The 57348-nt window shown below is 66.9% G+C and carries 52 protein-coding genes and 3 tRNA genes (1 of these 55 running past the window's edge); 16 read left to right on the top strand and 39 right to left on the bottom strand.

Translation table 11 applies throughout. The annotated features are described in order from the left end of the window. Window positions 1–92: the 5' end (the start) of an acyl-CoA ligase (AMP-forming), exosortase A system-associated gene (locus GGR46_RS03555; RefSeq protein ID WP_183994612.1), read on the bottom strand. The gene continues 1405 nt to the left of window position 1, outside the view; the window shows 92 of its 1497 coding nt (coding positions 1–92); the start codon lies at window positions 90–92; the stop codon falls past the left edge of the window. Between the two features lie 73 nt (window positions 93–165). On the opposite strand from GGR46_RS03555, the gene GGR46_RS03550 reads away from it, so the two are divergent. The 3 genes from GGR46_RS03550 to GGR46_RS03540 are packed head-to-tail and all read left to right on the top strand — an operon-like array spanning window position 166 to window position 1903. After that, window positions 166–438, top strand: a complete 273-nt coding sequence (locus GGR46_RS03550; protein WP_183994611.1) for an acyl carrier protein — start codon at window positions 166–168, stop codon at window positions 436–438. Then, on the top strand, window positions 435–1130 hold the full coding sequence (locus tag GGR46_RS03545) for an alpha/beta hydrolase family protein (RefSeq protein ID WP_183994610.1): 696 nt from the start codon (window positions 435–437) through the stop codon (window positions 1128–1130). The genes GGR46_RS03550 and GGR46_RS03545 overlap by 4 nt, the downstream gene beginning before the upstream one ends. Beyond that, window positions 1118–1903: a hydrolase 1, exosortase A system-associated gene (locus GGR46_RS03540; RefSeq protein WP_183994608.1), complete on the top strand. Its 786-nt coding sequence runs from the start codon at window positions 1118–1120 to the stop codon at window positions 1901–1903. Before GGR46_RS03545 ends, GGR46_RS03540 begins: the two co-directional genes overlap by 13 nt. A 34-nt stretch (window positions 1904–1937) precedes the next feature. On the opposite strand, the gene trxB is transcribed toward GGR46_RS03540, so the two are convergent. The 6 genes from trxB to GGR46_RS03510 all read right to left on the bottom strand — a co-directional run bounded on the left by trxB (window position 1938) and on the right by GGR46_RS03510 (window position 9582). Then, window positions 1938–2912, bottom strand: coding sequence for a thioredoxin-disulfide reductase (gene trxB, locus GGR46_RS03535; protein WP_183994605.1), 975 nt, complete (start codon window positions 2910–2912; stop codon window positions 1938–1940). A 138-nt stretch (window positions 2913–3050) separates the two neighbouring features. Beyond that, window positions 3051–4385 (bottom strand): tyrosinase family protein, encoded by a 1335-nt coding sequence (locus GGR46_RS03530; protein WP_183994603.1) that lies wholly within the window; start codon window positions 4383–4385, stop codon window positions 3051–3053. Between the two features lie 107 nt (window positions 4386–4492). Next, window positions 4493–4569 (bottom strand) — tRNA-Met (locus tag GGR46_RS03525). A gap of 58 nt (window positions 4570–4627) precedes the next feature. Continuing rightward, complete coding sequence (locus GGR46_RS03520; protein WP_183996700.1) at window positions 4628–5137, bottom strand: 2'-5' RNA ligase family protein; 510 nt, start codon at window positions 5135–5137, stop codon at window positions 4628–4630. After that, on the bottom strand, window positions 5137–7068 hold the full coding sequence (locus GGR46_RS03515; RefSeq protein WP_425506515.1) for a potassium transporter Kup: 1932 nt from the start codon (window positions 7066–7068) through the stop codon (window positions 5137–5139). Before GGR46_RS03515 ends, GGR46_RS03520 begins: the two co-directional genes overlap by 1 nt. 174 nt (window positions 7069–7242) lie before the next feature. Further along, window positions 7243–9582: a glycoside hydrolase family 31 protein gene (locus tag GGR46_RS03510; protein ID WP_183994601.1), complete on the bottom strand. Its 2340-nt coding sequence runs from the start codon at window positions 9580–9582 to the stop codon at window positions 7243–7245. 136 nt (window positions 9583–9718) lie between these two features. Between GGR46_RS03510 and GGR46_RS03505 the strand changes: the two genes are divergently transcribed. Continuing rightward, entirely contained in the window at window positions 9719–10198 is a 480-nt protein-coding gene (locus tag GGR46_RS03505) for a cupin domain-containing protein (RefSeq protein WP_343057978.1), read from the top strand. Window positions 10199–10292: 94 nt separating this feature from the next. Then, the gene (locus GGR46_RS03500; RefSeq protein WP_183994597.1) at window positions 10293–11150 is read left to right on the top strand and encodes a hypothetical protein; all 858 of its coding nucleotides are present in this window, start codon (window positions 10293–10295) and stop codon (window positions 11148–11150) included. Here GGR46_RS03500 and GGR46_RS03495 read toward each other — a convergent pair whose 3' ends face one another. Beyond that, entirely contained in the window at window positions 11151–11552 is a 402-nt protein-coding gene (locus tag GGR46_RS03495; RefSeq protein WP_183994595.1) for a GFA family protein, read from the bottom strand. Between the two features lie 168 nt (window positions 11553–11720). Here GGR46_RS03495 and GGR46_RS03490 point away from each other — a divergent pair, with 168 nt between their 5' ends. After that, a complete protein-coding gene (locus GGR46_RS03490) occupies window positions 11721–12542 on the top strand; it encodes a hypothetical protein (RefSeq protein WP_183994593.1) in 822 nt (273 codons plus the stop codon). A 208-nt stretch (window positions 12543–12750) separates the two neighbouring features. Next, complete coding sequence (locus tag GGR46_RS03485) at window positions 12751–13842, top strand: LysR substrate-binding domain-containing protein (protein WP_343057976.1); 1092 nt, start codon at window positions 12751–12753, stop codon at window positions 13840–13842. A 43-nt stretch (window positions 13843–13885) separates the two neighbouring features. Here GGR46_RS03485 and GGR46_RS03480 read toward each other — a convergent pair whose 3' ends face one another. Next, window positions 13886–14353 carry an Lrp/AsnC family transcriptional regulator gene (locus tag GGR46_RS03480; protein ID WP_183994591.1) on the bottom strand — a complete coding sequence of 156 codons (468 nt, stop codon included), beginning with the start codon at window positions 14351–14353 and terminating at the stop codon, window positions 13886–13888. Between the two features lie 136 nt (window positions 14354–14489). Between GGR46_RS03480 and ald the strand changes: the two genes are divergently transcribed. Further along, window positions 14490–15596 carry an alanine dehydrogenase gene (gene ald, locus GGR46_RS03475; RefSeq protein WP_183994589.1) on the top strand — a complete coding sequence of 369 codons (1107 nt, stop codon included), beginning with the start codon at window positions 14490–14492 and terminating at the stop codon, window positions 15594–15596. A 170-nt stretch (window positions 15597–15766) separates the two neighbouring features. On the opposite strand, the gene GGR46_RS03470 is transcribed toward ald, so the two are convergent. The 15 genes from GGR46_RS03470 to GGR46_RS03405 form a co-directional block, all read right to left on the bottom strand. Next, window positions 15767–16420, bottom strand: coding sequence for a tetratricopeptide repeat protein (locus tag GGR46_RS03470; RefSeq protein ID WP_183996695.1), 654 nt, complete (start codon window positions 16418–16420; stop codon window positions 15767–15769). Beyond that, window positions 16420–16827: a cytochrome c-type biogenesis protein gene (locus GGR46_RS03465; protein ID WP_183994587.1), complete on the bottom strand. Its 408-nt coding sequence runs from the start codon at window positions 16825–16827 to the stop codon at window positions 16420–16422. The genes GGR46_RS03470 and GGR46_RS03465 overlap by 1 nt, the downstream gene beginning before the upstream one ends. Beyond that, window positions 16824–17348: a DsbE family thiol:disulfide interchange protein gene (locus GGR46_RS03460; protein ID WP_183994585.1), complete on the bottom strand. Its 525-nt coding sequence runs from the start codon at window positions 17346–17348 to the stop codon at window positions 16824–16826. The genes GGR46_RS03465 and GGR46_RS03460 overlap by 4 nt, the downstream gene beginning before the upstream one ends. Then, window positions 17345–19267 carry a heme lyase CcmF/NrfE family subunit gene (locus GGR46_RS03455; RefSeq protein WP_183994583.1) on the bottom strand — a complete coding sequence of 641 codons (1923 nt, stop codon included), beginning with the start codon at window positions 19265–19267 and terminating at the stop codon, window positions 17345–17347. Before GGR46_RS03455 ends, GGR46_RS03460 begins: the two co-directional genes overlap by 4 nt. Window positions 19268–19277: 10 nt before the next feature. After that, window positions 19278–19712 (bottom strand): cytochrome c maturation protein CcmE, encoded by a 435-nt coding sequence (gene ccmE / locus GGR46_RS03450; protein ID WP_183994581.1) that lies wholly within the window; start codon window positions 19710–19712, stop codon window positions 19278–19280. Continuing rightward, the gene (locus GGR46_RS25680; protein WP_281396517.1) at window positions 19709–19843 is read right to left on the bottom strand and encodes a hypothetical protein; all 135 of its coding nucleotides are present in this window, start codon (window positions 19841–19843) and stop codon (window positions 19709–19711) included. Before GGR46_RS25680 ends, ccmE begins: the two co-directional genes overlap by 4 nt. Continuing rightward, a complete protein-coding gene (gene ccmC, locus GGR46_RS03445; protein WP_183994579.1) occupies window positions 19840–20559 on the bottom strand; it encodes a heme ABC transporter permease CcmC in 720 nt (239 codons plus the stop codon). Before ccmC ends, GGR46_RS25680 begins: the two co-directional genes overlap by 4 nt. Before the next feature lie 75 nt (window positions 20560–20634). Next, window positions 20635–21063 (bottom strand): hypothetical protein, encoded by a 429-nt coding sequence (locus tag GGR46_RS03440; RefSeq protein WP_183994578.1) that lies wholly within the window; start codon window positions 21061–21063, stop codon window positions 20635–20637. A 107-nt stretch (window positions 21064–21170) separates the two neighbouring features. Then, complete coding sequence (locus GGR46_RS03435) at window positions 21171–22031, bottom strand: RNA polymerase sigma factor SigJ (protein WP_183994576.1); 861 nt, start codon at window positions 22029–22031, stop codon at window positions 21171–21173. Then, complete coding sequence (locus GGR46_RS03430) at window positions 22028–22486, bottom strand: carboxymuconolactone decarboxylase family protein (RefSeq protein WP_183994574.1); 459 nt, start codon at window positions 22484–22486, stop codon at window positions 22028–22030. Before GGR46_RS03430 ends, GGR46_RS03435 begins: the two co-directional genes overlap by 4 nt. A 91-nt stretch (window positions 22487–22577) precedes the next feature. After that, on the bottom strand, window positions 22578–23210 hold the full coding sequence (locus tag GGR46_RS03425; RefSeq protein WP_183994572.1) for a hypothetical protein: 633 nt from the start codon (window positions 23208–23210) through the stop codon (window positions 22578–22580). Between the two features lie 140 nt (window positions 23211–23350). After that, on the bottom strand, window positions 23351–24955 hold the full coding sequence (locus GGR46_RS03420) for a M20/M25/M40 family metallo-hydrolase (protein WP_183994570.1): 1605 nt from the start codon (window positions 24953–24955) through the stop codon (window positions 23351–23353). Between the two features lie 79 nt (window positions 24956–25034). Next, entirely contained in the window at window positions 25035–26087 is a 1053-nt protein-coding gene (locus GGR46_RS03415; protein WP_183994567.1) for a Glu/Leu/Phe/Val dehydrogenase, read from the bottom strand. Window positions 26088–26151: 64 nt separating this feature from the next. Beyond that, window positions 26152–26228, bottom strand: a tRNA-His gene (locus tag GGR46_RS03410). Between the two features lie 66 nt (window positions 26229–26294). Beyond that, a complete protein-coding gene (locus GGR46_RS03405; protein ID WP_183994565.1) occupies window positions 26295–27392 on the bottom strand; it encodes a GspE/PulE family protein in 1098 nt (365 codons plus the stop codon). A 117-nt stretch (window positions 27393–27509) separates the two neighbouring features. On the opposite strand from GGR46_RS03405, the gene GGR46_RS03400 reads away from it, so the two are divergent. After that, window positions 27510–28181, top strand: a complete 672-nt coding sequence (locus tag GGR46_RS03400) for a prolyl hydroxylase family protein (RefSeq protein ID WP_183994563.1) — start codon at window positions 27510–27512, stop codon at window positions 28179–28181. Window positions 28182–28263: 82 nt separating this feature from the next. On the opposite strand, the gene GGR46_RS03395 is transcribed toward GGR46_RS03400, so the two are convergent. From GGR46_RS03395 to GGR46_RS03385, 3 genes are all read right to left on the bottom strand, one after another. Further along, window positions 28264–31035: a TonB-dependent receptor domain-containing protein gene (locus tag GGR46_RS03395; RefSeq protein ID WP_183994561.1), complete on the bottom strand. Its 2772-nt coding sequence runs from the start codon at window positions 31033–31035 to the stop codon at window positions 28264–28266. An 86-nt stretch (window positions 31036–31121) separates the two neighbouring features. Beyond that, window positions 31122–32720, bottom strand: coding sequence for a hypothetical protein (locus GGR46_RS03390; protein ID WP_183994559.1), 1599 nt, complete (start codon window positions 32718–32720; stop codon window positions 31122–31124). Window positions 32721–33067: 347 nt separating this feature from the next. Continuing rightward, window positions 33068–33952, bottom strand: coding sequence for a DMT family transporter (locus GGR46_RS03385; RefSeq protein WP_183994557.1), 885 nt, complete (start codon window positions 33950–33952; stop codon window positions 33068–33070). Between the two features lie 108 nt (window positions 33953–34060). Between GGR46_RS03385 and bla the strand changes: the two genes are divergently transcribed. Then, complete coding sequence (gene bla, locus GGR46_RS03380) at window positions 34061–34996, top strand: subclass B3 metallo-beta-lactamase (protein ID WP_246425884.1); 936 nt, start codon at window positions 34061–34063, stop codon at window positions 34994–34996. A gap of 1 nt (window position 34997) precedes the next feature. On the opposite strand, the gene GGR46_RS03375 is transcribed toward bla, so the two are convergent. The 6 genes from GGR46_RS03375 to lon form a co-directional block, all read right to left on the bottom strand. Then, on the bottom strand, window positions 34998–35414 hold the full coding sequence (locus GGR46_RS03375) for a hypothetical protein (RefSeq protein WP_183994555.1): 417 nt from the start codon (window positions 35412–35414) through the stop codon (window positions 34998–35000). A gap of 218 nt (window positions 35415–35632) precedes the next feature. Continuing rightward, window positions 35633–36472: a protein NO VEIN domain-containing protein gene (locus GGR46_RS03370; RefSeq protein ID WP_183994553.1), complete on the bottom strand. Its 840-nt coding sequence runs from the start codon at window positions 36470–36472 to the stop codon at window positions 35633–35635. A gap of 91 nt (window positions 36473–36563) precedes the next feature. Beyond that, window positions 36564–38636: a M13 family metallopeptidase gene (locus GGR46_RS03365; protein ID WP_246425883.1), complete on the bottom strand. Its 2073-nt coding sequence runs from the start codon at window positions 38634–38636 to the stop codon at window positions 36564–36566. A gap of 602 nt (window positions 38637–39238) precedes the next feature. Next, window positions 39239–39313, bottom strand: a tRNA-Val gene (locus GGR46_RS03360). A 99-nt stretch (window positions 39314–39412) separates the two neighbouring features. After that, on the bottom strand, window positions 39413–39685 hold the full coding sequence (locus tag GGR46_RS03355) for an HU family DNA-binding protein (protein WP_086129015.1): 273 nt from the start codon (window positions 39683–39685) through the stop codon (window positions 39413–39415). Window positions 39686–39852: 167 nt separating this feature from the next. Further along, complete coding sequence (gene lon / locus GGR46_RS03350; protein ID WP_183994549.1) at window positions 39853–42249, bottom strand: endopeptidase La; 2397 nt, start codon at window positions 42247–42249, stop codon at window positions 39853–39855. Between the two features lie 273 nt (window positions 42250–42522). Here lon and GGR46_RS03345 point away from each other — a divergent pair, with 273 nt between their 5' ends. Beyond that, on the top strand, window positions 42523–44241 hold the full coding sequence (locus GGR46_RS03345; protein ID WP_183996693.1) for a M1 family metallopeptidase: 1719 nt from the start codon (window positions 42523–42525) through the stop codon (window positions 44239–44241). A gap of 2 nt (window positions 44242–44243) precedes the next feature. Then, window positions 44244–44849, top strand: coding sequence for a methyltransferase family protein (locus GGR46_RS03340; RefSeq protein WP_183994548.1), 606 nt, complete (start codon window positions 44244–44246; stop codon window positions 44847–44849). A 10-nt stretch (window positions 44850–44859) separates the two neighbouring features. Here GGR46_RS03340 and GGR46_RS03335 read toward each other — a convergent pair whose 3' ends face one another. Continuing rightward, the gene (locus tag GGR46_RS03335) at window positions 44860–45480 is read right to left on the bottom strand and encodes a hypothetical protein (RefSeq protein WP_183994546.1); all 621 of its coding nucleotides are present in this window, start codon (window positions 45478–45480) and stop codon (window positions 44860–44862) included. 134 nt (window positions 45481–45614) lie between these two features. Here GGR46_RS03335 and GGR46_RS03330 point away from each other — a divergent pair, with 134 nt between their 5' ends. Then, window positions 45615–47072, top strand: coding sequence for an NCS1 family nucleobase:cation symporter (locus tag GGR46_RS03330; RefSeq protein ID WP_183994544.1), 1458 nt, complete (start codon window positions 45615–45617; stop codon window positions 47070–47072). Here GGR46_RS03330 and GGR46_RS03325 read toward each other — a convergent pair. The 3 genes from GGR46_RS03325 to GGR46_RS03315 form a co-directional block, all read right to left on the bottom strand. Next, complete coding sequence (locus tag GGR46_RS03325) at window positions 47041–47718, bottom strand: hypothetical protein (RefSeq protein ID WP_183994542.1); 678 nt, start codon at window positions 47716–47718, stop codon at window positions 47041–47043. The genes GGR46_RS03330 and GGR46_RS03325 overlap by 32 nt on opposite strands. Before the next feature lie 207 nt (window positions 47719–47925). Then, on the bottom strand, window positions 47926–49182 hold the full coding sequence (clpX, locus tag GGR46_RS03320; protein ID WP_180139891.1) for an ATP-dependent Clp protease ATP-binding subunit ClpX: 1257 nt from the start codon (window positions 49180–49182) through the stop codon (window positions 47926–47928). A gap of 120 nt (window positions 49183–49302) precedes the next feature. After that, the gene (locus GGR46_RS03315; protein ID WP_183994540.1) at window positions 49303–49938 is read right to left on the bottom strand and encodes an ATP-dependent Clp protease proteolytic subunit; all 636 of its coding nucleotides are present in this window, start codon (window positions 49936–49938) and stop codon (window positions 49303–49305) included. Between the two features lie 174 nt (window positions 49939–50112). Here GGR46_RS03315 and GGR46_RS03310 point away from each other — a divergent pair, with 174 nt between their 5' ends. Genes GGR46_RS03310 through GGR46_RS03300 form a run of 3 tightly spaced genes read left to right on the top strand, consistent with a single transcriptional unit; the run spans window position 50113 to window position 53263 of the window. Next, entirely contained in the window at window positions 50113–51150 is a 1038-nt protein-coding gene (locus GGR46_RS03310; protein ID WP_183994538.1) for an SDR family oxidoreductase, read from the top strand. A gap of 58 nt (window positions 51151–51208) precedes the next feature. Further along, the gene (locus tag GGR46_RS03305) at window positions 51209–51922 is read left to right on the top strand and encodes a response regulator transcription factor (protein ID WP_183994536.1); all 714 of its coding nucleotides are present in this window, start codon (window positions 51209–51211) and stop codon (window positions 51920–51922) included. A 3-nt stretch (window positions 51923–51925) separates the two neighbouring features. Beyond that, the gene (locus GGR46_RS03300) at window positions 51926–53263 is read left to right on the top strand and encodes a HAMP domain-containing sensor histidine kinase (protein ID WP_183994534.1); all 1338 of its coding nucleotides are present in this window, start codon (window positions 51926–51928) and stop codon (window positions 53261–53263) included. Between the two features lie 207 nt (window positions 53264–53470). Here GGR46_RS03300 and GGR46_RS03295 read toward each other — a convergent pair whose 3' ends face one another. Beyond that, complete coding sequence (locus GGR46_RS03295; RefSeq protein ID WP_183994532.1) at window positions 53471–56077, bottom strand: TonB-dependent receptor; 2607 nt, start codon at window positions 56075–56077, stop codon at window positions 53471–53473. 316 nt (window positions 56078–56393) lie between these two features. Then, entirely contained in the window at window positions 56394–57320 is a 927-nt protein-coding gene (locus GGR46_RS03290; RefSeq protein WP_183994530.1) for a glycosyltransferase family 2 protein, read from the bottom strand. Window positions 57321–57348 lie beyond the last annotated feature (28 nt).

Below are 57348 nucleotides of genomic sequence, written 5' to 3'. Positions count from 1 at the left end.
GTCCCGGCCTTGTCTTCCAGCGCCACGGCGTCAGGGGCGCCGCGCTGGGTGAGGCTGTCGAGGGGCCTTGGAACGGGGTCGAGCGGTATCACGGCATTACCCTTATACTTGGCAGCGGCGGCGCCAACCCTTACGGGGGCGAAAAAACCTCTCAGGGGAAAAGCATTGCAGCCCGATGGGTCGCTCGAAGTCGAAAACACCGTCCGCGGCGTACTCCGCGATGTGCTGGGGCTAAGTGCCGAGCGTGTCGCCGAATTCCGCGAGGATACCCCGTTGTTCGGCGCCTTGCCCGAACTCGATTCGCTCGCCGTGGCCGGTGTGCTCACCGAGCTCGAGGACCGGCTCGGCATCCTGATCGAGGATGACGAGGTCGATGGCGAGATGCTCGAGAGCTTCGGCGCCCTCGCCCGCTTCGCCGCAGCCAAGGCGCTCGGGTGATCGACAGCTATGACTGGGCGGGCGGGCGCGAGGCGATGATGCGCTTCGGTCCCGATACCGGCCCGGTCGTGGTCGCGGCGCTGCCGCTGTTCGAGGAAGCCAACCGCACCCGCAGCTTCGTGGTGACGATCCTGCGCCTGCTCGCCGCGCGCGGGATCGCCGGAGCGCTCCCCGACCTGCCCGGCCAGGGCGAGAGCATGCTGCCGACCCACCGTACCTCGCTGCTCAAGATGCAGGACGCGTTCAACTTCGCCTGTGACACCTTCGATCGCGACGGCCGCGCCTGCTATGCGCTGGGCATCCGCAGCGGCGCGCTGCTCGACACGCTCGCCCCCGTCGCCGGGCGCTGGCACTTCGCCCCGATGCTCGGCGAGAAGCTCCTGCGCGAACTGAAGCGCACCGCGATCGCCGCCGATCCGCAGCGCACCGACCTCGATGCCCCGATCCTCGGCGGCGACACGCCGATCGAGATCGCCGGCAATCTCCTCTCCCCGGCGCTGCTCGCCGAGCTTCCCACGGCGCGCCCCGCACCGCACGCCCGGATCGTCCGGCTGGTCACCGACTCCGCCGATGCTGTGCTCAAGGTGGAGGGCAGCCCGCTCTGGCGCCGCGCCGAGCCGGACAATGACCCGGCACTCGCCACCCTGCTCGCCGACGACATCGCCGCCTGGATCCGCGCATGCGCAAGCTGATCGAGTTCACCTGTGGCGAGGAGACGCTGGTCGGCACGCTCGATGACGCGGCCGGGACCACGGGACTGCTGATCGTCTCGGGCGGCAACGAGATCCGCATCGGCGCGCATCGCGGCATGGCGCAGCTCGCCGAACGCATCGCCCGCGCAGATCATCCGGTGCTGCGCTACGATCGCCGCGGCATCGGCGATTCGACCGGCGAAAATGGCGGGTTCGAGTCGAGCGGCGAGGACATCACCGCCGCCGCCCAGGCCTTTCGCGAGACCGGCGTCGAGCGGATCATCGCCTATGGCAATTGCGACGCGGCCACCGCGCTCGCCTTCTTCCACGCCCAGGCCGGGATCGACGGGCTGATCCTCGCCAATCCCTGGACGGTCGAAGCGGTGGACGAAATGCCGCCCGCAGCAGCCATCCGCTCGCACTATGCCGCCAAGCTGCGCGATCCGAAGGAGTGGCTGCGCGCGGCACGTGGCGGCGTGAATATCGCCAAGCTCGCCAAGGGCCTGGCGAAGATCTCGAAGAGCGCCCCGCAGACCGAGACCTCGCTCGCCAGCCGCCTCGCCACCGCCCTGGCCGAGGCGCGCGTGCCGGTGACGGTCCTGCTGGCAAAGGGCGACAATACCGCGATCGCCTTTACCGACGCGTTCAAGGGCCCGGCGTTCGACGCGGCCCGCAACAGGGTGAAGATCGAGCAGCTCGTCAGCGACAGCCACAGCTTCGCCAGCCCAGCCGACAAGGACTGGCTGTCCGGAAAGGTGCTGGAGGCACTCTAATTCCCCTCCCTTACAGGGAGGGGAATTATCAGCCTTATTCCGCCGCGTGCTGGACCACCGTCTCGAAGTCCGCCTCGGCCAGGAAGCGCTCGGCGTCGAGCGCGGCCATGCAGCCGGTGCCGGCGGCGGTGACCGCCTGGCGGTAATGCTTGTCCATCACGTCGCCACACGCGAACACACCGGGCACGCTGGTCTTGGTCGTGCCGGTCTCGACCTTGATGTACCCGTCGTCGTCCAGCTCGATATGGCCGCGGAACAGTTCGGTCGCCGGGTGGTGGCCGATTGCGACGAAGCCGCCATCGACGTCGATCGTCGAGAGCTCACCAGTCTCCATGTCCTTCAGCTCGATCCCGACCAGACCCTCGGGCTGGCCGCCGCCGATGAAGCGCTCGACCTTCTTGTTCCACATCACGTTGATCCGCTCATTGGCGAACAGGCGCTGCTGCAGGATCTTCTCGGCGCGGAACGAATCGCGGCGATGGATCACGGTCACGTCATGGCTGTGGTTGGTTAGGTAGAGCGCCTCTTCCACCGCCGTGTTGCCGCCGCCGATCACCGCGACCTTCTTGCCGCGGAAGAAGAAGCCGTCGCAGGTGGCGCAGGCGCTAACGCCCTTGCCTTGGAGCAGCCGCTCGGAATCGAGGCCCAGCCACTTGGCCTGGGCGCCGGTGGCGATCACGAGGACGTCGCCGAGGTAGACGGTGCCGCTGTCGCCGACCATGCGGAACGGGCGTTGGGTGACGTCGACCTCGACGATCGTGTCCCACATCATCTGCGCGCCGACATGCTCGGCCTGGGCCTGCATCTCCTGCATCAGCCACGGGCCCTGGATCACGTCGCGGAAGCCGGGATAATTCTCGACATCGGTGGTGGTCATCAGCTGGCCGCCGGGCTGGATGCCCTGCACCACGATCGGCGCCATGCCGGCGCGCGCGCCGTAGATGGCGGCGGTCAGGCCGGCGGGGCCGGAGCCGAGGATCAGCATGCGAGTCGAATGGGTGGCGGTCATCATGGCTTCCAGAGTTAGCTGGCGAAATGGCTGAGCCCCGCATCTAGGGGCTGCGCAAGGGTCGAGGCAACATGGGTAGTGTAGGCGCGTGCGCAATGGCTGTGGACAACAGCTTTGGCTCGGGCCGTGAAAGCGCTTCTAGCTCCCCGCCACCTCGATCGATCCGATGCCGATCGTGTCGCCCTCCGCAGCTTTGCCGCCATCGACCCGCACGAAGACCACGCCGAGATCGGCGAGGTCCAGCCCCTGCGCCTCGCGCCGCACGATCGCGCCCACCGGCAGCTCGATCCGCGCCATGCCGTCCTCGCTGTGATGGCGCGCCGCGGCGATCTGGAAGGGGCCGATCGAGCCGAGCAGGCACGCGGGCGGCGTCCGCCCCTCCCCGTCCAGATCGAGATAGACGTCGTAATAATAGCCGCCCAGCTGGCCGCCGCCGCTCAGCGAGATCTGGTCGAGGACGATCGTCACCTCATCGGGCACGAAACCGGCGTCGCGGCTGCGGCGGAGCGGTTCGCGCTGGTAGCGGGCGCCGCCCAGCCAGATGCCACGATAGGGCACCGGCGCGGGCGCAGCAGCGACAGGCGGCGGCGCGGCCCCGGGCGGCGCGGCTTCGACCGGAACCGGCGCGGCCGGCCTCGGCGCAGCGCGCACCGGCGGCGGCGCCGCTGCCGCCTCACCGGAAAGCGCCGGCAGCCGGACATCGACATAACGATAGCCGAGCCCGACGCCGTCGAGCGCCACCTTGCGGTCCAGCCCCAATCCCTCGGCATAGTCGAAGCGCCCCGCCCAATAGGCGTCGTCCGCCCCCGGCATGCTCCGCCCTGCCCCCGCCGCCGCCCAGGCGCTCCACAACCGGTCGATATTGGCGTGATGCACCCAGAACAGCATGTCCGCGGGCGAGAGCATGCTCGCCATCCGCCCGCCGACCAGATTGTGGATGTTGTTGTGGAACGCCTCCACCTTCGCCTCGAAGCACTCGGCGCTGCCGGCGCGCTGGAAGCCGGTCACCGCCGGATCGAAGGCGGCATAGCCCAGCGCCTTGCCCACCTCGCTGCCGATGCGCGGCTCGAACAGCGGATTGGTGGCGGAATTGCCGGCGGTGAATTCGGCCGGGATCCGCGGATCGGCGAAATAGTCCCAATAGGGTATCCGGAGTGTCGCCGAGCCCGAGACCTCGCGCAGCTTCGCCTCGAACAAATGGAGATAGCCGCGGTGCCAGGCGAGGAAATAGGGCTTGCCGTGCGGACAGTGATTCATGTGGACCAGCGGCCAGAAGGCCCAGCTGCCCGGATCCTGCTCGTCGCGATTGGCCTTCATCCGCCGCACGGCCTCCACGAAGCGCGGATAGTCGGCGGTGCGGCGGAACGCCTCCCAGGGCAAACGCGGCTGGGCCGGCGCATCGGGGAACCTGGCCAGCGCCGGCGCGGCCCCCAGCGCTGCGAGCGCCGCCAATATTCCCCGTCGATCCAGCATGCCCCGCCTCCCCCGATTCGCGACGGCGCATCATGAGCATGGGGCATCATGGCGTCACGCACCGAGTACGCTGCCAAATGGATCAGCATCGATCTGGAGGGTTCGCTTGGTAGCGGAGGAGGGACTTGAACCCCCGACCCCAGGATTATGATTCCCGTGCTCTAACCAACTGAGCTACTCCGCCCCATCGAAGGGCTTTGCGGCCAAGCGAGGGGGCCCAATAGGTCCGGCCTCGCAATAGGTCAAGCGAACATGTGACGGGAATGTGGATCCCAGGGCCCGCCGCGATAGTGCCAGCTCGCAAGTCCCGCGATCTCCACCTCGCGCGGCACGAAATCGCGCGAGAGCGCGGCCAGCACCGCCTTGGCGAGAACCGGGCGCACCTTGTTCTGGATGGTGACGTGCGGACGCCAGCGGCCGGCATCCTGGGGCGTGAGCAGCCCGGCAAAGGCATCGACCAGCCCCTCGCGAATCGCCACCAGCTCGGGCGCCTCGATTCGGTAGGCGACGCCGCCGCCCAGCGACATCAGCCCGGTCACCTTCGCGCGTGGCGCACGTACCCCCCGGGTCTCCACCGAAAGCCGGTGCTTGAGCTCGTCCGCCACCGAGGGCGGCAGCTGGTGGAACAGAGTCAGATGCGCGTCGAGCACGTTCCGCTCGGGCGGATAGTGCTCGCGGCGCAGCGCGTTGAACCAGGCCTGGTCCTGCCGTCCCAGCAGCGCCGTGACGATCAGCGGCGCCGCGCGCTCGATCAGATTTCCACCTGGCTGCCCAGCTCGACCACGCGGTTGGTCGGCAGGCGGAAGAACTCCATCGCGCTTTCGGCGTTGCGCAGCATCCAGGCGAACAGCTTCTCGCGCCAGATCATCATCCCGGGCCGCGACGAAGGCAGCAGCGTCTGGCGGGCCAGGAAGAAGCTGGTCTCCATCATCTTGAACTCGGCGCCGCAGGCGTTGACCGACTTGAGCGCCGCCGGCACGTCCGCCTCCTGCATGAAGCCATAGGCCAGGATCATGCGGTGGAAGCCCTTGCCCAGGTCCTCGATCATCATCCGGTTCTCGTCAGGGACATAGGGCACGTCCTTGATCTTCACCGTCAGCAGGATCACCCGCTCGTGCAGCACCTTGTTGTGCTTGAGGTTGTGGAGCAGCGCGTGCGGCACGCCCTCGGGCGTCGAGGTCATGAACACTGCGGTGCCCGGCACCCGCGTCGCGGCGGTGGCGGCGGAGGTGATGAAGATCTTGATCGGCATCGCGCTCTCGCGCAGCCGGTTGATCATCAGCTGGCGCCCCTTCGACCAGGTGGTCAGCAGGGTGAACACCACGAAGCCGACGAACAGCGGGAACCAGCCGCCATCGGGCACCTTGGTCAGGTTCGCAGCGAAATAGGCCAGGTCGACGGTGAAGAACAGCGCGAGCAGCGGGATCGCATAGCGCTTCTTCCACTTCCACAGGCCGAACAGCACCACCGCCAGCAGGCAGTTGTCGATCAGCATCGCGCCGGTGACGGCGATGCCGTACGCCGCGGTGAGGTTCGACGAGGTCTGGAAGGTCAGGACGAGCAGGATCACCATGATCATCAGCGCCCAGTTGATGAGCGGGATGTAGATCTGCCCGGCGGTCGATGCGCTGGTATGCTCGATGCGCAGCCGCGGCACGAAGCCGAGCTGGATCGCCTGCTGGGTGACCGAGAAGGCACCCGAGATCACCGCCTGCGACGCGATCACCGCGGCCATCGTCGCCAGGATGACGAGCGGGAACTGCAGCACTTCGGGCGCCAGCTCGTAGAACGGGCTGTGCAGCGCCGCGGGATCACGCATCAGCAGCGCGCCCTGCCCCATATAGTTGAGGATCAGCGCCGGCAGCACGAACCACAGCCACGAGATGCGGATCGGCTTGCGGCCGAAATGGCCCATGTCGGCATAGAGCGCCTCGGCGCCCGTCACCGCCAGCACGACCGAGCCGAGCGCCAGGAACGCCTTGATCGGGTCGGCGGCGAAGAACATCAGTGCGTGGTGCGGCAGCAGCGCGTTGAGGATCGTCGGCGTCTGGACCAGGCTCAGCGTGCCCAAAGTCGCGATCGTCAGGAAGTAGAACAGCATGATCGGGCCGAAGAACGCGCCGACCCGCGACGTTCCCGTCCGCTGGATCGAGAAGAGCAGCACCAGGATGACCACCGCGATCGGCAGCACCAGCTTGGCGAAGGCCGGCGCCGCGACCGACAGGCCCTCGACCGCCGACAGCACCGACACCGCGGGGGTGATCATCGAGTCGCCGTAGAAGAGCGCGGTGGCGAACACGCCGAGCAACACGATCCCCTGCGTCCAGCGCTTGGGATTGCCACTGGTGCGCGAGATCAGCGCGAGCAGCGCCAGGCTGCCGCCCTCGCCCTTGTTGTCCGCCCGCATGATGATCGTGACGTATTTCAGCGTCACGACGATCATCATCGACCAGAACATCAGGCTGATGACGCCCATGATGTGCAGCGTGTCGAGGTCGAGCTTGTGGTGCCCGGCAAAGGTTTCGCGGAACGCGTAGAGCGGGCTGGTGCCGATATCGCCGAAGACGATGCCGATCGCGCCGATCGCCAGTTTCCACGTCGCGTCATGGCTATGGCCATGCGCGGCATGCGCGTCGAGCGGAGCTGGAGCCGACTCGTCGGCTCCTTCTTTGGGGATGTTCACGGGCGCGGGTGTCGCGTCGGAAAGGAAACGGACCTGGTCATGCGACCTGCGTTCTCGATCTTCTAATTGCGGGCGGGCCGTTAGCACGCGCAGCAAAGGCAATCAACGAATGTCGTTACGCAGGGCTCGACGCGCAAGGGGTCCGGCTGGTTCCGCTACGAAAATGCGCGTCCGTCATTTCAGCGCGGACGGCGCCCCGGCGAGGCGGACCAGCGCCTGGAGATCCTGCCCGCCGGGCAACTTGCCCGATGCGGAGAGCCGTCCTTCCCGGTCGCTCCAGCGCAGCTCGGTCCGCGTCCCCGCCCCCTTGCGATAGGCATTGGTCACGCCGTCATCGTCATAGAGGGTGAAGCTGGCGTCGCGCCCCGGATAGACGCGAATCGCCTCGAGCGGCTGGCGTGCCGAAGTGTTCGGCACCTGCGCCCCAAGCGGCACGATCGATCCGGCGCGCACGAACAGCGGGATGCGGTCGATCGGCGCGGCGGCGGTCACCCACTGGCCACCCGCATGCTTCTCCTCGGTCCAGTAGTCATACCAGTCGCTGCCGGCCGGCAGGTACACCCGCCGCGCGGTCACCCCCTGCTCGGTCACCGGCGCGACCAGGAAGGCGGGCCCGAACATATACTCGTCGCCCAGGTTCGCGACATTGGGATCGTCCGGGAAGTCCATGAACAGCCCGCGCATGAACGGCGCGCCGGTCTCGTGCGTCCGGTATCCCAGCGAATAGAGATAGGGGATCAGCGCGTAGCGAAGCCGCAGGAACTGCGCGAGCACCGGCTCGGCCGCCGTGCCATATTCCCAGATCGCGGTGCCCGGCCGCTGGCCGTGGATGCGCAGCGTCGGGGTGAAGACGTTGTAGGCGAACCAGCGGGTGAACAGCTCGGGATAGTCCTTGTACTCCGCCCCCATCGCCGTGGCGCCCGCCGGATCGAGCAGCACCGGGCGCTCGGCCGGCGGACCGCTCGGCCACTGCCAGCCGCCGGTATCGCTGCTCCAATAGGCATGGCCGCTGGCGGTGAAGTTCAGCCCGGCCGGCACCTGGCGGCGCAGCGCCTCCCAGCTCGCCTGCACGTCCGACGACCAGAACAGCGCGCCGCTGTGCTGGGTGCCGAGATAGGCGGCGCGGGCGAGGATCAGGTTGCGGAAAGCGGGCCGGTCGCGCGCCGATCCTTCCGCTACGCTGGACGTGTGCACCAGCGGATAGAGATTGTGATAGCGGTCGCCCGATCCGATCGAATAGAAATTGCCGTCGGGCACCAGGTCCGGCTCGGTCTCGTCGAGCCAGAACCAGTCGAAGCCCTGGCTGGCGATATTGTCGCGGATTTTCTCCCAGAACCACGAGCGCGCCTCGGGATTGGTGCTGTCGAGCAACGCTCCCGCCCGGTCCGCGCGCACCGGCAGGCCATCCACGACTCCGCCGTCCTTGTCCTTCAGCAGCCAGCCTTTGGCGCTCAGCAGGTTGAAATAGCGCGATTCGCGCTCGAAGCGCGGCCACACGCTGATGATGCTGTGCATGCCCTGGTCGTGGAGCTGCTTGTTCATCGCCACGGGGTCCGGGAAATAGGTCCGGTCGATGTCGAGCTGCCCCATGCGCGTCCAGTAGAACCAGTCGAGCACCATCACGTCGAGCGGATAGCCGCGGCTGCGATAGCCCTCGGCCACGCCCAGCAGTTCCTTCTGGCTCTCGTAGCGCGCCTTGCTCTGGATCAGCCCGAACGCGGCCTTGGGCGGTAGCGGCGTGTCGCCGGTCAGCCTGGCATAGCCGGCATAGATCGCGTCCGTGGTCGCCCCGGTGATGACGAAGAAGGACACGCGCTCGCCGACTTCGGACTGCCAATGCGTGCTGCCGTGCAGCCCGGGGGAGACGATGGTGGCGGAAGGATTGTCCCACACCACCGCATAGCCCTTGCTGGTCACCAGGAACGGGATGCACACCGTCTCGCCCGCCGGCGCGTCGTAATAATGCCGGCAGTCGATCGTCCGCCCACGCAGGTCGAGCGGGCCGGTGCTCTCCTGGTTCTGCCCGAGCCCGTAATAATGCTCGTCCTGCGGCGCCGCAAAGCTTGCCCCGGCCTTGAACGTCTTCTCGCCATTGACGGTGTGCGGCGCCAGCTCCCAGCCGTTCATCCGGGTGAGCAGCCGCCCGTCCGCCCCGCGCACGGACAGCGACACCCGGGGCAGCGACGGCACGAAATAGCGCTCCATCTGGCTCGGCGCCTTGGGCCAGGGCTGCGGATCGACGGTGAGGGTCAGCGCGGACGAGGCGAACACGTCGCCGCTGCCGTCCGCCTTGTGGGTCCAGCCCCTGGCATCGACCTTGCCGGAGATGCCATGGCCGGGCGCCGCATCGCTCAGCGCCCGTTCGAGCGAGATGGTGACGCGCACGATGTTCGGCGCATAGGGCTCGACCGCGACGAAGGCGCCGTTGCGCTCGACCGTGGCCAGTGACTGGGCGGCAACAGGGAGCGGTACCAGCGCCAGGGCGAGACCACAAAGAAGCTGGGCAATCCGCATCGTTCGACTCTCCCTGGCCCATGCGTTGCGCGAAACTTCCGTCGCCGCAAGCAGGGCTAAGGTCGTAGTCCCCGGGGCTTGACCCGGGGTCCCGCTTCTTATGTCTTGTCACAGACGGATCGGCAGGAGAGACGCGGTGAAGACCCTAGGCACGACGCTCGCGCTCCTCCTGGCATGCTCGCCCGGCATCGCCTCCGCCCAGACCGCCGATCCGACCAGCTTCGCCGCAAGCGCAGACGTCCAGGCCCAGACCCGCGCGATGCTCGCCGAGATGAAGCCCGGTCAGGGCTTCATGTGGCGTCCGCTGGTCCGCGACGGCGCGACCGTGGCGGCGATCGAGATCTGGAAGAAGCCGGGCCGCCCGGCGGTCCACCCCGCCGAAGCGGAATATGCGATCGTGCTGGAAGGTGCCGGCACCCTGGTCTCGGGCGGCACCCTGGCCGACCCGGCGACCCGCAACCCCGGGCTGGTCGAAGGCAGCCGCATCGAGGGCGGTACCACCCGCACGCTCGGTCCCGGCGACGTCATCCTCGTCCCTGCCGGCGTGCCGCACTGGTTCGGGATCACCGGAGACCGGCTGGTCCTGCTCGGCATCAAGCTCCCCGGCGCGAAATAGGCGCCCCACTCGCAGCGGAACTTCTCGACCAAGACGGACAGTCCTGCGGCCAATCGGGACGCCAGACGCGGCGCGACCCGGTATTGCCCGGGACATGTCCTATTCCCTGCTGAAGTTCACCCTGCTCGGCCTGACCGTGATCGCCCCATCGGTTCCCGCCGCCGCCACCGCCGCGCCGGGCGACAGCCGGGCGCCGAAGAAGCTGATGCAGCGCTGGGCTACCGGCACGCCCAGTCCCGGCGCCGGCCTGCCCGGCTGGTATTCCAGGACGCCCGACCTCCATGTCCACCAGCCCCTCAGCGGCCCGCGCATCCCGGTCGCCGAGATCGATCTGCTCCGCCGCCGCGCGATGCTGGTATTCGACGCACTGATGCTCCAGCCGTCGCTGCGCGACGTGCGCGGCACCGCGCTCCAGGCCGACATCAACATCTCGGTCGTCCCAACCGAGGCAGGGGTCAGGCTGGTCGGCGCGACCTTCAGCATCAACGCCAAGAGCGTGATCGAGGGCAAGCCCGGCACCATCCTGCGCGACGGGCGCTACATCACGCCGTCCGAGGAAGGCGCGGTGCTGCGCGTGTTCCTCAATCCCTATGACATGCTGGCGCACCGCCAGGTGCTGGCCGAGGGTGTCCAGGGCGCCAGCCTGCAGATCCGCACCGGCTCCGCCTTCGGCCTCTACGTCGCCGATCGCCTGCCGGACTATGATCCCCGATCCGAATATGCCTGGAACCCCAGGCCGCTCGCGGCGCAGCTGCAGAACGACCGCAGCTGGTACCAGCCCGGCGCCCCGGGCGTGCATCCGCTGCTGGCTCATGTGTCCAGCTATTCGCAGGAGAATGACGCCCTGCGCACCGACCGGCTCGATCCGGAGCGCCCGGTCGCCCGCCTCGCCGCGGCGATGTTCATGACCGATTGGGAGGATGTCCGGCGCCGGATGAAGGCGCTGCGCTGATCAGGCCCAGAGATCGCGCACGGTGCGCCCGCTAGGGGGCAGGTCCTCGAAGGTGTCGAGCCCGTCGAAATGATCGATCGGCAGGTCGGCGACCGCTTCCAGCTCGGCGAGGCGCAGATTGACCGCCATGCGCCGCCGGCCATCCTCCTCGAGCCGTAGTCCACGCCACGCCAGCACCCCGGCGCAGCTCGGGCAGAACAGGATCTCGAGCGCCGGATCTTCCTTGCCGACCCGGCGGAAGCGCGAGGTCGGGCCGGTGACGGCAACGCGTTCCCCTTCGAAATCATAGGCCCAGAGCGCGCCATAGCGACGGCAGAGCGTGCAATTGCACGCCGTGATCGAGCCCGGATCCCCGCTCAGGGTCCAGGCCGCTGCGCCACAATGGCAGGATCCCTTCAGCATACGCCTCTCCGGTTGATCGAGTGCCATCCTGCCAGTGCCGGTCCCTGCCGACTAGTCGGCTCGGCCTGACCGCCGATATCGGCAGAGTTTCCCGCGTTGGCGGAGCATCGCTTTGCGGCCATACAGCCTTGCCTGCTCACCACGGCGAGAAACAAAAGAGGGAAAACAATGCGTCTATCCTGTATCTGCGTACCGATTGCGCTGCTCGTTCCGGCGCTCGCGCATGCCGGCACCTGCGAGGAGTCCTTCACCAAGAGCGGGAGCTTCATCAGCGGCCAGAAATTCGCCGCCTCGGTGACGCTGCCGGGCCTGACGCCGGCCAGCGCGATCGGCCAGATGCGCGGGATCGTCGTCACCAAGGGATATGACGTGCTGGCTGCCGAGCCCGAGGACGGCAGCATGCTGATCGAGCAGCCGCAGACCGGCAAGGTCCGCGCCTTCCCGATCACCATCACCGCCACGCCCGACGGCAATGTCCGGATGGAGGCAAAGCTGCGCGCCGGCATGTCGGCCCCGAGCGAGCCCGCCAAGGCCGAGATGTGCGGCATGCTGAACCAGCTGAAGACCGGCCGGGCGGGAACCGCGGCAGCCAGCGCGGGCATGAACGCGGCCGGCAACAAGGCGCCGCTCGACATGGACGCGCTGTCGATCTCGCACCAGATCTCCAAGGACACCCAGCGCAACGCCGCCGCCATTCCGCTGCGCTACAAGGACAAGACCTTCATCGTCAGCGGCACGGTGAAGTCGATCGACAAGATGGATGACGCCTATGTCGTCACCTACGACATCCCCGAGCCCTATAACGAAGCGATCCGCCTGCCCGGCACCGCGCCGTTCAAGACCGACATCTTCTGCCGGTTGGCCAAGGGCCAGTCGGTGTTCGCGCTGCAGCTCAAGCCCGGCAAGCGGATCAAGCTCTCGGGCGTCTATGCCAATTTCAACCCGAACGCCCATGGCCTGCTGCTGGAGAATTGCCGCCCGGTGAAGTGATCGGGCACGATCATCGGCGGGGGCCGTCCGCATTGGCGCGGCCGGCCCCCGCCATGGCGCATCCAGTATCCGCTGCGCCGGACCGCGCCGCCACACCAGCGCAGTCGCCCCCGATCCGTGCAGAGCCGGGAATATCCGCCTCCCCGTCCGAAGACATTCGGCGCCTGAATACAGATCGCAACGCGCGCCCGGCCTTTCGCAGCAGGGCGTGTACATCCTGGCTGAAGCGCCGGTGATGCTCACCCCAGGCGCGATCATACATCTCATCGATCATGGCTGCCCTCCGGATCAGAAGCTTGCCCGGAAGAGATGCGGATCTTCGGCTTACGCTTCCAACAAAAGGATCGACACCTCTTATCAAGAGGCTTTATCAAGCGCCATGCGACGGCTCCCCCCGCTTCCCGCAGTTCGCGCATTCGAAGCGATCGCGCGCAGGGGCACCTTCACGGCGGCGGCCGCTGAATTGGGGATGACCCAGGCCGCCATCAGCTATCAGATCAAGATACTCGAGGAGCGGGTCGGCGAACCGCTCTTCGTGCGGCGGGGAAGACGCGCCGAACTGACTGCCGGTGGGGCCCGCGTCGCGTCACGGCTGGCAATCGCCTTCGACGAGATCGAAATGGCGTTCGACGAGCTCACCGGCGAGAGCGAGACGGTATTGCGCATCGCCACGACGGCTAGTTTCGCGAACAACTGGCTGGCGCGAAACATCGGCACCTTTCAGGCCGAGCATCCGGATATCGAGATCGAGCTCGAAGTCAGCGGTACGGTGATCGACCTTGCAGAATCCCGCATCGACGTCGCCATAAGATCTGGCCGCGGGGATTGGCCTGGCCTGAAATCCGAGCATCTGGCGACGGTCGACTTCACTCCGATGTGCAGTCCGGCGCTGATCGAGGGGCACCAACTGCCGCTGGATGCCGGCAAGGCCTTGGAAATGCAGAGGATCAGCCCGCAGGATCGGTGGTGGCCGATATGGTTCCGAAGTGCCGGCGTGGAGATCGGGGACGATCTCGGACGCGGCGGCATTCGCATGGACTCACAGGCGACCGAGGGGCAGGCGGCACTCGCCGGACATGGAATCGCGCTGATGACCCCGATGCTATGGCGTCCGGAACTCGCGAGCGGGCGCCTCATATGTCCTTTCGCCACCATAGCCGATGAAGGCACCGCCTATTGGTTCGTCCATGCCGAGAACCGCCGGCATACGCGCAAGATCGCCCGGTTCCGCGACTGGCTCGTCCCGGCATTTCGCGCGATGGCCGCCGCGCCTGAAATGGGCGCGATCGAAGGGGCGTAGCTGCCTTTCGACCGAACCACTTCTTCCGGCGGCCGGCCGCCCCTTACCGCCCGCCGAACAGCGCCTCCGCTTCGCTCCGCGTCGGGATCGCGCGCAGCACGAAGCTCGAATTGATCGTCACCACGCCGGGCAGCCGCCCGAGATGCTCGCGGTGCAGCCGCTCATAATCGTCCAGGTCGCGCGCCAGGATCTTGAGCCGGTAATCCTGTCCACCCGAGACCAGCGCGCATTCCACCACCCCGTCGATCTGCGCTACCGCCGCCTCGAAGCGCGCCAGGTCCTCCTCCACCTGCGTGCCCAGCGTGATGTCGACCAGCGCAGTGATCCGGAAGCCCAGCCGCCGGTGCCCGAGTCGCGCGCCATAGCCGAGCAGATGCCCCGACGCCTCGAGCGCCTGGATGCGGCGGGTACAGGCCGATTGCGAGAGGCCCACCTCGCCGGCGATCGCGCTCACCGGCGCGCGCGCATCGGCGGCGAGCGATTTGAGGATAGCTGCGTCGATCCTGTCCATCCTGCATGGATAGCGCATCTTCATGTCATTTACAGCAATTCCATGCGTCCAGCCGCATCGCTTGTCATATCTTTGCAGGGATTCATCGCCCGCCATGCGATATTCTGCGCGCCAATCGCTTTCAGGAGAGGCTTCCATGCGCATCGGCGTTCCCAAGGAAATCAAGAATCACGAATATCGCGTCGGCCTGACCCCGGCCTCGGTGGCCGAGCTGGTCCATGCCGGCCATGAAGTGCTGGTCGAGACCAAGGCTGGCATGGGCATCGATTTCGACGACGCGGCCTATACCGCCGTCGGCGCGAAAATCGCTCCCGACGCCGCCGCGGTGTTCGCCGGCTCGGACATGATCGTGAAGGTCAAGGAGCCGCAGCCGCAGGAAATCGCGATGCTCGAGCCGCGCCACCTGCTGTTCACCTATCTCCACCTCGCCGCCGACAAGCCCCAGGCCGAGGGCCTGATGGCCTCGGGCGCGACCTGCATCGCCTATGAGACCGTCACCTCGAACTCGGGCGCCCTGCCCCTGCTCAAGCCGATGTCGGAAGTCGCCGGCCGCATGTCGGTCCAGGTCGCCTCGCACTATCTCGAGAAGGAACAGGGCGGCCGCGGCGAACTGCTCGGCGGCGTGCCGGGCGTGGCGCCGTGCAAGGTCGCGATTCTCGGCGGCGGCGTCTCGGGCATCAACGCCGCGCAGATGGCGACCGGCCAGCGCGCCGACGTCACCATCTACGACATCAACAATGAGCGCCTGGCCGAGCTCGACATGCATTTCGGCAGCCAGATCAAGACCGCCTATGCCAGCAAGGCCGCGATCGCCGAGGCGGTGAAGACCTCGCAGGTCGTGATCGGCGCGGTGCTGGTGCCGGGCGCCGCGGCACCCAAGCTCGTCACCCGCGAGATGCTCAAGACGATGATGCGCGGCTCGGTGCTGGTCGACATCGCGATCGACCAGGGCGGCTGCTTCGAGACCAGCCATGCGACTACGCACGACAATCCGGTCTACGAAGTCGACGGCGTGATCCATTATTGCGTTGCCAACATGCCGGGCGCGGTCGCTCGCACCTCGGCCTTTGCGCTCAACAACGCGACGCTGCCGTTCGTGCTCAAGCTCGCCAACCTCGGCGCCGAGGGTGCGATGAAGGCCGACAAGCACCTCGCCAACGGCCTCAACGTCTACAAGGGCAAGATCGCGTTCAAGGCCGTCGCCGACGATCTCGACCTGCCGTACGAGGCCTGGGCGGGCTGATCGCCTCTCCGCTTGTAATGTAGGATTTCGCATGTTTGCGTGGAGCGGTCGGGACTCGGGTCCCGGCCGCTCTTTGCTTTGTAGGAAAGATAGGATCGGCCGCGCGCAAGGATATTGCGCAGCGCACTGGCGCGCCGTGCACGATGTTCGCGATCTTTGGGGCAGGTCCGCTAGGGCCTCGGCGCCTGTCCCTGCTGCCGCGCCGCGTCCGCCAGCAGCATGTCCAGCACCAGCAGGCGTGCCGCCAGCTGGTCGCGATAGCTCGCCTTTTCCGGGGTCAGCGCCAGCGCCTTGTCCCACCAGGGCTTGGCCTCGGCGTAGCGGCCGGCACGGACCAGCGCGAGGCCGTAGAAGAAGGGCGGACCGGGATGCGTCGGGCTGATCGCCAGCGCCTTGTCGAAGGCGAACTGCGCCGCCGGCGAGATCTGGTTGCCGTCATATTCGGCCAGTGCCGAGCCGAAGCCGGTCCACAGCGCCACGTCCCCCGGCACCTGGCGCACCGCGCCCTGCCAAACCTTGGTCGCCCGCTCGCGGTCGCCCTGGCGAAGCATGCCGTCGGCAAGGTTGCCATAGCTCCAGGCATAGGTGCCGTATTTGCCGAACATCGCGTCGCGCAGGTCAACCATCTCCTGGTTGACCAGGTTCTTCTGGGCATCGGCGGCAACCGGATGGCCGGGCAGCGCCGGGCTCCCCTGCCAGGCATAGCCTGCCGCGCCGAGCATCATCGCGGTGGCCGCCACGGTCCACAGCTTGCGGGGATAGCGCAGCAGCACGAGCGCCAGCGCCGCAACCAGGGCGACGAGCGCGAGCATCAGCCAGCCCATCATTCGGCTCCCTTGCGGAACAGCCGCCGCGCGAGCAGCAGGCCGATGATGAGCAGCAGCAGCGGCGCGATCCACAAAGGCGCGGTCACCCAGCTGAGCGGCGGGTCATAGGTGACGTAATCGCCATAGCGCTGGATCAGATAGCTGCGGATCGCCGCCGGCTGCTCGCCCTTGGCGATGCGCTCGCGGACCAGCGCCCGCATGTCGCCGGCCATTTCGGCATCGCTGTCGGCGATCGACTGGCCCTGGCAGACGAGGCAGCGCAGCGTCTCCATCAGCGCCTTGGCCCGCGCTTCCTGCGTCGCATCGGGCAGCTGGCTATAGGCGAGCGGCGCCGCCGGCCGGTTCGAATCGGCAAGCACCGGGCCGGCGGCGAGCAGCGCGAGGAGGATCGCGAGGCGCCTCATTTCGCGGCCTCCAGCTTGGCGAGGATGCCGGGGATGTCGTCGGCGCGGATGTCGCCGATATGCTGGTCGACGATCTCGCCGCGGCTGTTGACGATGAAGGTCTCGGGCACGCCCGAGGAGCCCAGCGCGATCTGCGCCTTGCCGGTCGGGTCATCCCCGATCCGCGCATAGGGATCGCCGTTGCGCTGGAGGAAGCCCTGCACGGCCTCAGGCGTATCGCGGACGGCGATCGCGTCGATCTCGACACCGGCCTGTTTGAGCTTGAGCAGTTGCGGCGCCTCGGCGATGCACGGGATGCACCAGCTGGCGAAGACGTTCAGCAGCCGCGGCTTGCCCTTCAGCGCGGCGCTGTCGATGCCCGGCTTGGTCGCCAGCAACGGCTTCATCGCCAGCGCCGGCAGCGGCTTGCCGACCATCGCCGAATGGATCGTCCGGTCGGCCGGCTTGATCAGCCCGCCGGCGACCAGCGCGAAGACCAGGGCGAACAGCGCCAGCGGCGCCCAGATCAGCAGCCGCCTCATGCGTCGTTCTCCGCGTCGCGCCGCTCGCGCCGGACGCGGCCGATCAGCGAGAGCAACCCGCCCAGCGCGACCAGGAAGCCGCCGGCCCAGATCAGCGTGACGAACGGCTTCCACCACGCCCGGATCTGCCAGCGCCCCTGCCCGTCACCCTGGCCGATCACGGTGTAGAGCTGGCCGTCGAGCAGGGTCGCGATCGCCGCCTCGTTGGTGTTGGTCGGCGGATTGGCGAAGAAGCGCTGCTGCGGGAACAGGTCGATCGTATCGCCATCCCGCGTCGCCTTGAGATGCGCCTCGAGCGCCGACCAGTTGGGGCCGACCGCCGGCCGCACCTCGAGCAGCTCGACGCGGTACGGGCCGACGGTGACGTTCTGCCCGACCGTGATCGCCGCCAGCCGCTCGACCTTGAACGCGCCGTCGGCGGCCATCCCGGCGATGCTCACCGCGATGCCGAGATGGGCGACGACCATGCCGTAGATGTGCAGCGGCGTGCGGCGCAGGTTGCGGCGGATCAGCGGGATCACGCTGGCGACGGCGAGCATGGCGGCGAGGCCCAGCGCCAGCGACGGCATCCAGTGCGCCCCGCCCAGCGCGAAGACGAGGGCAAAGGCGATGCCGCCGACGCCGACCGGCACCAGCAGCTTGCCGAACAGCGTGTTCCACTGGTCGCGGCGCCATTTGAGCAGCGGCCCGGCGGCAGTCGCGGCGACGAGCGCGAGACCGACGGGGGCAGCCGCCTTCTCGAAGAAGGGCGCGCCGATCGACAGCTGCACGCCGGCGGCCTGGGCGACGAGCGGATAGAGCGTGCCGATGAAGACGACGCCGAGAATGACCGAGAGCAGCAGGTTGTTGAGCACCAGCGCGCCCTCGCGGCTCACCAGCTCGAAGGTCGCGCCCTGCTTCACCGTGCCGATCCGCGCGCCGAACAGCGCCAGCGCCCCGCCGATATAGATGCCCAGCAGGGCGAGGATGAACCCGCCCCGGGTCGGGTCGACCGCGAAGGCATGGACGCTGACCAGGATGCCCGAGCGGACCAGGAAGGTGCCGATCATCGACATCGAGAAGGCGACCACCGCCAGCATCACCGTCCAGGCACGCAGCCCGTCGCGGGTGGCGAGCACGGTCACCGAATGGAGCAGGGCGGTCGCCGCCAGCCAGGGCATCAGCGAGGCGTTCTCGACCGGATCCCAGAACCACCAGCCGCCCCAGCCGAGCTCGTAATAGGCCCAGTAGCTACCGGCGGTGATGCCGATGGTCAGGAAGATCCAGGCGCCGAGCACCCAGGGCCGCATCGCCTTGGCAAAGGCGGGGCCGACATCGCGCATCAGCAGCGCACCCACCGCGAAGCTGAACGCCACCGAAAGCCCGACATAGCCGAGATAAAGCGTCGGCGGGTGGAAGGCGAGGCCAGGGTCCTGCAGCAGCGGATTGAGCCCCCGCCCGTCCAGCGGGGCGGGATTCACGCGCACGAACGGGTTGGAGGCGAAGGCGAGGAAAGCGTAGAAACCGATCGCAATCGCCGCCTGCGCGCCCAATGTCGCGGCTAGCGTCGCGGTGGCGAGGCGCTTCTCGAACAGCGCGACCCCTGCCCCCGCCGTCGCCAGCACGGTGACCCAGAGCAGCATCGAGCCCTCATGGTTCCCCCAGGCGCCGGCGATCTTGTAGATCAGCGGCTTCATCGAATGGCTGTTCTCGACGACGAGCTCCACCGACATGTCGGAGAGGACGAACAGTGTGATGAGCAGCCCGAAGGCGGCGAGCGCCAGCATGCCCTGGACCACGGCGACGCGGCGCAGCGCGGTCATCACCATCGCGCCGGTACCCTGCAGGGCACCCTTGGCCGCGCCCCAGGCGAGCATCACCTGGACGAGCGCGAAGCCCGTCGCGAGCCACAGGGCGGCGAGACCGGCTTCGGCGATCACTGCCCACCCCTCATTTGGCTAGCGTCTTCGTCTCGTGCATGTTGCCGGCGGCCTGGGGCGGCATGTAGCGCTCGTCATGCTTGGCGAGGATGTTGTCGGCGACGAAGCTGCCGTCCGGCTGGAACTTGCCCTCTGCCACGACCCCCGAGCCTTCCTTGAACAGATCGGGCGTCACGCCCTTGAACGCAACCGGCACCGTGGCCTGGCCGTCGGTCACCACGAAACGGATCGAGACGCCGTCGTCAGCACGCCGGATCGAACCCCTCTCGACCATCCCGCCCAGCCGGACGTGCCGGTCGAGCGGCAACGGCTTTCCCTTCACATCGGCCGGGGCATAGAAGAACGCAGCCTGGTCCTTGAGCGCCGACATCGCCAGCGCCGAGGCGCCGAGGATCGCGCCCAGGGCGAGCAGCGCAAGGACGAGCCGCTGGTGCTTCGCCTTCATGCGCGGCCACTCCGCAGCGCTTCGGCCGCAGCCTCTGCCCGGCGCATAGCCGCATAGCTGAGCGCGGCAATCCCGACCGTGCCGACCAGCACGACCAGATAGGCGGCGGTGATGAAGGGCCAGTGGTTCATGCCGCCGCCATCCGCCGCAGCCGGGCCTCGACCTTCTGGCTCGCCAGGATCGCGCGCATCCGCATCAGCACCACGCCGGCGAAGAACAGGGTGAAGCCGGCCAGCGTGAAGAACAGGGGCCAGAGCAGCGAGATGTGGATCTTGCCGGTCACGACGCTCTCACCCTGGTGGAGCGTGTTCCACCAGATCACCGAATAATGGACGATCGGCAGCAGGGCACTGCCCGCCACGCCGAACAGCGCCGGCACCCGCCCGTCGCCCGAGCGCTCGGCATCGGCACGGTCGAGCGCGATCCAGGCGATGTAGACGAAGAACAGCAGCAGCATCGAGGTCAGCCGCCCGTCCCATTCCCACCAGGTACCCCAGGTCGGGCGACCCCAGATCGAACCGGTGAGCAGGCAGAGCGCCGCGAAGGTCGCCCCCGCCGGCGCAATCGCCCGGGCAGCGACACTGGCCAGCGGATGCCGCCAGATCAGATAGCTCAGACAGGCGATGGCGAGGCCGCTCCACCCGCCCATGCCCAGCCAAGCGCTCGGGACGTGGATATAGAGGATGCGCGCACTCTCCTTCTGCACTGCGTCGGGCGGCGTGAGCGTCAGCCCCGCCCAGCAGCCGAACAGCACCAGTGCCACGCCGATCCAGAACAGGATCGGCGTCAGCGGCCGCGCAATTCTGAGGAAGCGCGCGGGATTGGCGAGGGCATGCAAGGCAGGCACCCGCAACGACTAGCGGGGTTCGGATGCGGAATCCATGCTGAGAATTGACAGGTTTGGTGAGTTCCTGTGAGCCGCTCAGCCGGGGCAGCGCCGCAGCGCCATCGTCGGGAAGCTGCCCTCTCCCACCGACACCGGCAACAGCCGGTCCGGCGCGCCCTGGCCGACCAGGCGGAGGCTGTCCCCTTCGATCCGGAACGCCATCGCCACGTCCGCGGCGTCCTTCCGCGACTCCGGCCTCGTGGCGAGCGCGCTGTCCACTTCGATCACGAACATCACCGTGCTGGGATCCGAGCCATCGCTGACGATGCGCCGGACCGGAAGCGAGTTCACCGGTCGTCCCTTGCTGACGAAGTCGATCGTGTCGCGCGAGAAATAGAAATAGGTGTCGCCGCATTCGGAAGCGGCGCGCGCCCAGCGATGGCCGACGATCTCGTCGGCTCTGCCGGTGCTCATGTTGCAGGCGGCGAGCGCCAGCGGGGCGATCAACAGGGGGGCGGCGCGCATGCCAACCCGCCTGCCCCATCGGGTGTTTCCAGCGGCATAACGGCGAGAGTTAATGCTTGGAGACATTGCACAAATCCGCTCCTCTCCCTGGAAGGAAGGGGGATTCCTCAATGCACCGCGCCGAGATGCCCCAGCTTGTCCGGATTGCGCGTCACATAGATGCCAGTGATCTTGCCGTCCTCGATCGCGAGCGCGGTGGTCTGGAGCACGCCGCCCGGCTCGATCGAGACGAAGCCCGGCAGGCCGTTGATCATGCCGTAGCGCACGATCTTCGACATCTCCTTGGCGAAGAAGCGCGCCAGCGAGGTGAACAGCTTCATATTATCGTCCACACCCTGGATCGGCTTGAGGCCCGCATGGACCTTCCCGCCACCATCCGACCAGGTGGTGACGTCGTCGGCGAGCAGGCCGCGAAATGCGGTCATGTCGCCGCTGCGCGACGCAGCGAAGAAGGCGGCGACGATCTCCATCCCCTTCTCCTTCGGCAGATCGTAGCGCGGGCGCGCGGCACGGACATGGGTGCGCGCCCGGCTGGCGAGCTGACGCGCCGCGGCGGGTTCGCGCCCGATCGTCTCGCCCACTTCCTCGAAGCTCACCCCGAACACGTCGTGGAGCAGGAAGGCGGCACGCTCCAGCGGCGACAGGCGTTCGAGCGCCATCATCAGCGGAAGCGTCACGTCCTCCACTTCGTCCTCCTCCTCGACGATCGGCTCGGGAAGCCAGGGGCCGACATAGGTCTCGCGCCGGGCCCGGGCGGACTTGAGCTGATCGAGACACAGCCGCGTCACCACGCGGCGCAGGAACGCCTCGGGCTCGCGGACCTGATCGCGGTCGGTGTCGAGCCAGCGCAGGAACGCGTCCTGCACCACGTCTTCCGCATCCGCGACCGAACCGAGCATGCGATAGGCAACCCGCGCCAGCCGCGGACGCAGCGGATCGAAGCTCGCCGCTGCGTCCGCGCCGCTCACGCTGCCGCCACCACGGGCTTGGCGTCGTAGAACAGGTCGAACCCGACCGCGAGGCGGTTCCAGCCGTTGATCACGTTGATCATCAAGGTGAGCTGCACCTGTTCCTCCTGGGTGAACTCGAAGGCGAGTTCCTCATAGATCGCCTGCGGCGCCCGTGCGGTGGATACCAGAGTCATCGCATCCGTCCATGCCAGCGCGGCGCGCTCGCGCGGGGTATAGCAGGGCGCCTCGTGCCAGGCACTGAGCAGATAGATGCGCTGCTCGCTCTCACCGGCCTTGCGGGCATCGGCGGTGTGCATGTTCAGGCAGTTGGCGCAGCCGTTGATCTGCGAGGCGCGGATCTTCACCAGCTCGAGCAGGCTGTGCTCGAGCTTCGGCGCGATCTTGAGCGACATTTCGAACCACGCCTTCATCTCGGCGGGGGCGGCGGTGAAAAGGTCGAGGCGGCCGGTCATCTTGCATCTCCTTGGTTGGATGCAGGCATGACGAGATCGCCGCGCGAGATGTGACATGGGGATGGAATTTTTCTGGAGAATCCGAAAAAAATCAGCCGGGAGTGCTCCAGGACCCGTTGCGATAAAGCAGCGCAGCCGCGTTGGTGCGGGACAGATCGATCTCCACGGCTTTCGGGCGCGCCTTGCTGAACATCGTCGCAGTCGAGATATTCTGCTCGAACCAGACAAGCACGGTATCGGTCGGCGTCAAGCCCACCTGACCTATGGCACTGGCGCGCGGCGCGACATGTATCGGCAACATCCGTTGGCCGCCGCCAATCCCGTCCAGTGATTGGCTGAGTCCGGCATGGATCGGGCCATATTGGTTCACCAGGGTGATCTCCGTTGCGGGCCCGCCCGGCGAGGCTCGCCCCAACCGACCGTTTGCGTCCAGCACGCATTGCTCGCCAAGCCTGACCGGCTGCCGGTTGGTCCCCGAGGTCACGCCGATGCCGTCGACGAACTTGTGGGCGCCGAACAATTCAAATTCCGACTTCCAGGATATCCGGTTCGTATGGATGAATTGCCGGCTCGCGTCCCAGACGACACCATAGCCGCCTTCCACCTTCCTCGCGATGCAGAGCGAATAGTTGCCGCCCCTAAGCATCCCGAGGTCGCCCACGTCGATCTCGATCGTGACTTGCTTGGAAATGCCGTTGATCCCCGACAGGTCATGCTGAGACATAGACGTTCTCCCTCCGGCAAAATACGTGCCCCGAGCGGCATACAGGCGCGTGCCGGCACGCCCAACGCGGAAGTGCCGGCTTTTCGGTCCGTATCGGCGACAAGGCTGACCCGCTTCGCCGGATGCGACATCCGCCCGGACTATTGCTCCTTGGCCGGCCCAGAAAACGGATCGGTCACCGCCGGCTGGGTCGGGATCGGCAGGCGCGGCAGCGGCTTGTCGGCATTGGCGGCATCCAGCAGGAACGCCGCCAGGATGATCGCCGCCTGGCGCATGTCCGCCGCCTTCAGGTGATCGAAGGTGTCGAGCTGGGTGTGGTGCACCCGGGTCTCGTAATCGAGCGGATCCTGGATGAACTGGAACGCCGGGATGCCGACCGCCTGCATGAACTGATGGTCGGTGCCCTCGGTCTTCTGGATCGCCACGGTCGACGCGCCCATCGAGGCGAAGGGCTCGAGCCACTCCTTGAAGATCGGCACCGCCGCCATGTTGTTCTCGGCATAGATGCCGCGGATCTTCCCCGAGCCATTGTCGAGGTTGAAATAGGCGGCGAGGTCCTTGTGCCCCGGCAGCGGGGTGATCGGGAAGCGGGTCGCCCAGCTATAGTAGAATTCGTCGGCGCTGGGGACGTGATCCCAGGCCGGGCGCTTGGCCAGATGCTGCTCGATATAGGCAATCGAGCCGTACAGGCTCTGCTCCTCGCCGGCCCATAGTGCGAAGCGGATCGTCCGCTTCGGCTTGATCCCGCTGGCGGCGATGATCCGCGCCGCTTCCATCACCACCGCGCTGCCCGCGCCATTGTCGGCGGCGCCGTCGCCCGCCACCCAGCTGTCGAGATGCGCGCCGGCCATCACATAGCCGGCCTTGGGATCGCGGCCCTTGATGTCGGCGAGGATGTTGTAAGCCTTGGTGTCGCTGTCGTCGAAATGGACATTGCTGTCGATCTCGAGCGTCGGCGCCTTGCCGGTCCAGGCCAGGCGGACGAGGCGGCGATAATCCTCGGCCGCGATCTCGATGCCCGGCACCTTGGGCGTCTCGCCGACATGATGGAGATAGCCCTCGCCATGGATCAGCTTGCCGTCGCTCCGCGAACGCGTGACATAGGCGACCGCGCCTTCGTCGGCGAGGAACCTGGCGAGCTGGCCCTCGAACTTCGCACGGCTCAGCGACTGGTCGAGCTTCGTGGGATCCCAGGTCGGCTCCTCATAGAGGTCGAGCTTGGCGAGGTCCTCGTCGCTCAGCCGCTGGAACGGCGCTTCCTTGGGCTCCGAGCCGGTGCCGGGGGCCGAGGTCAGCACGATCTTGCCGGCGAGCTTGCCCTTCCACTGGGCGAAGTCACCCGGGCTGCGGAGCGGCGCGACGATCACCGGTGCGGTGACGGGCCCGTTGGTCGCCGGCGTCCAGGCGATCGGGATGGCGGTGAGCTGCACCGGGCGCGGCGCGACCATGCGGACGCTCGACTTCTCGATCCACCAGCCGCGGCCGAAATCAAAGCCTTCCTTGTGGACATCGGTGAGGCCCCAGCCCCTGAACTTCTCCTGCGTCCACTTCTCCGCTTCGCGCATCGAGGGCGAATTGGTCATGCGCGGGCCGATCACGTCGGCGAGATATTCGGCGGTGGGCATCACCTCCGAATGATTGGTGCCCTGGTCGACGAGCACGGCGACGGTGGCGGGATCGATCGACTGGGCGGTGGCCGGCGCCGCGATCAGCAGGGTAGCGGTGGCGAGGAGGAAAGTGCGCATGGAGCTCCGCAGAAATGCGAGGGGGATGCGCGACGCTATTGGCCGCGCATCCCCCGTGCAAGCCCGTGGAGGCTTTGTCTCAGCCGCGGCCGATAAGGCGCTGCGCGATCCGGTCGGCGACTTCGCTCTGCGGATCGCCAGTGCGGGCGCTTTCGTCCCACACTTCGATCAGGCGATCGGGGATCTTGTCTACGCGCGCCTGCACCTCGGCCATGTTGCCCTGGCCGAGATACTCCAGGCCGACATTGATGATGCCGCCGGCGTTGATGACGTAATCGGGCGCGTAGAGGATGCCGCGATCGTGGAGGCGGTGGCCGTCCTGGCGGGTCGCCAGCTGGTTGTTCGCGCCGCCGGCGACGACGGTGGTCTTCAGCGCCGCGATCGACTGCTCGGTGAAGATCGCACCCAGCGCGTTCGGGCTCAGCACGTCCGTCTCGATGCCGAGGATCTCGGAGGCGTCGATCGCCTCGCCGCCCAGTTCCGCGGCCAGCGCCTTGGCGCGCTCGGCATTGACGTCGGCCAGCACCAGCTTCGCGCCGTCCCGGGCGAGCAGGCGGGCAACGCCGCCGCCGACCGAACCGACGCCCTGGATGGCGACACGCACGCCGGCCATCGAATCGGCACCGAGGCCGCGCTTTGCCGCCGCCTTCACGCCGAGATAGACGCCGCGCGCGGTGACCGGGCCGGGATCGCCGCCGGCACCGCCCTCGGCGACCGGCAGGCCCGAGACGTGACGAGTCTGGGTCGCGACGACCTTCATCCGCTCCTCGGACATGCCGACATCCTCGGCGGTGACGTACTTGCCGCCCAGCGATTCGACCGCGCGGCCGAACGCCTGGAGCTGCTCGGTGGTGACGGTGGCACCCGGCTGGCTCGCCAGGATCACGCCCTTGCCGCCGCCGAGCGGCAGGTTCGCCATCGCGTTCTTGTAGCTCATGCCACGCGACAGGCGCAGCGCGTCGGTGATCGCGGCGCGGTGGTCGGCATAATGCCAGAAGCGCACGCCGCCGGCCGCCGGGCCGAGCTTGCTGGAATGCACTGCTATGATTGCGCTCAGCCCCGATTCGCGGTCGCTGAACAGATGGACGCCTTCATGGTCGTCGAAGTCGGGGAAGCCCCAGTCGGTGATCACGCGCTACATTCCTGCGGAGAGTGCCGCACGAGTGTGTGCCGCGTGCGGTCACAAGGGGAAGAAATGGGGCGGATGACGGGACTTGAACCCGCGACCCTCGGTACCACAAACCGATGCTCTAACCAACTGAGCTACAACCGCCGTGAAGAAGGCGCGCTTAGCCGGGGCCGATGCGAAGCGCAAGATAATTGCCGAGAAATTTTGGCACTATCCGCGGGAAATGCGCACGGCCTCTTCCGGGGTGGTCACGCCCTCGCGCACCAGCGCCCGCGCGGCCGATCCGAGATTGGGTGCGCGGAGGAAGGCGTGGCGCGCCAGGATCGCCTCGTCGCCGCCATCGTTGATCAGCCGACGGATCGCGCCATCGGCGACGATCGCCTCGAACACGCCGGTCATGCCGGTGAAGCCCGTGCCCTGGCAGCTTTCGCAGCCCATCGCCTCGAACACGATCGCGCCCGAATCGAAGCCGAGCAGCGCCGAGACCGATCCCTGCGCCTGCACCGGGCGGCGGCAATCGGCGCACAGCCTGCGGACGAGCCGCTGGGCGAGCACCGCGGCGATCGTGGAAGCCAGGCGGAACGGCTCGACGCGCCAGTCGCGCATCCGGCGGACCGCCGAGACCGCGTCGGGTGCATCGATCGAAGCGATGACGAGGTGTCCGCTCTCGGCTGCCTCGGCCGCGGCGGCAGCGGCCTCGCGCCCGTCCAGCCCGTCGAGCGCGATCACGTCGGGATCCTGCTCCAGTGCCGCACGGATCGCGGCGGCGCCGGTGAGCCCCGTGATACGCGTAGCCCCCTCCACCGCCGGGGTGTCGATCGTCACGATATGGCGCGGCGAGCCGGAGAAGTGGCGGAGCAGCGTCGCGATGGTGGTGCTTCGGCCGGAGCCCGCCGCCCCGGCGACGAGCACCAGCCCGCCGCGTCGCAGCGCCGGAAGCAGCGCGTCGACCAGGCCTCGGCTCATCCCGATCGCCTCGAGCGCACGCTCACGCCGCTCGCCGCCATCGACGCGCAGCACGATGCGCTCGCCGTCCTCCTGCGCCAGGACCGAGACACCCGCCATCGCGCGGAATGCGGCGACCAGCGCGGGATCGGCGTGGAAATGGCGCGGCTCGGTCAGCTGGCCGGCGATGCGCATGCGCACCACCAGGGCGGCCGCGTCGGTTTCGAGATGGATGTGCGAAGCACGACGGTCGCGCGCCTCCGCGATCAAAGCCTCCGCCGGCGAACCAGGCTGAGCACCGGCAAGGAACAGCGGCTGCGGGGTTTCCGCCACCGGTGCCAGTGCTTCGGCTTCGATTTCCATAGGATCTCCCTTGCGGAGCGACTTGCGCTAGGCATCGCATGTGACATCGCGCTTGCGATTTTGTGACGTTTTCGGGTCACGCTGGCGCAGGGCCCGGGCTTTTGGCAGAACCCCGCCATGCAGAATCTCGCCTCCCCTCTCCTCAATCTCGGCTCGGGCCATCCGTCCGAACCCATTGCCGAGCACATCATGCGCTGGCCGGGCGTGCAGCGCGTGCCGCACCCGAAGATCCAGATGTTCATCGCCAAGAACTTCCTGGAGCCCGAGCTCTGCCAGCTGCTGATGATCAAGATCGACGCGGAGCGCCGCCCCTCGACGATCGCCGATGCGAATGACGACTATGCCTTCCGGACCAGCGAGACCTGCGACTTCACCGGACAGGACGCGGTGGCGACCGAACTCAAGCGGCGGATGACCGCGTTCACCGGGCTCGATCCGACGCATGGCGAGCCGATGCAGGGCCAGCGCTACGATATAGGCCAGGAGTTCAAGGCGCATACCGACTATTTCGAGCCGCAGGGCCGCGACTATGAGAAATATTGCTCGGTGGCGGGGCAGCGCACCTGGACGGTGATGCTCTACCTCAATGAAGTCGAGGCCGGCGGCGCGACGCGGTTCAAGGCCGTCGACAAGATCATCCAGCCCGAGGTGGGCAAGGTGGTCGCCTGGAACAACCTCCGGCCCGACGGCACTCCCAACCCCTCGACCATCCATCATGCGATGAAGGTGCGCGCGGGCCTGAAATATGTCGTGACGCAGTGGTATCGCCAGAAGCCTTGGGGCTGGTGAGCCCCGGACAGCACGACAGGGTCTGAAAGCAAACGGCCGGCCAGGTTCCCCTGGCCGGCCGCTGCTTTTCCGGGACCTTCGATCAGAAGGTCGTGCTGAGCCCGAGCGAGAAGATCCGGCCCTGGTTGTAGCGGTTGATGAAGACGATCGCGCCGTTCGAGAAGGTCTGGCTCTCGCTGAACCGCGTGCGGGTCAGGTTGCGGCCTTCCAGCTTGAGCTCGAACTTGCCGCCACCGATCTCGAAGCCCTGACGGGCCACGATGTCGAGGCGGATGCCCGGACGCTCGATGATGTCCGGCTGGAAGCCGTTGCCCGAAAGGTTGGACGGACCACGGTTGGTCACGCGGTCGCTGGCATAGTTGAACAGCACCGTGAACTGCGAAAGGCTCTGCGTGTCCTCCAGGCCGAGCTGCAGGTTGACCAGATGGTCCGACTGGCCGGTGAGCGGCGCGCCGTCGCGGAACTGCAGGCTCGCCGGGCCAAAGCCCGTCGCGCAGCCGCCCAGCGTCTGGTTGAGCACGTTCGGCACGCAGCTCGCATCGGCGGTGATCTCCGAATGCGTGTAGGTGTAGTTCGCGATCACCAGCGCCCGACGGGTGCTGAAGAAGCCGCCGCCCAGCGTGTCGAGCGGGAAATACTTCTGCATTTCGACTTCGGCGCCATAGAGCTTCGCCTTGGGCAGGTTGGCAAAGCCGGTCTGCAGGCGATCGTCGGCGCCGGTGTAGAAGCCGACCTGCTCGATCGGGTTCTTGATGTTCTTGTAGAAGCCGGCGACCGTGAAGCGCTGGTCACGTGCGAAGAACCATTCGAGGCGGCCCTCGAAATTGTAGAGCTGCGAGTCCTTGAGCAGCGGGTTGCCGAAGAACAGGCGATCCGAATCCGGATCGCGGAACTGCTGCGGCGCCAGCTCGCGGAACTGCGGGCGCGAGATCGTCTTGGCGAAGCTGCCGCGCAGCTGCAGGTTCTCCGCGAAGTTCCACGTCAGCGTCACCGCCGGCAGGAAATAGTCGTTGTTCAGCCGGGTGGTGGCAGTGCCGATCGGCGTCACGCTCTGCTCGGCCTTTTCGTAGCGGACGCCCGCCACGGCACGCACGCCCTTCAGCGCCTCGGTCTCCGCCTGGACATAGCCGGCGTTGATGCGCAGCTTGGCGTCATAGGCATAGGCGCCGAGCGGGGTGCTGAACTGCATCTCGAGGGTGCAGACGCGCTGGCCGACCTGCGGGCAGGCGTTGTTCACAACATCCGGGCTCAGCAGATAGTCCGGGCGCAGCAGGTTGTAGGGGAAGCCCGGCGCCGTGCCGCCGCCCGCGCTGGTCTGGTAGTTGAACTGCAGGCGCCGCGAGAAGCGATCCGTGTCCGAATAATAATAGCCGGCGGACAAGGTCAGCGGCACAGGATCCATCTTGTAGATGACGTCAGCCTGGCCGGTCCAGAGATTCTCCTCGAGGTCCGAGAAGATGACCGAGGCGAAGGGCGAGAAGCGCTGCGTGACCTGATAGGCGCCGTTGCACTGGAAGCCCGGCGTGCCATTGCCGCCATCATAGTTCGCCTGGCCGCCATTGGTGGTCGTCGCCGAGCAGAGATAGTCGAACTGGCGCTCGTAAGGCGCGTTGCGCTTCGAATTGGCATAGGCACCGCGCAGGTCGAGGCGCAGCGCGTCGGAGAAGCGGAGCTCGCCGACCAGCTGGCTCTCGAGCAGCTGGCGCTCGAACCAGTTGGTGTTCTGCTGGAAGCGCAGGCCGCTGGCGTTGTTGTAGATCTCCGCCGCCGAGCCGCGGCCCTGCTTGAGCACGTCGCGGATATAGACGTTGGTCCAGCGGATCGTGTTTTCGCCGAACGAATAGCCGACGCCGAGCAGGGCATTGCCCACGATACGGTTGTCGGTCAGCAGCGTGTGGAAATCGTTGCGGATCGCACCGGTCTCGGTGACGCTGTCCTGCTGACGGATCGAGCGGGTGCGGAACGTGTTGCTGTAGCCGGCCGACGTGACGATGCCGAGCCGGTCCTCGCCCAGATCGAACGACATGCCGGTGCTGATCTCCGCCGACCAGTTGGCCGGCAGGTGATCGTTGCGCTGGAGCAGCGTGGTCGAGGCATTGGAGAGCTGGAGCACCTGCGCGGCGGGGATCAGGCCCGAGCCGTTCGGCGCATTGCGGATGAAGGCCGGCACCTTTCGGGTGCCGTCGTCAAAGCCGAGCCAGTCGTTCTTGCCGCCGAAATAGGTGTAGCCCAGCTCGCTGGTCGTCGCCGTATCGGCCGCGATCGAGCCGCCCACCGTCACGAAATCCTTTTCCGGGATCGCCTTGGTGGTCAGGTTGATCATGCCGCCGCCGAACTCGCCCGGATAGTTGACCGAATAGGTCTTCTGGACGAGCGCGGAGCCGACGATCGTGGTCGGGAAGATGTCGAGCGGCACCGAGCGGCGGAGCGGCTCCGGGCTGGGCAGCGCAAGGCCGTTGAGCAGCGACGCCGAGTAGCGATCGCCGAGGCCGCGGACGTACACGAAGCCGTTGCCCACCACGCTGAGGCCGGTGACGCGGCTCAGCGCGCCGGCGATGTCGCCTTCACCCGTGCGGGCGATGTCGGCGCTCGACAGAACCGAGACGATCTGCGGCGTGGCGCGAACCACATTGGGGATATGGCGGCCGGTGACGACGATGTCGGTCACTTCCATGTCCATGCCCGGCGCCGAGACCTCAGGCGTTTCCTGCTGATCCTGGCCGGCCTGCGGATCGTTGCTCTGCGGCGGCGTGGACGGCGCGGGCGTGGAGCCGGCGGTCTGCGCAAGCGCTGCGGGGCAGACGAGTGTGGACGTCAGGAGAAGAAGCGTGGCGTAAGCAAGGCGTCGCTGCATGGCCGTATCACCCAGTGTAAATTATGAGCAAAGTCGGGACGGCGGAAATGCGCCGCCCCGACAGTTTTCGCGCTAAGCGACGAGCCTCAGCGGCCGTTGCAGCTGAAGTAGACCGAATTGAACACCGGCGGGCCCTGATCCTCGAGGGCCGCGTTCGCCGGACGGATCGTCGAGCGGTCGGTGGCGCTCTTCTCGCCGGCGACCATGTTCACGCAGGCGACGTTGTTCGGGCTCTTCACCACACCGTTGATGAAGTTGAAGTCGGCGCCGCCGCGGATGCGGATGGCGGCCGGCGCCAGCGCCGTCTGGATGAAGGTGAAGTTGACGTAGCGGCCCCAGGTGCGGGGCAGCAGGTCTTCGGCGCCGTTCGAGTCGATCTCGGTCGAGAACGAGTCGGCCGTCGCACCCGAAACCTTCTGCGCCGCGATGATGAACTGCATGAAGCCGCGCCAGCCATTGTCGACGTCGAAGCCGTCGTCGTCGGCGCCGGTGATGGCGATGTACTTCATGTTGGTGGTGCCGCCGAAGATCTCGATGCCGTCATCCGCCGAATTGTGGCTCTGGATGTGGTCGAGCACGGTGCCCGAACCGGTGGCGCCGAGGGTCAGGCCCTGAAGCTCGTTGCCGTCCGAGATGGCGATGCCGGTGTAGCGGATCTGGACGTACGACATCTGGCCGCTGCTGTCGGCTTCGTTGGTGCCGCCATAGAAGCGGCCGGTCACGCCCTCGATCGCCTGCTGGCAGGGGGTGCCGGTGCTGCCGCCGGTGCCGGTGGCGCAGACCGCAGTGGTCGAACGGCCGAGCAGGATGATGCCGCCCCACTGGCCCTGGGTCACGTCGCTGACGCCGTTGTTGGCCAGGTTCTGCTGCGAGGTGAAGATGATCGGCGCGGTGACGGTGCCCACGGCCGAGATCTTCGAACCGCGGTTGACCAGCAGCAGGTCGTTGGTCGCCTCGCTCGAGTCGGCCGCGATGGTGACGCCGGCCGCGATGGTGAGCGTCACGCCCGCACCGCCGGTCGCGCCGAGGTCGGTGCCGACTTCGGTCTGGCCGCGCAGGCGGTAGAACACGCCGGCGATCTTCGGCAGCGTCAGGTCAGCCGTGATCGCAGCCGGGAGGCGGCAAGCGCGGAAGGTCTGGATCAGGCCGTCGTCGATCGTGCCGGTCGGGCAGGCCGCGGTCGAGCCGCCGGTGCCGATCGCCGGAACCGCGGTGCAGTTCGCGCTGGTGGCGCCGAAATTGGCGGTGGTCGAGTTGCAGGACCAGCCGTCGAACGAAGTGTCGGTCGAGCCGTTGACCGCGCCGACGAAGTTGGTGCTGACGAGGAACGGGTTCAGCGGTGCCGGATTGGTGGCGGTGGTGAGCGAAGCCGTTCCGGTCGGGAAGATGCCGCTCAGCGCGTTCGTGCCGTTCACATTGTTGTTGGAGCCGGTGTTGACGATGTCAAGCTGCTCCTGGGCGGTGATGCTGATGCTGTTCTGCGTCGTGACAGCCGCGAACTGCGCTGCCGTGATCGGCGTCGGAGTCGGAGTCGGCGCGGGCGGAGTCGGCGTAGGCGTAGGGGTGACAACGACGACGCTGCCAGCGCCCGGCGATGCCACGTTGCTCGCGCCGTTGCAGGCAGAGAGTGCCGCGGAGGCGGCTGTCGTCATGAGAATGAGGCCGTAGCGCTTGAAGCTCGCCATCGCGGAAAAACTCCCGATCGTATCGTTGCTGATCCGGGCGCCTGGCAACCGAAGAACGGTAACCCCCTGTTGCGCCCGGGCCGCAACTAGGCGGCTTAAATGACACGGACATGAGTCTGGCGGGTCAGTTTGATGACTTAATAATTACATTTGGATTACATGGGCGTTCACCATTCGAGGCTGAACGCGGGTGGGCGGCGGCGCGCCCTGCTCGCATGAAACGAGCATGAACCCATCATGTCATTCGCAATCGGCGAACACAAGCAGGAGGCCGCGCGCCTCCAAAGTGCGCAGGGGGAGCCTTTGACCAATGGCCCCACGGATCTCCGCGAGGAGCAGGAGAAGGTTCAGAACATCGCCGTCATCGCGACGCCGGCGGTCACCAGCACGACGCCGAGGATCTGCTTCGCACTCAGCGCCTCGCGGAACAGGCGGTGGCCGGTGGCCGCGGCGATCGGCATCTCGATCACGCCCAGCGCACGGACGGCGGCGGCGGGCGCGAGGTTCAGTGCGAAGAACCAGCCCGACGACGCCAGCGCGCCGAACAGGCCCGCTCCCAGCGATTGTCGCCAGCCGGCGATCACCGCGGCCAGCGCCGCCCGGTCGCGAATCGCCAGATAGAGCCCCAGCCCCGCCGCCTGCACCGCCTGGACGATCGCGACACAGGCCATGGCGGAGAAGAAGGGGTGATGCGGCTCGAGCCGCAACCCGGCATGGCGGAAGGCGTTGAGCGCGAAGCCAAACAGCAGGCCCGAGGCGATGCCATAGGAGATGCCGAGCACCGGATGGTGTGCGCCTTCGATCTTCTTCGGCCATACGAGCACTGCGAGCCCGAAGGTGGTCACCGCCACGCCCGTCCAGCCCAGCGCAGAGAGATTGTCGCCGAACACGACCAGCCCCACCGTGGCTGCGAGCGGGACCGAGCTCTGCTGGAGCGCGGTCCCTACCGCGAAGCCGGCATGGTGCATCGCGAGCAGCAGCGCGGCGGTGGCGACGACCTGCGCCAATGCGCCGGTAAGCGCCGGCCACCAGAACTCCCAGCCGAATTGCGGATCGACATGCGGCGTCACCGCGACGGCGATGGCAGTGAAGACGAGCGAGAAAGGCAGCCCGAACAGGAAACGTACCAAAGTGGCGCCCCAGGGGCCGGTGCTCGACATCATGCCGCGCTGGAGCGCGTTGCGCCCCACCTGGAACCCCGCCGCCGCCACCGTCGCCACTGCCCAAAGCACGCTTTTACTCCCACCCGAGACCCGGGTTGCGCTTAGGCACCACCGGGCGAGCCATCAATCCCGCTAATGGCTCTTCCGAGAAATGGTGGTTTGTGCGGAGGGGGCCGCATGGATCATCTCGTCCGGGCAGCAATCAAGGAACTCCGGATGAAGCCGATCCACCTCGCCGCCCTCGCCCTGCTCACCACCGCCGCCACGCAGCAGCAGGACGATCCGCTCACCCGCCCGATCGCGCCCGAGGCCGCCGCCAAGTGGATCGTCCCCCAGGCGCCGATCCGGGTGTTCGGCAACAGCTATCTGGTCGGCTTCCAGGGCATGAACGTCGGGCTGATCGATACCGGCAAGGGGCTGATCCTGATCGACGGCGCGGTGCCGCAATCGGTCCGCTCGGTCGAGGCGAACCTGCTGAAGCTCGGCTACCGCATCCAGGACGTGAAACTGATCCTCAGCACCGAGCCGCATTTCGACCATGCCGGCGGCCTCGCGGCGCTGGCGCGCGACAGCGGTGCAACGGTGCTGGCCGGCGCGTGGTCGGTGACGGCGCTGAAGCAGGGGATGAGCACGCCGGACGATCCCCAGGTCGCCTGGCTGGTCCCCTTCCCCGCCGTATCGCGGGTGCGTGCGGTGAAGGATGGCGAGGTGATCCGGCTCGGCAATGTTGCAGTCACCGCCCGCGCCACGCCGGGGCACACGCCGGGAAGCATGAGCTGGACGTGGCGCAGCTGCGAGGGGCGGGTGTGCCGGACGATGGTCTTCGGCTCGAGCCTCAATCCCGTGGCGGCGGACGGCTATCGCTTCACCAGGCATCCCGAGGTGGTGGCGAGCTTCCGCGCCTCCCAGGCGAAGGTCCGCGCCCTGCCCTGCGACATACTGTTCAGCGCGCATCCCGACAATTCGGGCGGCGTCGAGAAATATGCGCGCTTCGCCAGGGGCGTGCGGCCCAACCCTTATTTGGATCCGAGTGCCTGCCGCACCTATGCCGCCAAATCGGCAAAGGCGCTGGCGGAGCGGCTGGCCGACGAGAAGGCGGGCAAGGCGAAGTAACTCAGCCCTGCCGCCCGGCGGCGCGGAACAGTGCCGCCGCGAGCAGCCAGGGCAGCGCAAAGGCACCGATCAACGGCGCGGTGCGGGGCCCTTCCGCACGGGTGGGAAGCATCGCGGCAGCCTGCACCGCCGCCGCCGCGAGCATCGCCCGGACCATCCCGCCTGGACGGAAGCGCGTCAGAAGGCCGCCGATCCCGGCGACGGCGATCACTCCGGCGAAGATCAGATTGAGTGGATTGCCCTCGTCCCCGATCATCCCGACCGCAAGATTGACCCAGATGGTGAGGAACGCGGTCAGCAGCGCCACCCCCGCCCCGGCGCGATAGGCGCTACTGCGATGCGTGCGGACGGCAAGCTCGAAGACCAGGCCGATGCCGCCGATCAGCACACCGGCGGCGAGGAAGTCGATCGCCCCCACACGACCTCCCGGCTGAACTGCATCGCGATGGCGGATAGCATCAACAGCCCGGCGGCGGCGCCCCACGCCGCGATGCGCAGCCGGTTGCCGGTGTGCGGTCGCTCATCCTCTGCGCCGCCATGCCTGCCATCCTGATTGGATGGCCGGACTGTGCAGGACGGTGGGTGAAAGCACCAACCAGCTTTCGGAGGAATCGGCGTGCAGGGGAGGTGCAGGCGCTAGCCGAAGCTCGCCTGGAATGCCGTCGGCATCAGGGAGACATGGGCCTCCAGTGGGGGTCTCAGCTCGAAGGCGCGCGGTTCGCGGGCGAAGTTCCACAGCCGGACCAGGCACCATTCTTCGCGCCGGTCTCCGGCAACGGACAACTCGTTGCGCGAGATGTGGAAGGGCGTCCGCTCCCAGCCATTGGTCGTCTTCACTTCGATCAGGCGCGGGCGCCCGTCCGACTCGAAGCTGGCGATGTCATAGCCCGCGCCGTCGCCATCCAGATCGGAAACCCAGCGAATTTCCCGTGCGAGATCCCCGCGCCCGGCGGCAATCAGCGTCGATCGCTCGTGATCCAGCACTCGCGCCTCGCCCGCCTTGCCCAGCGCCCGATTACGCGCATCGCGCTCGGCCACGTCGAAGCGTCGCGCGACCGCCTGCATCTGCGCCCATTCCTCCGGGGGTGGCGCATTACTTACCGTGGGCGGTGGTCCGATCCACAGCGGAGCGGCCTCGCGAACGGAGCGCGTCACGCCCAATCCCGCACGGTTCACCGGGGAGAGCCAATCCGGATGCCGTGCGAGCCAGCGTGCCACGGCATCGACCAGGGATATCTGGAAATTGAAGGCAGGCTTGTAGCCGGGAATCCAGTCCTCGCCCAAACCCTTCAGCACGGCGCTGATGTTCTGATGTTTGTATTCGATCGACCCGCGGGGGCGATCGATCCGCGCCTGCAATCGGCGGTTATGCTCGGCCTTGTTGTAGGAACGGCCAGCTTCGTCATCTGCGAGCATCGCGAAATAATCCGCGACGATCGCATCGTTCTGCTCGTCGGTCCAGTCGGCAGGCCCCATCCGACCGAGCTAGAATAAACCCGGCGCCCTGTCACGCGACCAGCGCCGGGTTCGAAGGGCGAGGCGCCGCGGAGGCGCCCCGCCCCTGTCATCACCAGATGCGCACGCGCTTGTCCGGCGCGACATATTGCTTCTGGTCCGGCCCGATCTTCCACGCCGCATACCAGGCATCGACATTACGCAGCGGGTTGATCGCGCGGATCTGGCCCGGCGAGTGCGGGTCGCTGACCAGCTGCTGGCGCAGCGCCTCGGTGCGGAACAGCGTGCGCCACACCTGGCCCCAGCCGAGGAAGAAGCGCTGGTCGCCGGTATAGCCGTCGATCACCTTGGCCTTCTTGCCGCCCAGCGACTGGTGATAGGCGTCGAGCGAGATCAGCACGCCGCCGAGATCGCCGATATTCTCGCCCATCGAGGCGCGGCCGTTGATATGGACGCCGGGCAAGCCTTCGAAGGCGTACGCCTCGTACTGCGCACCCAGCACCGTCGCCTGGGCCTCGAACTTGGCGGCGTCTTCCGCCGTCCACCAGTCACGCAGCACGCCCTCGCCGTCGGACTTGCGCCCCTGGTCGTCGAAGCCGTGGCTGATCTCGTGGCCGATCACCCCGCCGATACCGCCATAATTGACCGCGTCATCGGCCTGGGGATCGAAGAAGGGCGGCTGCAGGATCGCGGCCGGGAAGACGATCTCGTTCTTCACCGAGTTGTAATAGGCGTTCACGGTCTGCGGGGTCATGCCCCATTCGGCCTTGTCGACCTGGCCGCCCAGGCGGTTGCGGCGATAGTCCCATTCGAAGCGGCCGGCGCGCTCGGCATTGCCGACCAGGTCGCCGCTCTTCACTTCTAGCGCCGAATAATCACGCCACTTGTCGGGATAGCCGATCTTGACGGTGAATCCCTTGAGCTTCGCCTGGGCCTGCTCCTTCGTCGCCGGGCTCATCCAGGCGAGGCCGTTGATCCGCCCGGCGAGCGCGACGCGCAGGTTGCTCACCAGCGTGTCCATCTTCGCCTTGGAAGCCGGCGGGAAATAGAGCGCGACATAATCGCGGCCCACGCCCTCGCCCACACCGCGCTCGGTGAACGCCACCGCGCGCTTCCAGCGGTCACGCTGCTGCGGCTGGCCGTTGAGAAACTTCGAGCGGAACTCGAACTGCGCATCGACGAAGCGCTTCGACAGCAGCGGAGAGATATCGTCCGCGGTGCGGAAGGCCTGCCAGGCCTTGAGCGTGTCGAGATCGGTATCGGCGAAGATCTTGGCGAGCAGCGGGATCGCGGTGTTCTGCGCGACGATCACCCGGTCCGCCCTGGTGAGCCCGGCAGCCGCCCAGAAGCTGTCCCAGCCAAAGCCAGGTGCCGATGCCTTGAGCTCGGCGACGCTGGTCGGGTTGTAGGTCTTGTCGCGGTCGCGGCTCTGCGCGCGGGTCCAGTGCGCCTTGGCGATCTGCGTCTCCATCGCGACCACCTTGGCGGCCGCCGCATCGGCATCGGCCCAGCCGGCCATGCCGAGCATCTGCGCGACATATTGCTGGTAGCGCGCCACCTGCGGCGCGAACTTGGCATCGAGATACAGGTCGCGGTCGCCCAGGCCCAGGCCCGACTGGCGCAGATAGAGGGCGTAGACGTCGGGGTTCTTGGCGTCGTCGTTCACGCCGATGCCGAAGAAGCTGCCGCCAAAGCCGCCGGTCGAAGCGCCCATCAGCTTGGCGAGATCATCCTTGCTCGCCGCGGCCTTCACCGGCGCGAGCCGCTCGGTGAGCGGCTGGGCGTCGAGCTTCTCGGCCGCCGCCTCGTCCATGAAGCCATTGTACAGGATCGCCGCCTTCATCCGGTCCGGATGCGCGGTGTCGCTGGCGCTATAGCCCGAGATCAGGCTGCGCATGCGCACTTCCGACAGGTCGCGCAGCACCGCGAAGGCCCCGAAGGACGAGCGGTCTGCCGGGATTGTCGTGCGATCGACCCAGGCGCCGTTGACGAAGCGGTACCAGTCGTCGCCCGGCTTCACGCGCTTGTCCATGCCGGTGAGGTCGAAGCCCCAGGCGCCATAGCGGGTCGCGCCGGCATCGGCGCCGGCTCCCGCGGCGACGGGTGCGGCGGATTGCTGACTGAAACCGATCGCAGGCACGGCGACCGCCGCCACGGCCGATGCGAGCAGGAGAAATTTCTTCAATGGAGGTCCCCCGGAAATTGAGACGTTAGGCGCGTCTGTCACCGGTGTGTCACGCTGCCCGAAGCCACGCAATATCCTTGCGCGCGGTTGATAGGTTCGGAAACGTGCAGAAACAAAAAACCGCAAGGCTGTCATCGCGAAAGCGGCAACCAAGTTAATGCTAATATGCAGGCAACGGTGGTTACTCTCAGCATCCACGGGGAATGAAGCAGAGCCAAAACGAAAGCCGATTTGTGGCGCTTGGCGCGCAGAAATAATTGAATGAGTTGTGTTTCGGGCTTCACAATCCACCTCACAGCAAAAGATAATTCCGCTGAAATCGATGGCGTTAGTCCTCACGGACTCTGTCCACCCCTTGCCCGAACGATCAAGAGGGTTGGATGTAAAGATACTGAAATAGTTTTGTTGATTCGACTTATCCCGCGGAAAAGCGCGCCCCTAGATATCTAACCATCTGATATGATTAGCTTCTTGTAAGATTGACTTGGGAACCCCCTATGCGACTCGCGCATTTCTCGGGATTCCTAGACCGCGAGCCTCGCGCACCCTGACAAACCCAAACAAAAAGCCCGCCGGTCACCGGGACCGACGGGCTTTTGAAATGGTGGGCGCGGTAGGGATTGAACCTACGACCCCACCCGTGTGAAGGGTGTGCTCTACCACTGAGCTACGCGCCCGCTGGCCAGGTCCTGAAACCCTTGCGGCCGAAACGGGAAGCGGGCCTTTAGGCGGCACAGCCCCAGCTGTCCAGCCCCAAAACCCGCATTCTTGCGGTCTTAGTTGACCGCGTCCTTGAGGCCCTTGCCCGCCTTGAACTTCGGCTGGTTGGACGCCTTGATGGTCATCGGCTCGCGCGTGCGCGGGTTGCGGCCCGTCGACGCCTTGCGCTTGCTGACCGAGAAGGTGCCAAAGCCGACCAGGCGAACCTCGTCGCCCTTCTTGAGCGCGGCCTGGATGGCATCGAACACGGCCTCGACGGCCTTGCTCGCATCGCCCTTGCCAAGGCCCGAGGTATCGGCGACCTGTCCGATCAGCTCTTGCTTGTTCATTTCGTGACTTTCCCCCTCATGAAATTCGCACAAATACGTGAGTCGCGGCGGCAGGCCGAGCGATCACGTCAGCACGCCGCCGCCGCCACTGTCAAAACGTTTCGGCCCGCTTTTCCCTCGAAATGACGAAAAGGTTACGGTGTCCGAACAGTCGGGACCAACCTGCATCAGTGATGCACGGCATCTCCCAGGCCCGCCGTGCCGGCCGGGGGTTGGGTCGCCATCTCGTCGGTCTCGGTCCAGTCGATCGGCACGAGCGGTTCGGTGAGCGCCAGGCGCAGCACCTCGTCGACATGCTTGACCGGCACGATCTCGAGACCGTCGCGGATGTTCTGCGGAATCTCGGCGAGGTCCTTCTGGTTCTCTTCCGGGATCAGCACCGTCTTGATGCCGCCGCGCAGTGCCGCGAGCAGCTTCTCCTTGAGGCCGCCGATCGGCAGCACGCGCCCACGAAGGGTCACTTCGCCGGTCATCGCGATGTCCTTGCGCACCGAAACGCCGGTGAGCGTCGAGACGATCGCCGTGACCAGGCCGATGCCCGCCGACGGACCGTCCTTCGGCACCGCGCCCTCGGGCAGGTGGACGTGGATGTCCTTACGCTGGAGCAGGCTCGGCTTGATGCCATAGGCCGGGCTGCGCGCCTTGACGAAGCTGAACGCGGCCTCGACCGATTCCTTCATCACGTCGCCCAGCTTGCCGGTCGTCTTGATCATGCCCTTGCCGGGCACGGTGACGCTTTCGATGGTCAGCAGCTCGCCGCCCACCTCGGTCCAGGCGAGCCCGGTGACCGCGCCGATCTGGTTCTCCTCCTCGCCCAGCCCGTGGCGGTACTTCTGCACGCCGGCGAACTCGTGGAGGTTCTCGGGCGTGATCGTCACGCTCTCGGCCTTGCCTTCCAGGATCCTGCGCAGCGCCTTGCGGGCGAGCTTGGCGATCTCGCGCTCCAGCGTACGCACGCCCGCCTCGCGGGTGTATTGCTGGATCAGCTTGCGCAGACCCTCCTGGGTGAGGACGAACTCGCCCTCCTTCAGGCCGTGCGCCTCGATCTGCTTCTCGATCAGGTGGCGCTCGGCGATCTCGACCTTCTCGTCCTCGGTATAGCCCTCGAGCCGGATGATCTCCATGCGATCGAGCAGCGGCTGCGGCAGGTTCAGCGAGTTCGCGGTGCACACGAACATCACGTCCGAAAGATCGATGTCGATCTCCAGATAGTGATCGTTGAACTTGTTGTTCTGCTCCGGATCGAGCACCTCGAGCAGCGCCGAGGCGGGATCGCCGCGGAAATCCTGGCCGAGCTTGTCGATCTCGTCGAGCAGGAACAGCGGGTTCGAGGTGCCGGCCTTCTTCAGGTTCGACACGATCTTGCCCGGCAGCGAGCCGATATAGGTCCGCCTGTGGCCGCGGATCTCGGCCTCGTCGCGCACGCCGCCCAGCGACTGGCGGATGAACTCGCGCCCGGTCGCCTTGGCGATGCTCTTGCCCAGCGAGGTCTTGCCGACGCCCGGCGGGCCGACGAGGCACAGGATCGGCCCCTTCAGCTTGTTGGTACGCGCCTGGACCGCGAGATACTCGACGATCCGGTCCTTGACCTTCTCGAGCGCGTAATGGTCCTCGTCGAGCACGCCCTGCGCCTCGGCGATGTCCTTCTTGAGCTTCGACTTCTTGCCCCAGGGCAGGCCCAGCAGCACGTCGAGATAGTTGCGCACCACCGTCGCCTCGGCGCTCATCGGCGCCATGGTCTTGAGCTTCTTCAGCTCCGACTGGGCCTTGGTGCGCGCTTCCTTCGACAGCTTGAGCGTGGCGATCTTCTGGGTCAGCTCGGCGACTTCGTCGCCATCGCCTTCCTCGCCCTCATTGCCCAGCTCGCGCTGGATCGCCTTGAGCTGCTCGTTGAGGTAATATTCGCGCTGCGTCTTCTCCATCTGGCGCTTCACGCGGCTGCGGATCTTCTTCTCGACCTGCAGCACACCGAGCTCGCCCTCCATGAAGGCGAACACCATCTCGAGGCGCTTCATCGGATTGGTCTCGACCAGCAGCGACTGCTTCTCGGCGACCTTCACCGCGATGTTGGCGGCAACCGCATCGGCCAGGCGCGAGGCATCCTCCAGCTCGGCGAGCTGCACCGCGGTCTCGGCCGGCAGCTTGCGGTTGAGCTTGGCGTAATTCTCGAACTGGTCGACGACCGAGCGCATCAGCGCCTGGATCTCGGTACCCTCGACGGCATCGTCGTCGATCGGCTTGACGGTCGCGGTGAGGAAGGCGCCGCCCTCCTCCATCGTGACGAGCGCGCCGCGCTCCTTGCCGGCGACGAGCACCCGCACGGTGCCGTCGGGCAGCTTGAGCAGCTGGAGGACTTCGGCGGAAACGCCGGTATCGTACAGGTCTTCGCGGCCGGGATCGTCCTCTGCCGGATCGAGCTGCGCGACCAGGAAGATCTCCTTGTCGTCGGCCATCGCTGCCTCGAGCGCGGCGACCGACTTGTCGCGGCCCACGAACAGCGGCACGATCATGTGCGGGAAGACGACGATATCCCGAAGGGGAAGAACGGGGTAGGACTGCTTCATGAATACTCCTGAGCCCGTACAGGGCTCCTATCCTCCATTATATGGGGGTCGCGGAGCCCGCATCAATCTGCGAACGCTCTTAGGCTGTGGAGTGTTGCTTGCCGTAGCGGCACGGGCAAGCATTTTTACGCCTGGAGCGGACATGGGCGCGCCGAATGCGGCAGGATCGGCCCGCAAAATCGCCCCCGATTCGATCAGGCCATTGCCGGGCCTGTCCTGTTTCCGCATCACTCTCGACGATTGCACCGTGATTCCCGCCTGAAGGAGGCTTCCATCCGCACGTCCCTGTTCCTCGCCGCCTCGGCCCTGGCGCTCGCCGCCCTTCCTGCCGCCGCGCAGACGGTAAAGCCCGGCGAGCCGCCGATCACCCCGACCACGCAGGAATCGGGCGGCCCGATCAGCCCCGAGCGCGCCGCGCTCCATCTCGACCATGCCGACCTGGCGATCGAGGTGTTCCCGGCCACCCAGCGCATCGCGGGCGTGGCGACGCTGACGATCACCAGCGCGATCGCCCAGAAGGTGCTGCAGATCGACCTCGACCGGAACCTGCCGGTCACCGCGGTCACCGTCGACGGCAAGGCGCTGACGCCGAAGGAATGGGCCAATCCCGAGGGCCGGCTGATGGTCACCCTGCCCCGCCCGCTCAAGGCCGGCGGCAAGGCGGTGGTGAAGATCACCTATGGCGGCACGCCGCACGTCGCGGTGCGCGCGCCCTGGGACGACGGCATGGTCTGGGCGAAGACGCCGGGGGCCGATCGCCAGCCCTGGATCGCCAGCACCGCCGAAGGCTATGGCTGCGACCTGTTCTGGCCCTGCCTCGATTTCCCGCGCGGCGAGCCGGACATGGTCGATCTGCACATCACCGTGCCCAAGGATCTGAAGGTCGCCGGCAACGGCAAGCTGATCGGCACCGATACCCTGGCCGATGGCCGCACCACCTGGAACTGGCGCACCCGCAGCCCGAACCCCTATTCGGTCACCCTGCAGATCGCGCCCTACAAGCTGCTCCAGGCGGACTATAAGAGCCGCTACGGCAACACGATCCCGATGCAATATTGGTATCTGCCGGGCCGCGACGAGAAGGCGAAGAAGCTGTTCGCCGAGTTCGCCCCGACGCTCGACTTCTACGAGAGCGTGATCGGCCCCTACCCGTTCGGTGACGAGAAGGTCGGCGTGGCCGAGACCCCGCATCTCGGCATGGAGCACCAGACGATCAACGCCTATGGCAACAACTACAAGCAATACCCCTCGGGCTTCGACGAGATCTTCCAGCACGAGCTGGGCCATGAGTGGTTCGGCAACCAGATGTCCGCGAGCAACTGGGACGATTACTGGCTGCACGAGGGCTATACCCAGTATCTCCAGCCGCTCTACGGCCAGTGGCGCGAGGGTGATGCCCGCTACGCGATCATGATGGACGAGTTCCGCCTCCAGATCACCAACCACGCCCCGATCGTCTCCGGCCAGATCCGCACCGAGGAGCAGGTCTATGAGGAGGAGAATGGCGGGCCGGGCCAGGACATCTACGTCAAGGGCGCCTGGGTGCTCCACACGCTGCGCAACCTGATCGGCGACGACAAGTTCTTCGAGGCAACCCGTCGGCTGGTCTATGGCCGTCCGGATCCCAAGCCGGGCAACTTCACCCCGCACTTCTCGACCACGCCCGAGTTCATCGGGATCGTGAACCAGGTCGCGGGCAAGGACCTGCAGTGGTTCTTCGACGTCTATCTCTACCAGGCGCCGCTGCCCGAGCTGGTCGAGCAGCGCCAGGGTGATACGCTTACGCTCCGCTGGAAGGTGGCGAACGACAAGCCCTTCCCGCTGCCGGTGGAAGTCTCGATCGACGGCAAGATCAGCAAGGTCGAGATGCCGGGCGGCACCGCGACGCTGAAGCTGCCGGCAGGGGCGCACGCGATCGTCGATCCGAACGCGCGCATCCTCAAATATTCGGCCGCCGTCGAATCCTATCAGCGCTACGCCTATCGGAGGTAAGGATGATCGGACTGGTGCACCCCGAGCCGACCAGCGTCGCTGCGCTGGGGGCGATGGCGCTGGGCTTCGCCGCGTTCCTGCTCGGCCTGGGCCTTGCCCGGGGCCGGGCGGGAAAGCCGGCGCCGAGCGAGGGCGGCCGGCGCGACGGCGGGTCGATGGCGGGCGTGGCGGTCCAGTCGATCGGCTTCGCCGCCGTCGGCATCGGCCCGATCCTGACTTCGCTCAAGCCCGGCAGCCCGTTCGCGATCGGCGAGGCGGCGGTAGTGCTCGGGCTGATGGCGCTGACGGTCGCTCTGTTCTTCACCGCGTCGCGCGCGATGGGACGCAACTGGGCGATCGTGGCGCGCACCCGCGGCGATCATGAGCTGGTCACCTGGGGGCCGTTCGCCTGGGTCCGCAACCCGATCTACACCGGACTGTTCGCCTTCATGCTCGCCATGGCGCTGGCCTTCGGCCATTGGCGTGGGCTGATCATCGGCGTGCCGCTCTACTGGATCGGCACCTGGATGCGTGTCACCCGCGAGGAAGCGCTCCTCCGCGCGCAGTTCGGCGAGGCCTATGACGCCTATGCCGCGCGCGTGAAGCGCTTCGTGCCCGGGCTCGTCTGAGCCCGGGTCCCTACTCCTCGATCAGCCCGCCGTCCGGCCGCAGCACCTTGGCGAGAACGAAGCCGAAGCCGATCTGCCAGGGCACGTAGATCTTGAGCAGCTGGAGCCAGTTGCCCGGGAAGCCCTGGTTGCTCGTACCGGTGGTCATGTAGAGATAGACCACCAGCGCGCCGAGGCCCGCCAGCATGGCCATGCCGAACAGCGCGAAGATCGCCGTGGCGATCCCGTGCCGGCCAAGCCCGCTACCCAGCACGAACAGCAGCCCGAGACCCGCGCCAACCGCACCGCCGACAAGGCCCGGCAGCATCGGGTTGGCGACCGCGTTGACCTGGCTGGCCAGCTGCGCCGCGGCCCAGTGCGCGAAGGTGAGGCCCACGATCAGCACGGCGACCTTCATCGCCAGCTTGTGGCCACGCCCGGCCCAGACCAGGGGCAAGGTAAGCAGAGGCGTGATCCACACCGCCCCATTGGGGACGTTGGCGAGGGTAAGCACGCACAGTCCGGCAATGAAGAACAGGTGGCCCAGGATCAGCCACTTGAACGCCGTGCCCGCGGCAGAGTCGAGGGCAAGATTGAACGACGAGTGATACTCGCGGGGATCTTCGTCCGCGAGGATTGCAGCATCAGACATAGGACGACTCCTTTATCCGGCTAATACAGCGAAGGTGCGCCTCATCTTGAGTCGCGTCAACAAAAGTCGTTCTTGCAGCGCAGCGAAGATCGCGCGACATTCCAGCCTGTTGGAGCCGGCATCTGGGGGGAAGCGTGGCGGACGAAACACTCTGGAATGCCGATCTCGCGCCGACCGGTCCCGAACAGCGTAGCTGGGCCTGGTATCACTATGCCGCCTTGTGGATCGGGATGATCGTGGCGGTGCCCGCCTGGATGCTCGCCGCGGGCCTGGTCGAGCAGGGCATGTCCGCCGGCCAGGCCGCGCTCACCGTGCTGCTCGGCAACCTGATCGTGCTCGTCCCGATGCTGTTGATCGGCCATGCCGGCGCGCGCCACGGCATCCCCTATGCGGTGCTGGTCCGCGCCTCGTTCGGCACCACCGGCGCGCGGCTTCCCGCCCTTGCCCGGGCGCTGGTCGCCTGTGGCTGGTACGGCATCCAGACCTGGATCGGCGGCGAGGCGCTGCTCACCCTGCTCGGCGTGGCACTGGGGGCCGACCTGCGCGGCACGCCCTTGCCCCTGCTCGGCATCGGGATCGGCCAGCTGATCGCCTTCCTCATCTTCTGGTCGCTCCAGCTCTTCTTCGTCCGCAAGGGCCTGCTGACCATCCGCCGGCTCGAGACCTGGACCGCGCCGGTGAAGATCCTGGTCTGCATCGCCCTGGTCTGGTGGGCGGTACAGGCGGCCGGCGGCTTCGGGCCGATCTTCCACGCCCCGTCCGCCTTTGCGCCCGGCGGCACCAGGGAGGGGCAGTTCTGGGCCGTGTTCTGGCCCGCGCTCACCGCGATGATCGGCTATTGGGCGACGCTGGCGCTCAACATCCCCGACTTCACGCGCTTCGCCCGCTCGCAGCGCGACCAGGTGATCGGCCAGTCGATCGGCCTGCCGCCGATGATGGGGCTGATCGCGCTGGCCAGCGTGATCACCACCAGCGCCACCGTGGTGATCTATGGCGAGGCGATCTGGGATCCGGTCGCACTGTCGGGCCGGTTCGAGGGGCCGCTGGTGCTGCTCGGGCTGATCGTGATCAGCATCGACACCATCTCGTGCAACATCGCCGCGAACCTCGTCTCGGCGTCCTACGACTTCTCCTCGATCGCGCCGAAGCGGATCAGCTATCGCACCGGGGGGATGATCACGGCGATCCTCGGTATCCTGATGTTCCCGTGGAAGCTGCTCGCCTCGACCGGGGGATATATCTTCGTCTGGCTCGCCGGCTATTCGGCGCTGCTCGGCCCGATCGCCGGCATATTGATCGCCGATTACTGGCTGATCCGCCGCACCGCGCTGCGGGTCGAGGATCTCTACCGGACCGACGGCGCCTATAGCTATCGCGCGGGCTGGAACCCGGCGGCGTTGATCGCCTTTGCGGCCGGCGCGCTGCCCAACCTGCCCGGCTTCCTCGCCACGGTCGCGCCTTCGGCCTTCTCGGTGGGACCCGTCTGGATGGCGATCTACACCTGGGCGTGGTTCGTCGGCCTGTTCATCGCGCTAGTCGTCTATACCGGGCTGATGCGCCTCAAGCCCCGGGCCGCCGCCCAAGCCGCATGAGCCAGGCGAGGAAGAAGGCCAGGCAAATGTGCCAGGGCAGATGCACGCTTTCCAGCCAGAAGACAAAGCGCGCCGACTGAAGGGGATATTCGAGCGCGTTGGTGAACAGCAGCCCCTGCGCCATGCCCAGCGCGCCCGGCACGGTGAGGGTGACGATGCCGAGCAGGATCACCGCGCGGCTGCCGGCGCCGAGCGACACCAGGCGCAATGGCACGAGGAGCATCAGCGCCAGCGTGCCGCCCGCCAGGCCACCCACCGCGCCGGCGCCGAGATCGCGGACATAGGCCTGGGGATCTGGCTCGAGCGGGAAGCTCAGCATCGCGTGCCGCCAGGCGAGATAATTAGCCGCGACATGCGCAACCGGTAGCGCCACCTCGAAATAGAGCAGCCGCTGCCCCCAGCCACGCTGACGAACACTGGCGAGCAGATAGGGCAGTCCGAACAGCGGCGTCAGATAGAGGCTGGGGCCGATCACCGGCGCCAGCACGTCCTTGGGATCGGGATAGAGCAGCACCGCCACCGCCAGTGCGATGGCATAGAGAACCGCGCCGATCAGCAGCCAGACAAAGGCATGCCAGAAGTGGACATTGCGGCGCCGGTTGCGCGCCTCGCCCAGCCTGTCCGCCTTGCTCCTTGCCTTCGCCATCCAGGGCATCCTGCCAGAGCCGCCGACCCCCGTCATCCCGCCCCACCCCAATCGCCATCCCGGCGAAAGCCGGGATCTCAGGCGATGGCGCGGGAAAGGAGCCGCACGAGATCCCGGCTTTCGCCGGGATGACGCTGGTACCGAAAGCAGAAGGCCCTCCCCGCTGCCGGGAAGGGCCTCCAAAATGCTATCGGTAAAGACCGAGCCTCAGCCCGCCTTTTCCTTCTTGGCATAGACGCGCACCGGATCCTTCGACCCCGCGACCACGTCCTTGTCGACCACGACCTCGTCCACCCCGTCCATCGACGGCAGGTCGAACATCGTGTCGAGCAGGATGCCCTCCAGGATCGAGCGAAGTCCGCGTGCGCCGGTCTTGCGCTCGATCGCCTTCTTCGAGATCGCCACCAGGGCGTCGTCGTTGAAGCCGAGCTTGACCTGCTCCATGTCGAACAGCTTCTGATACTGCTTCACCAGCGCGTTCTTCGGCTCGGTGAGGATCTTCATCAGCGCATCGACGTCGAGGTCCTCGAGCGTCGCGATGACCGGCAGACGGCCGACGAACTCGGGGATCAGGCCGAACTTGAGGAGATCCTCCGGCTCGACCTGCTTCAGCGTCTCGCCCGTGCGGCGCTCGTCCGGCGCGGCGACATGCGCGCCGAAGCCGATCGACTTGCCCTGCAGGCGATCGCCGATGATCTTCTCGAGGCCCGAGAAGGCGCCGCCACAGATGAACAGGATGTTGGTCGTGTCCACCTGCAGGAATTCCTGCTGCGGGTGCTTGCGGCCGCCCTGCGGCGGAACCGAAGCCGTCGTGCCTTCCATCAGCTTGAGCAGTGCCTGCTGCACGCCCTCGCCCGACACGTCACGCGTGATCGACGGATTCTCCGCCTTGCGGCTGATCTTGTCGATCTCGTCGATGTAGACGATGCCGCGCTGCGCCCGCTCGACATTGTAGTCGGAGGCCTGGAGCAGCTTGAGGATGATGTTCTCCACGTCCTCGCCGACATAGCCGGCTTCGGTGAGCGTGGTGGCGTCCGCCATGGTGAACGGCACGTCGAGGATGCGGGCGAGCGTCTGCGCCAGAAGCGTCTTGCCGCAGCCGGTGGGGCCGACGAGCAGGATGTTCGACTTGGACAGCTCGACGTCCGCGCCCTTGGCGCCGTGGTTCAGCCGCTTGTAGTGGTTGTGCACCGCCACCGACAGCACGCGCTTGGCGCGCTTCTGGCCGATCACATAGTCATCGAGAACGTCGCAGATTTCCTGCGGCGTCGGAACCCCGCCGTCCTTCTTGCTGACGAGTGCCGACTTGGTCTCTTCCCGAATGATATCGTTGCAGAGCTCGACGCACTCGTCGCAGATGAACACGGTCGGGCCCGCGATGAGCTTGCGCACTTCGTGCTGCGACTTCCCGCAGAACGAGCAATAGAGCGTGCTCTTCGAGTCACCGCCGCTGAGCTTGGTCATTCACTTCCATCCTTCGTGCGTCGCGCGCACGTTACGCCACCCGCCATCCTACACGCGGGCGATATTCCGGCAAACCGGAATCTGGCTATTACGCCAGACTCCTTAAATAGGTCCTGCCGATCAGGCTGCAGAAGCCTCGCCGTCGGTCGGAACCGGCCGCTTTTCATACACTTCGTCGACCACGCCGAACGCCTTGGCTTCGTCCGCCTCGAAGAAGCTGTCACGGTCCATGACCTGCTCGATTCGCTCGAGCGGCTGGCCCGTGTACTTCGCGTAGAGATCGTTCATCCGCTTGCGGATGCGCAGGATCTCCTTGGCCTGGATCTCGATGTCCGACGCCATGCCCTGCGCGCCGCCCGAGGGCTGGTGGAGCATGATGCGGGCATTGGTGAGCGCCACGCGAAGGCCCGGCTCACCGGCGGCGAGCAGGAACGAACCCATCGAGGCGGCCTGGCCGATGCAGACCGTGCCGACGCGCGGACGGATGTACTGCATGGTGTCGTGGATCGCCATGCCGGCGGTCACCACGCCACCCGGCGAGTTGATGTACATCCAGATGTCCTTCTTCGGGTTCTCGGACTCGAGGAAGAGCAGCTGGGCGGTGATCAGCGATGCCATGTGGTCTTCGACCGGGCCGGTCACGAACACGATTCGCTCGCGCAGAAGGCGCGAATAGATGTCGAAGCTGCGCTCGCCGCGGCTCGACTGTTCGATCACGATGGGCACGAGGCCGCCGGTGACGGGATCAATGGTCATCTGATCGGAAAGCGGATGCATGGGTGAAAATCTCGTTATGTCTGTTTTGCCCAGGCCAACATCGGCGCTCGGCGTGCGGAGTTCAAGCCTTGGTTATGGTTAGCCTCGACAAGGCCTTCCGCGGCGCGGCTGCATTGCCTTGCAGCTGCAACGGGGCCGCCGCATGATGGCCCGATGACGACACATACGATCCTGGTCACCGGCGGCTCCGGCTTCGTGGGCAGCCATGTCATCCTCCAGCTGCTCGCGGCGGGGCACATTGTGCGCACCACCGTCCGCACCCTCGCCCGCGAGGCGGAGGTACGCGCGACGCTGGAAAAGGCAGGCGCCGATACCGGCCGCCTGAGCTTCTTCGCCGCCGATCTGGAGAAGGACGACGGCTGGGCCGCCGCGGTCGCCGGCTGCGACCATGTCCAGCACGTCGCCTCCCCCTTCCCCCAGAGCCAGCCCGAGGACGAGCAGGAGCTGATCCGCCCGGCGGTGAACGGCACGCTGCGGGTGCTGCGTGCCGCGCGCGACGCAGGCGTGAAGCGCGTCGTCGTCACCTCCAGCTTCGCCGCGATCGGCTATGGGCATGGCCAGCGCCACAGCGACTATACCGAGGCCGACTGGACCGACGTGAACGGCCCGGCAGTCCAGCCCTACATGAAATCCAAGACTCTCGCCGAGCGCGCGGCCTGGGACTTCGTCGCGGCCGAGGCCAACGGCATGGAGCTGGCGGTGGTCAACCCCGTCGGCATCTTCGGCCCGGCGCTCAACGACGATCTCTCCACGTCGATCTGGCTGGTCAAGTCGATGATCGAAGGCAGGATGCCCGGCCTGCCCGACCTGTGGTTCGGCGTGGTCGATGTCCGCGACGTGGCGAGCCTGCAGATCGCGGCGATGACGCATCCCGATGCCGCGGGCGAGCGCTTCCTCGCCGTGGCGGGCAAGGCGATGTCGATCCCCGAGATGGCGGACGTGCTGCGCACCGGGCTGGGCCCGGTTGGCGCGCGGATCACCCGCCGCCGCGTGCCCAGCTGGGTCGTGCGGATCATGGCGCTGTTCAACCCGATGGCGCGCGAGGCGGCGCCCCGGCTCGGCATCCGCTCCAACGCCAGCAACGCCAAGGCGCGCACGCTGCTCGGCTGGCAGCCGCGCAGCAACGAGGAAGCCATCCTCGCCACCGCGCACAGCCTGATCGAGCTGGGACTGATCGAGGGCACCCGCTGAGCGCTTTCGCATCGACCTTTGCAGCGCGGCTCCCTAAAGGGAGACGAACCCCGCGCGGATGCGAACCTTGAGCAGCCAATCCCCCCTCGAAGAACCCGTACGCGTCCTCCTGGTCGAGGATGACGAGCCGCTGCGCCGCCTGCTGGCCGAGCAGCTCGAACAGCGCGGCTATGCAGTGCAATCGGTTGCCGACGGACGGGCAGCGATCGCCGCGGTCGGGGACGATCCGTTCGACATCATGATCCTCGACCGGATGCTTCCCTTTGTCGACGGCGTCGATGTGCTGCGCTGGCTGCGCGAGCAGGAAGTGATGACCCCGGTCATCCTGCTGACCGCGCTCGGCCGCCTGCCCGAGCGGATCGAGGGGCTGGAGGCCGGCGCCGACGACTATCTCGTCAAGCCGTTCGAGATCGACGAGCTCCACGCGCGCATCCGCGCCCTGCTCCGCCGCCGCCAGGCGAGCACCGCCGACAGCGCCACGATCAGCGCCGGCGACGTGACGGTCAGCCTGTCGCGCCACCGCGTCACCCGCGCCGGCCAGCCGGTCGAGATGCACAAGACCGAGATCAAGCTGCTCGCCGAGCTGGTCCGCGAGGCGGGCACCGTGCTCACCCGGCCGCTGCTTCTCGAGCGCGTCTGGGGCTATGACTTCGTCCCCACCACCAACATCGTCGATGCCTATATCCGGCGCTTGCGCCAACGGCTCGAACTGCCCGGCCTGCCCGATCCGATCGTGACCGTGCGCGGCGTCGGCTACATGTTCCGGGCCTGAGCCATGGCGGCGCCGCGCTCGCTGCGGGCGATCGCGTTCGCCTTCCTCACCGCCATCGCGCTCGCGACGGTGCTCACCTGCCTCGCGGTCTACCTGGCGCTGCTGGGCGCGATCGACCGCCAGGTCGACAGGAGGCTGCGGAGCGAGGCCGCCGAGCTTCTCGCCGACGATCCGGACCAGCCGCTGCTCATGCACCGGATCACCGAGGGCACGCAGCGGCGCGACACCGGCGACATCGGCTTCCTGCTGACCGACCGGAACGGCAGGCGCCTGGCCGGCAACATCGCCCCGGCGCACGGCTTCCCGGCGGGCCTGTCCACGATCGACGAGAGTGCCGGCATCCCCGGCCTCACCCGCGGCCGGGCGCTCGTCCACGCATTGCCCGAGGGGCTGAGGCTGGCGCTGGCGGCGGAAAGCGAGCCGATCGACGACCATGATTCGCAGCGCCTGCTCATCCTGGCACTCGGCTTCGGCGCGATATTGCTGCTCGTCGGCCTGGGCACCTTCGCGCTCAGCCTGGCGATCCGCCGGAACATCGAAGCGGTGCGCGGCGCGGCGGAGGCGATCGTCGATGGCGATCTGCGCGCCCGCGTGCCGGTGGAGGGCACCGGCACCGCGTTCGGCCGCCAGGCCCAGGCCTTCAACCACATGCTCGACCGGATCGAGGCGCTGATGACCAGCCTCTCGCAGATCTCGAACGACGTCGCCCATGATCTGCGCACCCCCCTCGCCCGCCTGCACGGCCAGCTTGCCCGCCTCGCCGCCGAACCCGCCGCCGACGCGCTGCGCCCGCAGGCCGAGGAAGCCCTGGCGCAGAGCGAGGAGATACTGGCAATGTTCGCCGCGATCCTGCGCATCACCGAAGTCGAGGGCGGCGACCGCCGGGCGATGTTCCGCCCGCTCGACCTTGCCGGGATCGTCGCCGGCACCGCGGAGTCGATCGAAGCGCTGGCCGACGAGAAGGCCCAGGTCCTGCAGCTCGGCCCCTGGGAACCGGCACCGATCGAAGGCGATGCGCGGCTGCTCGCCCAGCTCGTCGTCAACCTGGTCGAGAACGCGGTCAACCACACCCCGGGCGGCTCGACCATCTCGGTCTCGGTGGCACGCGACCGGGATGCGGCGGTGCTGACGGTGGCGGACAATGGCCCCGGCATCGCCCCGGACGAGCAGGCCCTGGCACTGCGCCGCTTCGGCCGGCTCGAGGACAGCCGCAACCGCCCCGGGCACGGGCTGGGCCTGCCTCTGGTCCAGGCGATCGCTGCGCTGCATCGCGGGACGCTGGAACTGGCGGACAACGCCCCGGGGCTGGCGGTACGCATCCGGCTGCCGATCGCCCAATAGCCCTGCCCCGCCCCCTTTTTCTTTCCCCGGCGAAGGCCGGGGCCCAGACTAAGCAGTGCGCGTCGAAGACGCGCCAAGGCGCGTGACTTTCAAGAACTGGGCCCCGGCCTTCGCCGGGGAAAGCCTTGGACGAACGCCGGCGCCCCAAAAACGAAACGGCCCGGATGTCGCCATCCGGGCCGCTCGCATTTCCCTTCAAGCCAGGCGTCAGAACTTGATGCTGGCTTCCGCGCCGAAGGTCCGCGGCGGGTTGAAGTTGGCATAGTCGCCCAGGATGCCGCCATAGTTGGTCGACACCAGAGCGCCGTTGGCACCGTAGTTGAGCACCGGCGACGAATTCGCGTTCGACCGGCGATAGATATAGGTGTTGTCGAGCAGGTTGCGGGCCCAGAGCGACAGGGTCACTTCCGCGTCGTTGTTCATCTTGATGTCGGCCAGCGCGATGCGACCATTCACGACGAAGCTCGCATCGGTCTTGGTCGGCTCGAGCTGGAAGCTGTACTGGCTGCTCGCATAGTTGGCATCGAGGTGCAGGCGCAGGCTGGCGCCGTCCCCGATGGTGACCGGAAGCGTATAGTCGATCGCGCCCGACGCCGCGTGCTTCGGCGTGTACACGATGTACAGCTGCTGCGGCAGGCCGCCGGTGATCGGGTTCACCGCCGACGGGGCCTTCCAGTAGGTATAGGCGTAGGATGCCGACAGCGTGAGCCCGTTGGTCGGCTTCACGGTCAGATCGGCCTCGATGCCGCGGATCTTGGTGTCGCCGGCATTCTGGGTCTGCTCGATGTGCGCGCCGTTGGTCGGATTGGGAACGGTGGTGCCGTTCGGCAGGGTGACCGTCGCCGCGGTGTCGAACAGATCGAAGTCGAACTGCGTGTTGCTGCGGTCCATGATGTAGCCGGCCAGGTTCAGGCGGGCATGATGGTCGAAGAAGTCCATCTTCGCGCCGACTTCGTACGACTTCACCGATTCCGGACCGAAGGCGTTGAAGGTCTGCGACCGGTCATTGGCGCCGCCGGCACGGAAGCCGGTCGAGTACTTGGCGTAGAAGTGCATGTCCGGCGTCGCGTCGAACGCGATGTTGAACATCGGATCGAAGCGGTTGATGCTGTTCTCGAAGGCGAAGCCCTGCACCGCGTTGTTCACGACGTACAGGTTGCCGTGGCGCTTGTCCTTGGTGAAGCGGCCGCCGGCGGTGAAGTGCAGCCCGGTGCCTTCCGGCGAGAAGGTCAGGTTGCCGAACGCCGAGTAGTTGTGGTCCCAGGCCTTGCTGGCGCGGGTGATGAACTGGCAGCTGTTGGTGAACTGCGGCACGGTGGCGGCCAGCGTGTTGTTGCACGACGGCGCGAAGGGCTGGTAGCCCGAATTGGCCGAGCTGATCGGGCCGGTCACCGAGCTGTCGATGATCGGGCTGCGGACGGTGTAGGCCGTGCCGGCGGCATTCCACTGGTTGCTCAGCGGGGTCGCTGCATATTCGGTCGCGTGCTCGGTGAAGTAATAGGCACCGAGAACGAAATCGAACTGGTCGAAGCTGCCCACCGCCTGGAATTCCTGGCTGAACTGGTGCTGGTCGAGGAACGACAGGCTGTAGCGGCTGAAGTTCGCGTTCGGCGCATAGGTGCTGCGCTCCGGACCGCCCGAATTGTCCCACTGGTCGGTGCTGACGCCGCGCCATGCGGTGATCGAGCGCAGCTCGATGCCAGGGGCGACCTTGTACTTCAGGTTCGACGTGAAGCCGTGGGTGATGTCGACGCTCGGCTGCTGCGGCACGCCGACATCGGCGGTGTACTGGCGATCCGGGTGCACGCCGACGAGCGGAGCGCGCGGCGCGACGCAGATCGGCGTGGTGGCGCCAACCTTGATGGTGCCGCCGCAAGCCGTGGCCACACCGGTGGTGCTCGGCAGGTACAGCTGGCTGCCGACCACGCCGGTCGCCGGGTTGGTGTAGGTGCCGACGGTGTAGTTTTTCGGGTTGTAGTTGATCAGCTGGCTGAACTGCGGGGTGTTCTCGTCCTTCGCGTAATCATACGAGAAGTCGGCGGTCAGGCCGTCGACCGGAGTCCAGCGCGCGGCGGCGCGGCCGCCCTTGCGATCATAATAGTTCCAGCCGGTCGAGCCCGCGAGCGGATCCTTCACCGTCGGATCCTGATGCTGGTACACGCCGTCGAACTTCAGCGCGATGTTGAAGAAGGCCGGCAGGTCGAGATGCGCTTCCGCGTTGCGGCTGCCGTAATTGCCGACGCCGGCGGTCACGCGGCCGTCGAACACGCCGGTCGGCGCCTTGGTGACCATCGACAGCGCGCCGCCTTCGGTGTTGCGGCCGAACAGCGTGCCCTGCGGGCCCTTCAGCACTTCGATGCGCTCGATGTCGAACAGCGCGGCGTTGAGGCCCTGGGTCTTACCGAGCGCGACGCCGTCGATATAGACGCTGACGCCGCCGTCGCGGGCCGTCTGGTTCTGGTCATAGGGAACGATGCCGCGGATGCCGATGGTCAGCGCCGACTGGCGCGCCTCGAACGTGGCGACGCGCAGCGACGGCACCGAGCCGTCGGCCAGGTTGAACAGGCTCTGGACGTGGCGGTCCTGCAGGTTCTCGCTGCTCAGCACCGAGATCGAGATCGGGGTCTGCTGCAGGTTGGTCTCACGCTTCTGCGCCGTGACGACGATATCGGCCAGACCGCCCTGGTCCTGGGCGTCGGCGGAGGCAACGGTCGACGTCGCCGTCTTGTCCTGCGCCAGCGCGGGCGTCGCGGACAGCGCGAGCAGCGTCGTGCCGGCGAGCAGCGACAGACGGAAGCGGGAGAGGTTTGGCATTTGGGGTTTCCCTGAAGCTCAGGTTTATTCCTGATCGGGGCCGCCCCTACGCACAGTAATTGGCACTAATGTTACGTTTACAGTAGCCTAATAGTAATCACGGTTTCATTTTCGTTTCATCTAACAATATTCATAAGTATCAATTAAGTAACTCTGCTCAATATCATCAACGCAAACCAGAGAACATATCAACATGAAAATCCATCTTTAAGCCCGAATCCTGAAACACACCCATTCTCGACAAAACCAGGCACACGAATATGGCCGATGAACTGGCATCATCGGAACAGGTTGCGATTGCCCCGGTGGAAATGGATTATTTGAGCGGCCCGGGCTGCGCCAGATAGGCCAGCCGCCGTACCTCGCGCCGGCCACGCACCACCGTGTCGAGGATCAGCCCGGTGAACAGGTTGAGGAAGGCGAGGATCATCAGCCCCGTCGCCAGAATCGCCGTCGGGAAACGCGGCACCAGCCCCGTCTCGAACCAGGTGAACGCCAGCGGGATGCTCATCCCGATCGCCAGCAGCGCGAACAGCCCGGCGATCCAGCCGAAGAACAGCATCGGCCGCTCGATCCGGTAGAGCACCGCGATCGTCTTCAGGATGCGCCAGCCGTCGCGATAGGTGTTGAGCTTCGATTCGGAGCCTTCGAGCCGGGCGAAATAGCGGGTCTCCACTTCCCCTACGGGCATCTTGAGCTCGAGCGCATGGACGCTGATCTCGGTCTCGATCTCGAAGCCGGCGGAGAGCACCGGGAAGCTCTTCACGAAGCGGCGCGAAAAGACGCGGTAGCCCGAGAAGATGTCCGTGAAGCTGCGCCCGAACAGGCTGGCGAGGATGCCGGTCATCATCCGGTTGCCGAGGACGTGCCCGCGCCGATAGGCCTCGGCGGTCTCGTGCACGCGGGTGCCGACGATCATGTCGAGCCCCTCCTCCGCCACCCGTGCGACCATCGCCGGCGCGGAGGTCGCGTCATAGGTCGCGTCGCCATCGGCCATCACATAGATGTCGGCCTCGATGTCCGCGAACATGCGGCGGACGACATTGCCCTTGCCCTGCATCCGCTCGGTGCGGACCACGGCACCGGCGGCACGGGCGACTTCGATCGTCCGGTCGCGGCTGTTGTTGTCATAGACGTAGATGGCCGCGTCCGGCAGCACCTTGCGGAAGCCCTCGATCGTCTGGGCGATCGCGGCTTCTTCATTGTAGCAGGGCAGGAGAACGGCGACTTTGGGCATGGTCATGCCCCAGCCATAGGGCCGAAACGGCTGC

Origin of the sequence: Sphingomonas kyeonggiensis (assembly GCF_014196745.1) — a bacterium.
Lineage (GTDB): Bacteria > Pseudomonadota > Alphaproteobacteria > Sphingomonadales > Sphingomonadaceae > Sphingomonas > Sphingomonas kyeonggiensis.
Note: the sequence above shows the minus strand (reverse complement) of the source record. Positions and strands in the feature narration are given on the sequence as shown.

Coding starts and splice junctions, on each gene's coding strand:
- GGR46_RS03480 (WP_183994591.1), bottom strand. CDS start 14,353: ATGGACAGGATCGACGCAGCTATCCTCAAATCGCTCGCCGCCGATGCG.
- ccmE (WP_183994581.1), bottom strand. CDS start 19,712: ATGAAGGCGAAGCACCAGCGGCTCGTCCTTGCGCTGCTCGCCCTGGGC.
- GGR46_RS03405 (WP_183994565.1), bottom strand. CDS start 27,392: ATGGAAATCGAAGCCGAAGCACTGGCACCGGTGGCGGAAACCCCGCAG.
- clpX (WP_180139891.1), bottom strand. CDS start 49,182: ATGACCAAGCTCAGCGGCGGTGACTCGAAGAGCACGCTCTATTGCTCG.
- GGR46_RS03420 (WP_183994570.1), bottom strand. CDS start 24,955: ATGCGCACTTTCCTCCTCGCCACCGCTACCCTGCTGATCGCGGCGCCG.
- GGR46_RS03355 (WP_086129015.1), bottom strand. CDS start 39,685: ATGAACAAGCAAGAGCTGATCGGACAGGTCGCCGATACCTCGGGCCTT.
- GGR46_RS03300 (WP_183994534.1), top strand. CDS start 51,926: ATGGCGGCGCCGCGCTCGCTGCGGGCGATCGCGTTCGCCTTCCTCACC.
- GGR46_RS03340 (WP_183994548.1), top strand. CDS start 44,244: ATGATCGGACTGGTGCACCCCGAGCCGACCAGCGTCGCTGCGCTGGGG.
- GGR46_RS03295 (WP_183994532.1), bottom strand. CDS start 56,077: ATGCCAAACCTCTCCCGCTTCCGTCTGTCGCTGCTCGCCGGCACGACG.
- GGR46_RS03335 (WP_183994546.1), bottom strand. CDS start 45,480: ATGTCTGATGCTGCAATCCTCGCGGACGAAGATCCCCGCGAGTATCAC.
- GGR46_RS03440 (WP_183994578.1), bottom strand. CDS start 21,063: ATGCGCGCCGCCCCCCTGTTGATCGCCCCGCTGGCGCTCGCCGCCTGC.
- lon (WP_183994549.1), bottom strand. CDS start 42,249: ATGAAGCAGTCCTACCCCGTTCTTCCCCTTCGGGATATCGTCGTCTTC.
- GGR46_RS03465 (WP_183994587.1), bottom strand. CDS start 16,827: ATGAGGCGCCTCGCGATCCTCCTCGCGCTGCTCGCCGCCGGCCCGGTG.
- GGR46_RS03530 (WP_183994603.1), bottom strand. CDS start 4,385: ATGCTGGATCGACGGGGAATATTGGCGGCGCTCGCAGCGCTGGGGGCC.
- GGR46_RS03510 (WP_183994601.1), bottom strand. CDS start 9,582: ATGCGGATTGCCCAGCTTCTTTGTGGTCTCGCCCTGGCGCTGGTACCG.
- GGR46_RS03460 (WP_183994585.1), bottom strand. CDS start 17,348: ATGAGGCGGCTGCTGATCTGGGCGCCGCTGGCGCTGTTCGCCCTGGTC.
- GGR46_RS03395 (WP_183994561.1), bottom strand. CDS start 31,035: ATGCAGCGACGCCTTGCTTACGCCACGCTTCTTCTCCTGACGTCCACA.
- GGR46_RS25680 (WP_281396517.1), bottom strand. CDS start 19,843: ATGAACCACTGGCCCTTCATCACCGCCGCCTATCTGGTCGTGCTGGTC.
- GGR46_RS03315 (WP_183994540.1), bottom strand. CDS start 49,938: ATGACCATTGATCCCGTCACCGGCGGCCTCGTGCCCATCGTGATCGAA.
- ald (WP_183994589.1), top strand. CDS start 14,490: ATGCGCATCGGCGTTCCCAAGGAAATCAAGAATCACGAATATCGCGTC.
- bla (WP_246425884.1), top strand. CDS start 34,061: ATGGATCATCTCGTCCGGGCAGCAATCAAGGAACTCCGGATGAAGCCG.
- GGR46_RS03495 (WP_183994595.1), bottom strand. CDS start 11,552: ATGCTGAAGGGATCCTGCCATTGTGGCGCAGCGGCCTGGACCCTGAGC.
- GGR46_RS03490 (WP_183994593.1), top strand. CDS start 11,721: ATGCGTCTATCCTGTATCTGCGTACCGATTGCGCTGCTCGTTCCGGCG.
- GGR46_RS03425 (WP_183994572.1), bottom strand. CDS start 23,210: ATGTCTCAGCATGACCTGTCGGGGATCAACGGCATTTCCAAGCAAGTC.
- GGR46_RS03325 (WP_183994542.1), bottom strand. CDS start 47,718: ATGGCGAAGGCAAGGAGCAAGGCGGACAGGCTGGGCGAGGCGCGCAAC.
- GGR46_RS03500 (WP_183994597.1), top strand. CDS start 10,293: ATGTCCTATTCCCTGCTGAAGTTCACCCTGCTCGGCCTGACCGTGATC.
- trxB (WP_183994605.1), bottom strand. CDS start 2,912: ATGACCGCCACCCATTCGACTCGCATGCTGATCCTCGGCTCCGGCCCC.
- GGR46_RS03390 (WP_183994559.1), bottom strand. CDS start 32,720: ATGGCGAGCTTCAAGCGCTACGGCCTCATTCTCATGACGACAGCCGCC.
- GGR46_RS03540 (WP_183994608.1), top strand. CDS start 1,118: ATGCGCAAGCTGATCGAGTTCACCTGTGGCGAGGAGACGCTGGTCGGC.
- GGR46_RS03430 (WP_183994574.1), bottom strand. CDS start 22,486: ATGACCGGCCGCCTCGACCTTTTCACCGCCGCCCCCGCCGAGATGAAG.
- GGR46_RS03370 (WP_183994553.1), bottom strand. CDS start 36,472: ATGGGGCCTGCCGACTGGACCGACGAGCAGAACGATGCGATCGTCGCG.
- GGR46_RS03400 (WP_183994563.1), top strand. CDS start 27,510: ATGCAGAATCTCGCCTCCCCTCTCCTCAATCTCGGCTCGGGCCATCCG.
- GGR46_RS03470 (WP_183996695.1), bottom strand. CDS start 16,420: ATGGGCTGGCTGATGCTCGCGCTCGTCGCCCTGGTTGCGGCGCTGGCG.
- GGR46_RS03305 (WP_183994536.1), top strand. CDS start 51,209: ATGCGAACCTTGAGCAGCCAATCCCCCCTCGAAGAACCCGTACGCGTC.
- GGR46_RS03290 (WP_183994530.1), bottom strand. CDS start 57,320: ATGACCATGCCCAAAGTCGCCGTTCTCCTGCCCTGCTACAATGAAGAA.
- GGR46_RS03310 (WP_183994538.1), top strand. CDS start 50,113: ATGACGACACATACGATCCTGGTCACCGGCGGCTCCGGCTTCGTGGGC.